We start from the raw sequence: 57,671 nt of genomic DNA, 5'->3' as shown, positions 1-57,671 counted from the left end.
TCGATGTCTGCAGGCGGCAGTAAGAAGGCGATCATCGCGGCGCTGGCGGCCAACGCCGGGATTGCCGCGGCCAAGTTCGTCGGCTTCCTTATCACCGGAAGTTCGTCGATGCTCGCCGAGTCCGTGCACTCGGTGGCGGACACCTCCAACCAGGGGCTGCTGCTTTACGGGCAGCGCGCGGCGAGTAGGGAGGCAGATCGTCTGCACCCGTTCGGGTATGGGCGCAGCCGATTCTTCTACTCGTTTGTGGTGGCGCTGGTGCTGTTCACGCTGGGTTCGGTCTTCGCCCTGTACGAGGGCTATCACAAGATCCACGCACCTGAGCATCTTCAGTCGCCCATTGTCGCGGTCGTGATCCTGGTATTGGCGATAGGGCTGGAGGGCTACAGCTTCCGTACCGCGTTCGTGGAGTCCACACCGCTGAAGGGCAAGGCCAGCTGGTGGCAGTTCATCCGCAACTCACGCAACCCCGAGCTTCCCGTCGTGCTGCTCGAAGACACCGGTGCCCTACTGGGACTGGCCTTTGCGCTCTTTGGTGTTGGCATGACGATCCTGACGGGTGATCCGGTGTGGGACGGGATCGGCACCATGGCGATCGGGGTGCTGCTGGGCATCATCGCGATTGTCCTGATGGTCGAGATGAAGAGCCTTCTGATTGGCGAGGGCGCGACCGCGTCGCAGGAGCAAGCGATCCTGGACGCGCTGACCGGGACCGATCACGTGGAGCGGGTAATTCATTGCCGTACCCAGTATCTGGGCCCGGAGGAGCTTCTGGTTGCGGCCAAGATCGCGATCGCCCCGGACGCGGATCTGCCGCTGGTCGCTGCGACGATCGACGCCGCCGAACGGCGGGTGCGCGAGGCGATACCGATCGCGCAGGTGATCTATCTCGAGCCCGATCTGGACCGTTCGACCGCCAATTCTTAGCTAGCCGGTGTGATCAACCGTCGTGAGCATGGGGGTTGTGCGAGACTGCCGTAATGCCAGGTAGCGGATTGTGGCGAACCAAGTCTGTCGAACAGTCGATCGCGGATACGGACGAGCCGGAAACAAAGCTCCGTAGGGACTTAACGTGGTGGGATCTCACCGTTTTCGGGGTCTCGGTGGTCATCGGAGCCGGTATTTTCACTGTCACCGCATCGACGGCGGCCAATGTCACCGGTCCGGCGATTTCACTCTCTTTCATCATGGCCGCAATCGGGTGCGGTCTGGCCGCCATGTGCTATGCCGAGTTCGCATCGACCATTCCGGTTGCCGGCAGCGCCTATACGTTTTCCTACGCGACATTCGGTGAGTTCGCCGCCTGGATCCTGGGATGGGACCTCATTCTGGAGTTCTCGGTCGGCGCGGCCACCGTCGCCAAGGGCTGGTCGAGCTATCTGAGCACCGTATTTGGGTTCTCCAGTAGCACAGTGCATCTCGGGTCACTCAAGGTCGACTGGGGCGCATTGCTCGTTGTCTCGGTGTTGACGGTGCTGCTTGCTGTCGGCACCAAGCTGTCCTCACGGGTATCCCTCGTCGTCACGACCGTCAAGGTTCTGGTGGTGCTACTGGTGATCATCGTCGGCGCCTTCTTCATCAAGGCGTCCAACTACACACCGTTCATCCCGCCGACGGAGGCTGGGAGTTCCAGCAGGACCGGACTGGATCAGTCGCTGTTCTCATTCATCGCCGGTGGCTCCGGAAGTCAGTACGGCTGGTTCGGCGTACTGGCCGGTGCGTCAATCGTGTTCTTCGCGTTCATCGGTTTCGATGTCGTTGCCACCACCGCGGAGGAAACCCGGAACCCGCAAAAGGATGTGCCGCGCGGCATCATCGCGTCGCTCGTGATCGTCACCGTCCTGTACGTCGCGGTCACGGTGGTGCTCTCCGGGATGGTCAAGTACAGCGATCTGCGGGCAGCTGATTCGCATCCGAATCTGTCCACGGCATTCCACCTCAACGGCGTCGACTGGGCCGCCAAGGTCATCGCGATCGGCGCACTGGCCGGGCTGACCACCGTGGTCATGGTGCTGATGCTCGGGCAGATCCGCGTCATCTTCGCAATGTGTAGAGACGGGCTATTGCCGCGCGAGCTGGCGAGAACCGGATCGCACGGGACACCGATACGGATCACCCTGATTGTCGGCTTCCTCGTCGCTTTGGCTGCGGCCTTCACCCCGATCGAAGGTCTGGAGGAGATCGTCAACGTCGGCACCTTGTTTGCCTTTGTGCTCGTCTCGGCCGGCGTCATCGTGTTGCGGCGGTCCCGGCCCGACCTGCCGCGTGCCTTCCGGGCTCCGGGTGTGCCATGGCTGCCGATCATCGCGATCCTCGCGTGCGGCTGGCTGATGCTCAACCTTGCCGTGCGCACCTGGATGTTCGCGTTGGCCTGGATGGTCATCGGCGTGGTCGTCTACTTCGCCTACAGTCGCCGGCACTCGCTGCTCGGGTTGCGTGTGGCCGTCGAGCAGTAATTCACTTCCTTCTTCCTCTCCGTCGGCGCCCTCGGGGTGACGCGCACCACCAGCTGCTTTACAAAACATAATCATTTGTCTAGACAAGCGACGAATCATGTCTTATCGTCAAATCTGTTCGGTGACGCACCTCACGAAGATTTGAAACCGAGGAGAAGTGACGATGACGTCAAACTTGGAAACAGGCCCGGCGCAGCCCACCTCGCAGTGGCGCGATCGCAAGCGCCACATGTGGCTGTACGGCATGATTCCGCCCACCGCCATCTTCATCGCGACGGCTCTTGTCTATGCGATGAACCAGCTCGGGTGGCAGCAGTTCTCGCCATTCTTCTTCTGGATTGGCCCACTGCTGGTGTACGTGCTCTTGCCGCTGCTGGATCTGCGCTTCGGCGCCGACGGCGAGAACGCGCCCGATGAGGCGATGGAGGCGCTGGAGAATGACAAGTACTACCGGTACTGCACCTACATCTTCATCCCGTTCCAGTACGCGAGCTTCTTCCTGGGGGCCTACTACTTCACCGCCACCGACCTGAGCTGGATCGGCTTCGATAACGGCATCAGCTGGATCTCCAAGCTGGGCATCGCATTGTCGATCGGTGTGCTCGGCGGAGTCGGCATCAATACCGCGCACGAAATGGGGCACAAGAAGGACGAACTGGAGCGCTGGCTCTCGAAGATCACGCTGGCACAGACGTTCTACGGCCACTTCTACATCGAGCACAACCGTGGACACCACGTGCGCGTCGCGACACCCGAGGACCCGGCCAGTTCGCGATTCGGCGAGACGTTCTGGGGCTTCTGGCCGCGCAGCGTCTGGGGGAGCCTGAAGTCCTCCTGGAATCTGGAGGCCACGCGTATGAAGCGGCTGAATCGCTTTGTGCTGCACCCGAGCAACGATGTGGTGAATGCGTGGCTGATGACGGTGGTCTTGTTCGGGGTCACCATCGCCATCTTCGGTACTGCGGTCATCCCGTACCTGATCATTCAGGCCATCTATGGATTCACCTTCCTGGAGACGGTGAACTACCTGGAGCACTACGGGCTGCTGCGGCAGAAGGTCGCCGGCGGACGGTACGAGCGCTGCACCCCTAAGCACAGCTGGAACTCGGATCACCTGGTGACCAACATCTTCCTGTACCACCTGCAGCGGCATAGCGATCACCACGCCAACCCCACGCGGCGTTACCAGACCCTGCGCAGTATGGACGGCGCTCCAAACCTGCCCAGCGGGTACGCGACGATGCTGACGCTGGCGTACTTCCCGCCGCTGTGGCGCAAGATCATGGATCAGCGGGTGCTGGATCACTACGACGGCGATATCACCAAGGTGAACGTCCAGCCGAGCAAGCGTGCAAAGATTCTGGCCAAGTACGGCGTGACGGAACGGGCGGCATAAAATGTCCCCGAAAATATCCCAGTACCGTTGCCCCGTATGCCAGTACGTGTACGACGAGAACATGGGGGCCCCTCGCGAGGGGTTCCCGGCCGGCACGGCGTGGTCGGAGGTTCCCGACGACTGGTGCTGCCCCGACTGCGGAGTGCGCGAGAAAGTGGATTTCGAAGTTTTTGAATCCTCAAAATCAGGAGCGGACTCATGAGCGAGAACGACTACAAATTGTACGAATGCATGCAGTGCGGATTCCAGTACGACGAGGCCGTCGGTTGGCCGGAGGACGGCATCGCGGCGGGCACTCGCTGGGACGACATTCCTGAGGACTGGAGCTGCCCGGACTGTGGCGCGGCGAAGGCCGACTTCGTGATGGTGGAGATCGCGCGGCCATGACAGATGTGTTGCCTGCAAGGGGCGCATTGACGACGGCGAGCGCCCCTGTCAGGCTCCCCGGTGTGACGCCACGATTGCCGTATGCCGAGGCCGCACGGGCGCTGCTACGCGAATCGGTTCTCGATGCTCTCGGAGATCTGCTGCGGCACCAGGACTGGTCGGCGGTGACAATGTCCGCGGTCGCCCGTCGGGCCGGAGTCAGTCGGCAGACGCTGTACAACGAGTTCGGCTCCCGGCAGGGGCTGGCCCAGGGCTATGCCCTGCGGCTGGCTCTGCGCCTTGCCGACTCCGTCAACAACGCGATATACGCCAATGTCGGCGATATCCACGGCGCTCTGCATCAGGGATTCGCTGCATTCTTCGCCGAGAGTGCGGCAGATCCCATGGTCATCGCGCTGCTGACCGGTGATGCCAAACCTGAGCTCATGCGCCTTGTGACGGTAGACAGTGCCGTGATCGTGCTGCCGGCATCGGCACGGCTGACCGAGTCGTTCGCCAACAGCTGGGTGTCCGCAAGCGAGGAGGATGCCGCGATCCTCGCGAGGTCGATTGTGCGACTGGCGATTAGTTACGTGTCGATGCCGCCGGAATCGGATCATGATGTGGCGCTCGATATGGCGCGTCTGTTGTCCCCGTTCGTCGAGGCCAACGCACTCGCCGATAAGGCCCCTGCAAGCGGGAGGGGTCCACAGTGACCTGCATGTCCACAAATCTCGCTACCTGATCTAACTATCTATCGCTCACACGCGCTAACCTGGTGACGGACCCGTGTGTGTCAGTTGCATTGACATGCAAGAAACATCAAGAGACGCGATTGAGGTGGCGATGACCGAGCTGGTGGCCGACGTACGCAACGGCATTGATTACAAGGTGGCCGATCTTTCCGAGGCTGAGTTCGGCCGTAAGGAGATCCGTCTCGCCGAGCACGAGATGCCTGGCCTCATGGCGCTGCGCCGGGAGTACGCGGACGTGTTGCCGCTCAAGGGCGCCCGCATTTCCGGCTCGCTGCACATGACGATCCAGACCGCGGTGCTCATCGAGACGCTCGTCGCGCTCGGTGCTGAGGTGCGCTGGGCGTCCTGCAACATCTTCTCTACCCAGGACCATGCGGCGGCAGCCATCGTCGTCGGACCCCATGGCACCCCGGAGAAGCCCGAGGGCATCCCGGTCTTCGCCTGGAAGGGCGAGACGCTGGAGGAGTACTGGTGGGCCGCGGAGCAGATGCTCACCTGGCCCGGCGAGCCGGCCAACATGATCCTCGACGACGGCGGCGACGCCACCATGCTGGTGCTGCGCGGCGCGCAGTTCGAGAAGGCCGGCGTGGTGCCGCCCGCGGACGACAATGACTCAGCCGAGTACAAGGTCTTCCTGAACCTGCTGCGCGAGCGGTTCGAGACCGACAAGGACAAGTGGACCAAGGTCGCCGCATCGGTTCAGGGCGTCACCGAGGAGACCACCACCGGCGTGCTGCGCTTGTACCAGTTCGCCGCTGCCGGCGAGCTGGCGTTCCCGGCCATCAACGTCAACGACTCGGTGACCAAGAGCAAGTTCGACAACAAGTACGGCACCCGACACTCTCTGGTCGACGGCATCAACCGCGGCACCGACGTGCTCATCGGCGGCAAGAAGGTCCTCATCTGCGGCTATGGCGACGTCGGCAAGGGCTGTGCCGAGTCCCTCGCGGGGCAGGGCGCTCGCGTGCAGGTCACCGAGATCGACCCGATCAACGCGCTGCAGGCGCTTATGGACGGGTTTGACGTCGTGACCGTCGAGGAGGCCATCGGCAATGCCGATATCGTGGTGACCGCGACCGGTAACTACGACATCATCCTCCTGGATCACATGAAGGCCATGAAGGACCAGGCGATCCTGGGCAACATCGGCCACTTCGACAACGAGATCGATATGGCTGCCCTGGAGAAGTCGGGTGCCACACGGCTCAACATCAAGCCGCAGGTGGATCTGTGGACCTTCGGAGACTCGGGCAAGTCGATCATCGTGCTCTCCGAGGGCCGTCTGCTCAACCTGGGTAACGCCACAGGCCACCCGTCGTTCGTGATGAGCAACAGCTTCTCCAACCAGGTGATCGCGCAGATCGAGCTGTGGACCAAGAACGACGAGTACGACAACGAGGTTTACCGGCTGGCCAAGCACCTGGACGAGAAGGTCGCGCGCATTCACGTCGAGGCCCTCGGCGGCACGCTGACCAAGCTCACCAAGGATCAGGCCGAGTACATCGGCGTGGATGTGGAAGGCCCGTACAAGCCGGAGCACTACCGCTACTGATCGGCGCTAACCCGCGTAGAGGCCCCTTGCACTCCGGTGCCGGGGGCCTTTGCGTAGGCTGACCAGCCGTGGGCCAGCTGATTGCGATCGAGGGTGTCGACGGCGCGGGCAAGCGCACACTCACCGAGAAGTTGATAGCGCGCTCGAATGCTCAGGGGTTATCCGTTGCGACGCTGGACTTTCCGCGCTACGGGCGCTCGGTGCATGCCGACCTGGCCGCCGAGTCGCTCAAAGGCGGGCACGGCGATGTGGTGTCCTCCGCATACGCGATGGGGCTGCTGTTCGCGCTGGACCGGCGCGATTGCCGTGCCGAGCTCGCGGGGCTGGCGCGCACAAACGACCTGGTGATCCTGGATCGCTGGGTTGCCTCCAATGCCGCCTACGGCGCGGCGCGGCTGCATCAGGACGGCGACGGCGACATGGCCCACTGGGTGTATGCGCTCGAATACGAGCGCTTCGGTCTGCCGCATCCCGATTGGCAAGTGTTCCTTAATGTTTCCCCGGAGCTTGCCCAACAGCGGGCGCGGCACCGCGAGCAGCAGGAGAGCGACCGCACCCGCGACACCTACGAGCGTGATTCGGATCTGCAGTCGCGGGTGTCCGCGGCATATGCGGACCTGGCGCAACGGAATTGGGGCGGCCAGTGGGTGGTCACCGACGGCGGCGATCCGGATGCGTTGGCGGAGAAGCTCCTGCGCCGAGTGTGAAGGTGGGGCGGATATTCGGCCGAAATACCGCCACGGTTCACGCTCGATGGATGCGCTTACCATTCACTGGCTTCGGCCTCTTCCTCGCGGTCGATATGCCAGCGCACCGACGAGACGGCGGGCTCCATGGACAGCCGGCTTACCGCGGACTCCAGCAACGAGTCGTCGCGCTCCCCGGCGCTCAACTTCGCCACTACACGCACATGCTTGCCGTCTTCGACGTCATAGGACCGCACCGATTGCAGCGCGAATTCCGGTCTGCTCACGGCCTGTACGGTGAGCGCCCGGATATGCGCCTCGGTCTCATCGGTGGTGGTGACTTCGAATAGGTACTCGGCCGGACGGGCCTCGCGGCCCGTGGTGGTCGGGTGACGGTCGAGCAGGTGGCCCAGCGGCCGCAAGAACACGTTGGCCAGCACGATGGCCGCGGTGCCGATGATCGCGACGTCGTACATGCCGCCGCCGGCCAGCGCACCGACGGCAGCGGTGGCCCACATGGTGGCGGCGGTGTTCAGCCCGGTGATGGTGGCGCCCTGTTTCATGATCACACCGGCGCCGAGGAAGCCGATGCCCGAAACTATCTGTGCTGCAACGCGAGTCGGGTCGGCGTCGGGGCCATGGAAGCTGTAGCCGCCCATGATGACGAACAGGGTCGCGCCCAGGCACACCAGTGCGTTGGTGCGCAGGCCGGCATTCTTGGCGCGCCATTGTCGTTCGATCCCGATGGCACAACCCAGGCCAAATCCCAGGGCTACGCGGATGATGACATCCCAATGACTCATGAAGGGTCCTGTTCTCTCGCAGTGGCTTCGAGGTGCACACACATGTGTGGTGCAACAAGAGCGCCTTCGTGCGCGACCCGGGTCTGCGTTAGAAGGCGCTGTGGATACTCGGAGGTTGACTATCGGACATAGTCGCGTCACCTCCTAGGCGCTGGCGCAAAGCGCACGTGAACCACTGCTGAACAAAGCGCCATCATTAAACACCCGTCCACCGGTGACCGGCAAGATGCCCCTTCGCTTCGTTGATATCCACGCCACATTGCGAGCGGGACGGCAGGATTGGTGCGTGTACTTCGACCTGAGCGTGCGAGATTTCCTGGACCGTGCCGAGTTGGTGTACCCCGACCGCGTCGGGGTAGTCGACGAGCCGGTGCAACCGGCGCCCTCTTGGGGAGCATTGAGCTACCGGCAGCTGGCCGAGCGGGCGCGCGGGCAGGCGGCGGCGCTCGACGGTCTGGGCGTCGGACCGGGGGAGCGCGTGGCGATTGTCTCGCAGAACAGCGCGCGACTGCTCACCTCGTTCTTCGGGGTGTCCGGGTGGGGACGGATCCTGGTGCCCATCAACTTTCGTTTGGCCCCCGCCGAGATCGAATACATCGTCGAGCATTCACGCGCCTCGGTGCTGATCGTGGATCCGGAGGTGCGGGCCCTGCTGGACACCGTGCGTGCCACACACAATTTTGTCCTGGGAGAGGACGACGCGGCTATTTTTGGTGACACGGGAGAGAAGGAGCCGTCGAACCCGGCCAGCCCTCGTCCGTGGGTATGCGCTGAATCAGACACCGCCACACTGAATTACACCTCAGGCACCACAAGCCGGCCAAAGGGTGTCCAGCTCACGCATCGCAATATCTGGCTCAACGCCGTTGTCTTCGGGTTGCATGCGACCCTGCGCGATGACGATGTACTGCTGCACACCTTGCCGATGTTCCACTGCAACGGCTGGGGCTGGCCGTACGCAGCGACCGGAATGGGTGGCCGGCACATCGTGCTGCGCAAGGTCGATGGGGACGAGATCCTGCGCCGCGTCGAGGAACACGGTGTCACCGTGATGTGTGCGGCGCCAACGGTCGTCGACTCCGTGCTGGATGCTGCCGCGCATTGGCAAGGACCCATTCCCGGACGGGATCGGGTTCGGATCATCGTCGCGGGAGCACCGCCTCCGACGCGCACGATCGCGCGGGTGCGCGCCGAACTGGGCTGGGAATTCATCCAGATATATGGGCTTACCGAGACCGCACCGCTGATCACGATGAATCGGTTCCGGTCCGAATGGGCAGACCTCGACGAGCATCAGCAGGCGCGCATGCTGGGCCGCGCGGGCGCTCCGGCGATCGGTGTCCGTGTGTCGATCGCCGAGGATGGCGAGGTGCTCACCCAGTCGAATACGAATCTCGACGGCTACTGGGACCAGCCCGAGGCGACCACGGAGGCATTGGCAGGCAATTGGTTTCACACGGGTGACCGCGGATCGATGTCCGAGGGCTACCTCAGCATCTCGGACCGCAAGAAGGACATCATCATTACCGGCGGTGAGAACGTCTCCTCCATCGAAGTGGAAGACGCGCTGATATCGCACCCTGGGGTTCGGGAGGCCGCGGTGGTCGGCGTGCCCGACGAGAAATGGGGCGAGCTGGTCACGGCGGTCGTGGTGGTCGCTGAGGCGAACCCCGGGGCGGATGCACCAACGGGTCCGGATCTCGTCGCGCACTGCCGGGAGAATCTGGCCGGGTACAAGTGCCCGAAGCGCGTCGAGTTCGTCGACTCTCTGCCCAGAACCGCCACCGGCAAGATTCAGAAGTTCAAGATCCGGGCGCGGCTCGCCGGAGACTAGTTCGCAACTCGCCCCCTTGGTACCCCGGTTTTGTCACGATCTAGTGACACGATGGGATCTATGAGGCAAAGGATCCTTGTTGTCGACGATGACGCGTCATTGGCGGAGATGCTCACCATCGTGTTGCGCGGGGAGGGCTTCGAGACGGCAGTGGTGAGCGACGGTACCCAGGCGCTTACCGCAGTCCGTGAGCTGCGCCCCGACCTAGTGCTGTTGGACCTCATGCTGCCCGGTATGAATGGCATCGATGTATGCCGGGTGCTGCGTTCCGATTCCGGTGTTCCGATCGTCATGCTCACCGCCAAGACCGACACCGTTGACGTGGTGCTCGGCCTGGAATCCGGTGCAGACGACTACATCATGAAGCCCTTCAAACCCAAGGAGCTCGTCGCCCGCATCCGTGCGCGGTTGCGGCGTAACGACGATGAGCCGGCCGAGCTGCTGAACATCGCGGGTATTGAGATCGATGTGCCCGCGCACAAGGTGACGCGCGAGGGCGAGCAGATTTCCCTGACCCCCCTGGAGTTCGACCTTCTGGTGGCGCTGGCACGGAAACCGCGCCAGGTGTTTACTCGTGATGTGCTGCTCGAACAGGTGTGGGGTTACCGTCACCCGGCCGACACCCGGCTGGTGAACGTCCACGTGCAGCGGCTGCGGGCGAAGGTCGAGAAGGACCCGGAGAATCCGACCGTGGTGTTGACCGTTCGAGGAGTGGGATATAAGGCCGGACCCCCGTGATCTTTAGCTCGAAGCGGCGCATTCAGCGGCGATCGGCACCACTGATACGCGGACTGAAGACGCTGAGTCGAGCGGTGGGGTTCACCTGGCGCCGTTCCCTGCAGGTGCGGGTGGTGGTGTCCAATTTGGCGCTGTCCTCCCTGGTCATCCTGATCCTGGGGTTCGTCCTCACCAGTCAGGTGACCGACCGCATCCTGGAATCGAAGATTCGGGTCGCGACGGAGGAAATGGAACGTGCGCGGGTCATCGTCAGCGACGATGTCGGCGGCGAGGAAAGCCGTTCATTACAAAGCAGCCTGGAGCTGGCTCGTAACCAACTGCTGAACGGCAGCAAGGGTTCCGAGGGGGGCGGTGCCGGGGCGTTCGACGCGGTCCTCTTGGTTCCCGGTGACGGTCCCCGTGAGGCGACATCGTCGGGTCCGGCCACCCAGATCCCGGGCCCACTGCGCGAATTCGTGAAGGCCGGCCAGGTCAGTTATCAGTACTCGACCGTGCACACCGAGAGCTTCTCGGGGAAGGCTCTTGTCATCGGCTCGCCGACGACGTCGAAGGTCACCGCGCTCGAGCTGTACCTGGTCTTCCCGCTGTCGAGTGAGGAAAGCACCATCTCGCTGGTGCGCGGCACCATCGTCACCGGCGGTGTGGTGCTGCTGGTGCTCCTGGCCGCGGCCGCGCTGCTGGTCGCTCGTCAGGTGGTGCTGCCGGTGCGGTCGGCCTCTCGCATCGCCGAGCGGTTCGCCGAAGGACATCTTTCAGAACGCATGCCGGTGCGCGGCGTCGACGATATGGCGCGGCTCGCGGTGTCGTTCAATGACATGGCCGAAAGCCTCTCACGCGAGATCACACAGCTGGAGGAGTTTGGAAACCTGCAGCGTCGCTTCACCTCTGACGTCAGCCACGAACTGCGCACACCACTGACCACGGTGCGAATGGCGGCCGATCTCATCTACGACAACCGCGAGGAGCTTGACCCGGCGCTGCAGCGTTCCGCCGAGCTGATGACCAATGAGTTGGACCGGTTCGAGACACTCTTGGCCGATCTGCTGGAAATCTCGCGGCACGACGCCGGCGTGGCCGAGCTCGCCGTGGAGCAGGTGGATCTGCGCGACACCGTGAAGACCGTCGTGGCCTCGGTCAAGCACCTGGCAGACGAGCTGGACACCGTGGTAGAGCTCGACATGCCCGATAGCGAGATCATCGCCGAGGTTGACCCCCGTCGCGTGGAACGGATTCTGCGTAACCTGGTTGCCAACGCGATTGACCACAGCGAGCACAAGCCCGTCACCATCCGGATGGCCGCCGATGTCGACAGCGTTGCCGTCACTGTGCGAGACCGCGGGGTTGGGCTCCGTCCCGGTGAGGAAAAACTGGTGTTCAACAGGTTCTGGCGTGCCGACCCGTCGCGCAAGCGTCATTCCGGGGGCACCGGTTTGGGCCTGGCGATCAGCGTCGAGGATGCTCGGTTGCACCAGGGACGACTGGAGGCGTGGGGCGAACCGGGCAATGGGGCATTGTTCCGGTTGACGGTGCCCTTGGTCCGCGGGCATAAAGTGACTACGAGCCCGCTTCCGTTGAACCCGACCAGCCGTCCGAGTGCTGGTGCGCGCCGGCCGGTTTCGCGGGGAACTCAACCAGGGGAGCGGGGAACCCAACCCGGGGAGCAGGAGACCACACCGATGCGCACCTCGGGTGCCAAGGTAGAGCACGTGCGGGAGTCGTCCTGATGCGCCGCAAGGTGGCCGCGGCCCTGACCGCGGTGGCTCTCGGCATCACCGGTTGTGCCGGGGTGCCTTCCTCGTCTTCACCGCAGGCGATCGGGACGGTACAGCGGCCTCTACCGCCGGGTGTGCCGGCACCGACACCGGGGATGGAACCCGAGACGGTATTGCGTGAGTTCTTGAAGGCCACCGCCGAGCCGTCGAACAGGCACCGGGCCGCCCGGCAGTTCCTCACCGAATCTGGTTCGCGGACTTGGGATGACGCGGGCGACGCGGTGCTCATCGAGTCGCCGATATTCGCCGATCAACGCGGCGTCGACCGGTGGACCATCAACGTGCGTGCCAACAAACTGGGCACATTGTCCGATGTCGGGGTGTTCGAGACCGCTCAGGGGGACATCCAAGACCCCCAGTTCACGTTGGTGAAGGTCAACGGCGAGTGGCGAATCGACTCGCTGCCCAATGGAGTCTTCTTGGACTGGGCGCAGTTCCAGGCCACCTATCGGCGATACACCGTCTACTTTGCGGACCCTGCCGGTCGCACCGTGGTGCCCGACCCGCGCTATGTGGCGGTCAACGACCCCGATCTGCTGGCCACCGAGCTCGTATACAAACTCTTGTCCGGTCCGCGCCCGGAACTTGCTGGAGCGGTGCGTAATCACCTGAGCGGCCTGCGCTTGCGCGGCCCCGTGACGCGCGCCGACGGCAGCAGGGTGGACGTGGGGCGAGGGTACGGCGGGGTGCGGGTCGAGCTGGAAGGGGATCTGACCCCGGATCAGCGGACCCGGCAGTTCCTTGCCGCGCAGGTGATTTGGACGCTGTCGCGCGCCGGTATCGCCGGGCCGTACGTCCTACAGGTCAATGGTGCTCCACTAGATGAGCAGTTGGCGCAGGGCTGGAGCACTCAGAATGTCGCGTCGACCGATCCCGGTGCGTCGGAGGGGGCCGGGGTGGGCCTCTACGGACTGCTGAACGGATCGCTGGTGACGGTTGACCGTGATGCGGCATTGCCGGTGCGCGGATCATTTGGGCAAGTGGGAAGCCAGGTTTCGGCAGCACTATCACGCAGTGGGCGTCAAGTGGCGTCGGTGATTCGGGTGCAGGCCGGAGACGATCCGCTGATGTCGATGTGGGTGGGTGCCAATGGCGCAAACGGCAGCGAGGCGGTCGGCGGTAAAACATTGACCCGTCCGACCTGGGCCCTTGACGACGCGGTGTGGGTGGTCATCGACGGTGGCCGGGTGGTCAGGGTCATCCAGGAAGCGACCACGTCCATGGTGGCGGTGTTGCCCGTCGAATCATCGGCGGTGGCACAGAGTTACAAGGGGCAGATCACCGAGCTGGCGTTGTCACGCGATGGCACGCGCGCCGCCATGATCATCGACGGGCAGGTGATCCTGGCGACTGTTGTGCAGACCGACAGCGGCGACTACGCGCTGGTGCACCCGCGCCGTCTTGGTTTTGGCCTCGGAAACTCCGCGGTGTCGCTGGCCTGGCGTACCGGTGATGACATCGTGGTGGCCCGCAACGACGGGTCGCATCTGGTGGCCAACGTGAATCTCGACGGAGTCAATTCCGATCTGGACGACCGCAATCTGTTGACTCCGGTGTCGACGATTGTCGCCTCGCCGGCCATCATCTACATCGCCGATGCGCGTGGCGTACTGCAGCTGACGGGATTGGGCACTCCGGAGGAGCGGTGGATCGAGGTGCGTCCACTCATGACGCCGCAGGCCATTCCCGTGCTGACGGGCTAGTTCTCGGCGATCATCTCCGTGGCGAGCAGAGCCTCGGGAATTCCGAAGGCGTCCACCAGAGTACGCAGATGCGGGCGCAGCTCCTCACACAGCTGATTGACACCGCGCCGGATGGCCTTCGCGCGTTCGGTCGACACATGCCGGTGCATCAGGAACCAGGACAGGTCGGTTTCGAGCACGCTGTAGACAAACAGGTCGCACAGCTTTTCCAGTAGTTCCTGTGCCGACTTGCTGTCGCAGCTGTCGATTGCCTCGATAAACGCCTCCAGGACCACCCGCTCGGTGTGGGCGGAGCCGACCTTGAGGATGTGGTCCTGCGCGGAGTTGAAGACCTCGAACGGATCCTCGTCATCGGATTGTGCACGTTGCATCCGGGTGGCCGCGGTGCGCAGCAGATGATCTTCGCGGTTGCGCAGCAGCCGCAGCTGCGTGCCGCGGTTGCTCAGATCGGATTCCTCGACGTCCTCATCGGAGGAGTCCAGGATGGTCTGGATGACCTGTCGCGCCGCGGAGCGTTCCAGGATCACGTCGCGGGCCATACCGGCGATAAACCGGGTCCAGCCCACGGCGTTGAGGCCGCGCACATCCTCGGCGTAGGCCGACAGGAGCTCCTTGGCCACCAGCTGGGTGAGCACGGTGTTATCGCCCTCGAAGGTGGTGAATACGTCGATGTCGCGCCGCAGAATGGTGAGCTGGTTGGCGTCGAGGTACCCGGCTCCGCCGCATGCTTCGCGGCATACGGTGATGGTGTTCTGGGCATGCCAGCTGGTCATCGCCTTCAAACCCGCTGCGGCGCTTTCCAGCTGACGCTGCCGGTCGCCATCCACCTCGTCTGCGGTCTGTACTTCATGCAGCTCTTCGGTGAGTTCGTTCTGTGCGAACGCGAGTGCGTACGACCGTGCGATCAAGGGCAGTAGCTTGCGTTGATGCACGAGGTAATCGGCGATGATCACCTCGTCGTCGCTGTCCGGAGTGTCGAACTGCTTACGCACCAAGGCGTATCGCGAGGCGATGGTCAGGGCCTTGCGGGCCGCCGCACCCGAGGTAGCAGCAACGCTGACCCGTCCGCGGATGAGTGTGCCCAGCATGGTGAAGAATCGCTTGTTCTCGTTCTCGATGGGCGAGCTATAGGAGCCGTCGGCGGCGACGTCCGCGTATTTGTTGAGCAGGTTGGCTCGGGGCACCCGCACGTTGTCAAACACGATGCGCCCGTTGTCGACTCCGGCGAGACCGCCCTTGTATCCGCAGTCGCTGGTGGTGACGCCGGGCAGGTCGGTGCCGTCCGCATCCCGGATGGGCACCACAAAGCAATGCACTCCGCGGCCGGTGGCCTCCTCGCCGGGCCCGCCGGTGACAAGCTGCGCGAAAACCGCTGCCACGGTGGCATGCTCGGCGGCGCCGCCGATGTAGTCCTTGCGCGCCAGCTCAGTGTCGGAGTTGAGAATGAAGTCGCCGGTCTGGCTGTCGTAGGTGGCGACAGTCTGCAGGGCCTGGACGTTGGAGCCATGGCCGGTCTCGGTCATACCGAAACAGCCGAGCACATCGAGATTGATCAGCGGGACCACGTACTGCTCGTGATGGGTTGCGGTGCCCAGGTTCTCGATCGCACCACCGAACAGGCCCCACTGCACGCCGGCCTTGACCATGAGCGACAGGTCCGCGTAGCCGAGCATCTCAATGCCGACGATCGCCGCCCCGACATCGCCGGTGCCGCCGTGCTCCTTGCGGAACCCGGCCTGCGGTAAGCCATGTGGGACCAGCTCGCGCATGATCTGCAGTGACCGCGCGCGCGCCTCCTCAAGCGTCAGCGATGGGTCGGGTAACAGGTCGGCGCGGTTCAGGTAATCGCGGGCGGCGTCGCGTATCGGACCGAATCGGCCGTCGAGCGCAACGCGCAGATTAGAGGTGAGGATTTCGGCATCGGCGGGTGCTGTCCGGGTCTCCATGAATCCGAGCCTAGTCAGATTGAGTGGGCGGCAGCGGCGTTCTGCGGCACGCCGCTTGCCTTTACCGACCAGTGGTCTAACATACCGACCAGTGGTCTAATCACGCCATCCGGAAGGGACCCACGACATGACTACTGCGTCCACCACCATGTCCACCAGCATGTCCACCGCGATTGAACCGGCCCAGCGCACGCGCGCGTTTGCGCGGGTGATCGGTCCATTCGTCGCCACGGTCACCACCATCATCGCGATTCGCGTGGGTGGGCCCGGCTTCCTCAGCGACAGCTTCTTCAAGGACCCCATGTGGGCGTGGCTCTTCGGCGCCCTGCTGCTCTTCTGTGGGCTGATGATCATCGCCTTCCACCAGTTTTGGCGGGGCGTGGCGCCGGTGATCATCTCGCTGTTCGGCTGGTTTCTGGCACTCCGGGGATTTGTGCTGTTGGCATTCCCGCAGCTGATGCAGAGGGGCGTCGACGCCTCGGTGCCCGCGGTCGGGCCGGTTCGTGCCTTCTTCGTGTTCCTGGCGGTCGTGGGTCTATATCTGAGTTACGTCGGTTGGATCAAGAAGCCCTGACCCATGCCGCGTGTGGTGAAACATCCGGAGCTGCGCCGGACCGAATTGCTCGATCTGGCCATGGCCCTGTTTCTGAAGCATGGTTACGACAAGGTGAGCCTCAACGATCTCATCGCCACCTCCGGGATTTCGAAAGGTGCTTTCTACCACTACTTCTCCTCAAAGGAGGCCCTGGTGGCCGCACTGGCGGAGCGCAGCGCGGACCAGGCCTTCGAGGCGTTGAGCCCCGTGTTCACCGAGCAGGGGATGGGCGCGTTGGAGCGGCTGAACGCCGGCCTGCGCGCCAGCTACGAGGTCAAAATGGCTCTTGGCGCGCCGGAGAGCATCGCGGCAATGATGTCGATGTTGCGGCCGGAGAATCAGTCGCTGCTGCGCAGGATCTCGGCGATCTGGGAGGACAAGTTTCGGCCGGTGCTCACCGACGTGATCGCGCGAGGAGTCGCCAAGGGAGTCTTCGAGACATTCGATCCCGAGGGCGTCGGTGACATGATCCAGGGCTTCGCGGCCAATATGGGCGCCACGGTGCAACGGATCGTCGCTGCGCCCGATGCGCATGCGCGCGCCGACGCGATCGATGCCGCGGTTCAGCGGCAGCGGCTTTACGGCGTCGCCACCGACCGGATTCTTGGGCTGCCTGATGGGACGGTGGAGGTACTGGATCGGAGTCAGATCGAGAGGCTGGTCGCTGCATTCCCGCGGAGCTACTAGCTCGGGCGCAGCGGCATGCCCGCATGGATGGCGAATGCGAGGCCTGTGCCGACGGCGAGACCAACGACAAGGGCGATCGGCACGCGCCACGCCGCGTGCGCGCGTGCCGCGCTTACTGCGGTGAGGATCGCGATCACCGATGCGGCGATGCCGGTAACCACGGTGCCGTATGCCGTGAAGAGAATGTCCCCGTAATGGTCCCGGAACTTGAGCAGCGGTGCGAGACCAATGGCGTCCAGAACGTTCTCCGCCACATACGCCCGCCACATCGGCACGAGACCGGCTAGTGCGGCAGCCGAGGTGGCCAGTGCGCAGGCCATCAGAAGTGAACGCACGCAACCGAAATGGCCGCGAGTCCACATGGCGGCGATCACCAGGATGAGAATGCCCGCGACGGCGGTCGCGACCCCTGGTTGTCCGGCCGCGCTGGACAGTGACGAAAACGATGGATCGCCGGCTACCTGGCCAACGCCGGTGACGGTGACGGGTTCCGATGTTCCGATATCAGCGGAGATACCCCACCACGGCGAGAAACTAAAAGCGATGACGAGAAGTGCCAGCGGGCCCGTCATCAATCCCAGGGCTCGTGACGGGATGCTCTCGTCGGCGGGGTCTGTCGACATGGGGAATTGATACCACCACAGCGCACCTGCGGAACGCGGAAATTACTGGAAGGTGCGATGTCGGACCCTGCGTGCACAGTCAATGCATGCTCGATCTGATGTTGCCGCTGGCCTGCGGCGGCTGCGGGGCGCCAGCCACCCGCTGGTGCGAAGCCTGCGCGTGCGCGTTCACCGCGGAGCCCGTGGTGGTGACGACGCGGGTCGACCCGGGTGTGCCCGTCCTGTCCCTCGGGCGGTATGCGGGAGCCCGGCGGCAGGCGATCGTCACGATGAAGGACCGCGGCCGGCGCGACCTCACCGTGCCGCTGGGGGTGGCGCTGGCCCGGGGCGTGGGTCAGCTGCTGCGCTGGCACTTCGTCGAGCAGCCGGTGACGTTGGTTCCCGCTCCCACTCGGTGGAGCGCGGCGCGTGGGCGCGGCGGAGACCCGGTGACCGCCGTGGCAATGGTGGCCACCCGGATTCCGGGCGTGCACGTTGCGTCCCTGCTGCGTATGAAGATGGGTGCGCGAGATTCGGTGGGACTGTCCGTTTCGGCCCGACAGCTCAACGTGGCCGGACGTGTCGGGCTGCGCCGGGCCCCGCAGCGGCCGGACACGGAACTGGTCCTGGTCGACGATGTCGTAACCACCGGGGCCACCATTGCCGAATCGGTCAGAGTGTTGAAATCCGCAGGATTTCGGGTCGCTGCTGTGCTCACGCTGACGTACTCCTGAAGATCGTATGACGATCTCGAAACGACTCTCACGAATCGGTGGCAAGGCGAGTGAACACGGACTACCGTCGGGGCCAACAAGCTATGAACGTTCCGCGTTTGGGCGATCACACCGCTGGACAACACGGAACGCCTGCGTCCTATTCGGCGGAGGAGGTGGTTACCGACCCCAGCGCCGGCGGGCTGCCGTCTCAGCGTTTCAGGCGACTCCGGCGTACTTCAAACATCAAACATGCGCGTCGCCAACATCTTTAGTCCCTAGCGGATGGGTTGAGCGCAAGCGCACTCTCAGTACCGGAGGTATGAGTTGTCAAGCACATCAAAGGCATCCGTTGCTATCGAGGACGGGGAGCGGACGGCCCAGGCCGATATCGTGGTCAAGGGCCGAAACGTAGAAATCCCCGATCACTTCCGAATTTTTGTGAACGACAAACTGTCCCGTCTGGAACGTTACGACAAAACCATTTATCTCTTTGATGTAGAACTCGAACACGAAAAGAACCGTCGCCAGAAGAAGGTCTGTCAGCGCGTGGAGATCACCGCGCGGGGCCGGGGACCGGTCGTCCGGGGCGAGGCATGTGCCGACACGTTCCACAGCGCTCTGGAAGCCGCCGTCGCCAAGCTGGAGAGCCGATTGCGCCGAGGCCGTGACCGCCGCAAGGTTCACTACGGAGACAAGACGCCGGTATCGCTCGCCGAGGCCACCAAGGTTCTCCCCGCCGATGCCTTCACACCTCCCGCCGCAGTGAATGGCGCACACAGTCACAACGGTGCCGAGGTCGACGACGGACATGGCCCGGGTCAGATCGTGCGGACCAAGGAACACCCCGCCAAGCCGATGACGGTCGACGACGCGCTATACGAAATGGAACTGGTTGGTCACGATTTCTTCCTGTTTCACGACGAATCCTCCGGTTGCCCGTCCGTGGTGTATCGGAGACACGCGTATGACTACGGCCTGATACGCCTCGGGGAGTAGGGCGCGCGGTCAACCGCGCCGAGGGCCCCCGCACCCAGGTCTGGTGTGGGGGCCCTTTCACGTCGCATACTTCGTCCGTGAGTACCGCTCGGCGAAGCCTCTGTGCGTTGTACGGCGCGATCGCACTGATCGCCTTGGTTGCCACCTGGTGGCACAACATCGCGTACATCTTGTCCGGCGGGAAGCTGGCCGACGTTGTGACCAGTGCGTATGCAAATCACGTCGCCGGCTCCCTGACCAATGACCTGATGCTGCTCACGATCGCAGCCCTCGTCCTCATGGTTGTCGAGACCCGACGGCTGGGTATCAAGTACATCTGGGCATACGTCGCGCTCTGCTTCCTGGTCGCCATCAGCGTCGCGTTCCCGTTGTTCCTCATCGCCCGCGAGCGGCGCCTGGCGGCACTGGGGGGCGGCACAACCGCCGCCCAAGAGTGACTGCTCGGGGAAGCTGGTGCGGGCGACGCCTACGATGGGACTCGCTGAAGTCTGACAAGTCCTAACGAGTACAGGGGATATTGACGTGCTGTCGAAGTTGCTGCGCCTTGGTGAAGGTCGCATGGTCAAGCGTCTCAAGGGCGTGGCCGATTACGTCAACACCCTGTCCGATGACGTCGAGAAGCTCTCCGATGCCGAGTTGCAGGCCAAGACCGGCGAGTTCAAGGCGCGCCTGGAGAAGGGCGAGACCCTCGATGACCTGATGCCCGAGGCCTTCGCCGTCGCTCGCGAGGCCTCGTGGCGGGTGCTGAGCCAGCGCCACTTCGATGTGCAGGTCATGGGTGGCGCCGCGCTACATGCCGGGAATGTCGCCGAGATGAAGACAGGTGAAGGTAAGACCCTCACCTGTGTGCTGCCGGCATACCTCAACGCGCTGGCCGGTAAGGGCACGCATGTCGTGACCGTCAACGACTACCTGGCCAAACGTGACTCGGAGTGGATGGGCCGCGTGCACCGCTTCCTGGGCCTGAAGGTCGACGTGATCCTGTCGCAGATGAACCCGCAGGAGCGCCGCGAGGCGTATAACGCCGACATCACCTACGGCACCAATAACGAGTTCGGCTTCGACTACCTGCGTGACAACATGACCCATTCGCTCGACGAGCTGGTGCAGCGCGGACACGCCTACGCCATCGTCGACGAGGTTGACTCGATCCTTATCGACGAGGCCCGTACCCCGCTCATCATCTCCGGCCCGGCCGACGGCGCTTCGAACTGGTACCCCGAATTCGCTCGTATCGTCCCGCTGATGGAGAAGGACACCCATTACGAGGTGGACATCCGCAAGCGCACCATCGGCATCCACGAGGTCGGGGTCGAGTTCGTCGAGGATCAGCTGGGCATCGACAACCTGTACGAGGCCGCGAACTCGCCGCTAGTGAGCTACCTGAACAACGCCATCAAGGCCAAGGAGCTGTTCAACCGGGACAAGGACTACATCGTCCGCGACGGCGAGGTGCTGATTGTCGACGAGTTCACCGGTCGTGTGCTGCTGGGCCGGCGCTACAACGAGGGCATGCACCAGGCCATCGAGGCCAAGGAGCGGGTGGAGATCAAGGCGGAGAACCAGACACTCGCCACCATCACCCTGCAGAATTACTTCCGTCTCTACGAGAAGCTCGCTGGTATGACCGGTACCGCCCAAACCGAGGCGGCCGAGCTGAACGAGATCTACAAGCTTGGTGTGGTGTCGATCCCGACCAACCGGCCGATGGTCCGCAAGGACCAATCCGACCTCATCTACAAGACCGAGGAAGCCAAATACATCGCGGTCGTCGACGATGTGGTGGAGCGGTACGAGGCGGGCCAGCCCGTCCTGATCGGTACGACCAGTGTCGAGCGCTCCGAATACCTTTCACGGCAGTTCACCAAGCGCCGCATTCCGCACAACGTGCTCAACGCCAAGTATCACGAGCAGGAAGCCCGCATCATCGCCGAGGCAGGGCGCCGGGGGGCCATCACGGTGGCCACCAACATGGCCGGCCGGGGCACCGACATCGTGCTGGGTGGTAACCCGGACTTCTTGGCGGACACGCATCTTCGCGAACAGGGCCTGGACCCGGTGGAGACCCCGGACGAGTACCAGGATGCCTGGGACGCGACGCTGCAGAAGTTCAAGGACGCCGCCGAGGTCGAGGCCAAGGAGGTCCAGGAGGCCGGGGGCCTGTACGTGCTGGGTACCGAGCGACACGAGTCGCGTCGTATCGACAACCAGCTGCGCGGTCGGTCCGGACGTCAGGGTGACCCGGGCGAGTCTCGCTTCTACTTGTCACTGGGTGATGAGTTGATGCGACGCTTCAATGGTGCTGCGCTGGAAACGATTCTGACGCGAATGAACGTCCCCGATGATGTGCCGATCGAAGCCAAGATGGTGACCAGCGCCATCAAGAGTGCGCAGACCCAGGTCGAGCAGCAGAACTTCGAGGTCCGCAAGAACGTCCTCAAGTACGACGAGGTGATGAACCAGCAGCGCAAGGTCATCTATGCCGAGCGCCGCCGCATCCTTGACGGCGAGGATCTGCAGCCGCAGATCGAGGAGATGATCACCGACACCATCGCCGCCTACGTCGACGGTGCCACGGCCGACGGCTATCACGAGGACTGGGATTTCGAAGCCCTGTGGACCGCGCTCAAGACGCTGTACCCGGTGAGCGTGAAGCCCGAGGAGCTCATCGAGTCCGACAAGTACGGTGAGGCCGACGAATTGAGCCCCGCCGATCTCAAGGCGGCGCTGCTGGACGACGCCAAGAAGGCATACAAGGCAAGGGAAGCCGAGATCGACGGGTTGGCCGGCGAGGGCTCGATGCGCCAGCTGGAGCGCAACATCCTGCTCAGCGTGATCGACCGTAAGTGGCGCGAGCATCTCTACGAGATGGACTACCTCAAAGAGGGCATCGGTCTGCGCGCGATGGCGCAGCGCGATCCGCTGGTGGAGTACCAGCGCGAGGGCTACGACATGTTCACTGCCATGCTCGACGGCCTCAAGGAAGAGTCGGTCGGCTTCCTGTTCAATATCAATGTCGAGGTTCAGCAGCCGGCCGAGGGAACAGTTGCGCCGCAGGCCGCGCCCGAAGGTTTGGCCGAGTTCGCTTCTGCCGCAGCGCAAGCCGCGCAAGGGGAGCTTCGGGCGAAGGGGCTTGAGGAGTCCACGCCGGAGCTGACCTACTCCGGACCGGCGGAAGACGGTTCAGCGCAATCCCGGCATGAAAACGGTGGTGGTGACTCGGCCTCGGGCGGTGGCACGCGGCGTGAGCGCCGGGAAGCGGCGCGCAACGCGGGCCGCACCTCCAAGCCGCCGCGGTCGCGCCGCAAGCGCTAGCGGCGCTCGGAGTCAGGTACGCGGATGGCCGGCCGGATGAGTAGGGCTGGTGAGCGGCCCTGTTGGGGCAGGCTCCTCGACACGCCGCAACGCTGTCACGTACCGGTTGACTCATCGCGCTGAGTCCATCTCCGTGATCACACACGGCCATGCGGTTCCTTGTGGGCGGCTGCTACCGCCGAAAATCTCCGCTGATCAAGGCTAAACCGCATCTCAGCGGCACCTTTGAATGATGTTCCTGTTATGGGTTGCCGCGATAGAGCACGTGCGTTAGTGTTCGCGTTAGAAAACGATCGCCGTAAGATGTGAACATCGGGAGTGGTCGGTAGGGCAGTCGGGGCAAAGGTTCCCGGGCATCTGCTGGCTAGGTCTAACTCCTGGGCGATCGGTAAGTACTTCCACAGCGCAGTGGGGTTGGCCTCGGTCAAAGGACGCTCTGGAATGGCACACCAAGCTGAAGTGGCGGCGCGTGATAGCAACCCGCGTAGGCCGTCTGCTGCTCGTGTTGCGCCTCGGAAGTGCGGGTCTCCATGGCCATCTCGAGGCATTCGATTGATGAAACCTGGCTATTGCCAACAGATTCCGCCGCTTAGGCGTTGCGAGGAGCTCCCACTTATTCGGTGAATGTCGATTCATCGCGAGCCAGACACATCAGAGGAACGGAAAGGCAGAAAGCAGCATGCAGACGACGCACGAATTCACCGACTACTTCAGCACCGTCACCGAATGGGCTGTCCGGCAACCGGATCGTATTGCCCTTGGCTACCTGGAAGAAGGTGCCGGCGAACTGACCGAGCGCGCGTGGAGCTATGCCGAACTCGTAAGCCATGCCACTGCCGTGGCTGCGCACCTTCGTGAAGACCTCGCGCCCGGGGACCGCGTCCTGCTGCTGTATCCGCCCGGGCTGCCCTTCGTCGCGGCGTTCCTCGGCTGCTTGGCTGCGGGGGTCGTCGCCGTTCCCGCGCCACTGCCGGACGGTCGTGATAAGGCGCAACACCGTCTTGCCGGGATCATCGCGGATGCGGGCACGCGCGTCGTGCTGACAGAGTCGTCGGTTGCGCCGCTGATCGCCGGGTGGGCCGACGCCCTGCCCACGCCGATCGCGATCGTCGCCACCGATGCGATTCCCGTCGAGCAGGGGCACGAATTCGTCCCGGCGCGGTCGGCCCCGTTCGACACTGCCTTTCTGCAGTACACCTCAGGTTCGACTAGCGCGCCGAAGGGCGTCATAGTCACCCACGGGAACCTCGTCCACAACGAGCAGGAACTCGGCGCCCGCATTGAGGGGGACCAGTCATTTTCGATGCTCAGCTGGCTTCCGCAGTTTCATGACATGGGACTGATCGGCATGCTGCTCTGGCCGCTTTTCTACGGTGGCACTTCACGCTTCCTGTCACCCGTGACGTTTATCAAGCACCCCATCCAGTGGATCCGTGCGCTGTCGAAGTACCGGGCGACGATCGGAGTGGCACCCAACTTCGCCTTCGACCTGGTGGCGCGCCGGTGCACGGCCGAGGCGCTCGCCGGCGTCGATCTGTCCTCGGTGCGGTCGTTGCTCAACGGGTCCGAGCCGGTGCAGTGGGCTTCCATCGAGCGGTTCACCACGCTGCTGGCTCCGTTCGGGCTCGCGGAGCATGCGGTGACCCCGGTGTACGGGCTCGCCGAGGCCACGTTGTTCGTGACCGGCGACCCCCACGACACCCCGGTCACCACTGCCGTTGTCGACGGTGAGGCACTTGCCGACAATCGGTTGGTCGCTGCCGCCGAAGGTACGCCGCGGTCCCGGGTGCTGGTTGCCAGCGGTCGCGTCGGTGGTATCGAAGTTTCGGTCATCGGTACCGATGGTGCACCGCGTCCCGACGGTGAGATCGGTGAGATCTGGTTGCGCGGAACGAGTGTGGCCGCCGGATACTGGAACCTTCCCGAGTTGTCCGCCGAGATCTTCGAAGCGACACCGATCGGCGGTACCGGCGGCTGGCTGCGCACTGGCGACCTGGGCACCTTGGTGGATGGAAACCTCTTCATCACCGGCCGCACCAAGGACGTCATCATCGTCAACGGCCGCAATCTCTACGCCCATGACATCGAGGCGACCGCGCGTGCCGCCGCTCCAGCGCTGGCGCGCGGCGTGGGCGCCGCGTTTGCGGTAGGTGTCCCAGAGCGGCTCGTCCTGGTCCACGAGATCCGCCCGGAGAATCTCGGTGATGCCTCCCTGGACGACGTGCTCACTACGGTGCGCAGCGCGGTGTTCGCCGAGTTCGCCACACCGCTGAGCGATCTGGTGCTGGTGGCCAAGGGCGAAGTGGCCCGTACGACCAGCGGCAAGATCCGCCGGACCCACATGCGTGCCTCGTACGAGCAGGGTCGAATCGCGGTGTTCGAGGATCTGCGGTTCGCCTCCGCCGGTGGGGATGTCGTCCGGTGACGACGTCGATCGCGCGCGCGGCAGCGCGGCGCTTCGACATTGTCGAGGCGGTCGAGGCGGCCCTGGGTGACCCCCGCGACCCCATCAACCCCGCAGGCTTCGCGGTGCTGGCGGCACAGGATCGCGACGACGTGTTTCCGGCGGACGCCGTGGCGATCCTGGACCGTCTCCGCGTCGCCGAGCACTACGTACCGGCGGCCGACGGCGGCCGTCTCACCGACTATCTTGAGGTGTCTCAACTCATCCGCACGTTGGCTCGCCGCAGCGTGACGCTGGCGGTCGCGCACGCCAAGACCTTCCTCGGCGCTGCGACAGCCTGGATCGGTGCGAGCGGGGACCAGCGCGCCCGCGTCTCTGAACTGGTTCGGACAGGAGTGCCGGTCAGCTGGGGCCTGACCGAGCGTGAACACGGCTCGGATCTGCTCGGTGGTGACGTCGCCGTGGAGGACGGACTGCTGACGGGTGCCAAATGGCTGATCAACAACGCCACCCGCGGCGGTGCCGTGGTGGCGATCGCCCGCACTTCCGCGGCGGGCGGACCCCGAGGATTCGATCTTGTGCTGGTCGACAAGACGGCAGTGTCCGGAAGCGGAGCACGGTCCACGTTTCGTCACCTGCCCAAAGAACTCACTCACGGCATCCGTGGTGCCGACATATCCGGTATCGAATTCGACGGGGTGCCGGTCGATGACGCTGACATCCTGAGCGAACCCGGACGCGGCCTGGAAAACGTGATGAAGGCCCTGCAGCTGACACGCACCCTGTGCTGCAGTCTGTCGGTGGGTGCCGCCGAGCGTGGACTGCACACGGCCGTCTCGTTCGCGGTCGAACGAGAACTCTACGGGCGCAGACTGATTGATCTACCGCAGGCGAGACGAGTGCTCAGTGACGCCCTCGCCGATCACCTGCTCAACGAGGTAACCACGTGTGCCGCGATCCGTTCGATCCACACCCTGCCCGTCGAGCTCTCGCTACATGCCGCCGCGGCCAAATACCTGGTACCGACCCGCACCGAGGCGCTGCTGGCTGCGTTGCGCTCGTTCGTCGGGGCGCGGGCGGTGCTCGACTCCGACGACTCAAGCGCTCCGTCGTTGAGCCGGGTGGAACGCGACCATCGCATTGTTTCCCTGTTCGACGGGAACACCGTGGTCAACCTCACCACCCTGATCGCCCAGTTCCCGGTGATCGTCCGCGACGACCTGCCCGCTGACTCTGCGTCCGTGATCGCGTCGGCGCCCGAAGCGGACCTACGCAGGCTGTCGCTCATGAGCCGGTCCGGATCGACGCTACTGCGTGCGCTTGGCGATGCGGTCGTCCAGCTCGAGAGGCACGATCTGCCCGAGGAGTGCCGGCGCACGGCGTCGGCGCTCGTCACCGTTTCGCGGAACATCCTGCGGGAGGCGGCTGATGCGCCTCGCAACCCTGCAGAGACACCGAACGCGAGCTTCGTGCTCGCCGAGCGCCTTGCCGCGGTAATCGCCGGCGCCGCCGCGGTGCATGTCTATCTCGCCTACGCGGGGACTGTCGATTCGCCGCTGTGGCAGGACGGGCTGTGGCTGCGGCTGACGCTGCCCCGGGCACTCGCCGGGGCTGATCCCGCTGCGCCGCCGTCCGGGCCTGACGCCGACCACGCCGACGCCATCGCCGCACTCGAGACGCTGAACTCCGCGGATAGGGGTTTCAGCGTGTTGGCCGACCTGGACGATAGCGAGACGGGAGATCGAGTATGACCGCCACGATATCCACTGCGACAACCGATCTGGATGAGGCGCTGGGTGATCCGTTCTGCCCGGCGAACCCGCACGGCGCTACCGCGATCCTGGCGGCCGATGAGCGCGCCGAGCGCGCCGTGGCCACCTATGAGCTGCTCTCCGATCACGGATTGCAGCGCATGTTCGTGCCGGCCGAGCTCGGCGGTGACCTCGTCGCCATCCCATCGCTGGTGCACGCGCTGGCGCCGGTGTTCGGGCGCGACATGGGACTGGGTCTCGGGTTCGGCGTCACCACGCTAATGGCGGCGCTCAACGTGTGGCACAGCGGAGACGACCGCCAGCGCCATCAGGTTGCAGATCAGGTACTGACGGGCGGGCCTCTGTCGGTGGCATATCACGAACTCGACCACGGAAATGACATGGCGGCCAACGAGGTTCGTGCGGACGCGGCGATCGGTGGCTACCGGCTTTCCGGGCGTAAGGAGGTCATCAACAACGCGGACCGCGCGAGTACGGCCGTCGTCTTCGCCCGCACCTCGGACCGCCCGGGGCGGAGCCATTCGCTGTTCCTGGTGGACCTCGACAACGTCAGGCGGCTCGATCGGTTCCGCACCACGGCACTGCGAACGGCGCACCTCGGCGGTCTGGAGTTCACCGACCACCCGGTGCCGGCCGAAGACCGTATCGGTGCCGACGGGCACGGTATCGAGATCGCGCTGAAGTCGTTCCAGGTCAGCCGGGTGGTGATGGCAGGTGCGGGTCTCGGCCCGGTGGACATTGCGCTGCATCTAGCGGCCTCCTTCGCCGGTCAGCGCGTCGTGTACGGCCGTCGTGTCGACCAGATCCCGCACGCTCGAACGAATCTCGCCATCGCGCAGTCACTGCTGCTGGCAGTGGAGGCTGCCGTGATAGCGGCGGCGATGGGACTGCACACTGCACCGCGGCACGCGGGGGCGCAGGCGGCCTCCGTCAAATACGCGGCGCCGTTGTTGCTTGAGTACGCGATGGAACACCTCGCAGTGGTGCTGGGCGCGCGGTTCTATCTGCGTACCGGACCATTTGCGCTCTTCGGGAAGCACTACCGGGACTTGGCCCCGGTGGGTATCGGACACGCCGGCAGTACCTCCTGCTTGCTCGCGCTGCTCCCGCAAGTCCGCCATCTGCTCCAGGCGGTGCCCGCCGCTACTCTTCCCGCATGGACCGACCGGCTGCCGCGGTTGGACTTCTCGCAGTTGGTCTTGCGCAGTGGCGCACCGGATCCCATCGTCTCGTGGACGCCCGCCGCCACACCGCTACCAGCCGCCGCCGGTGCGGGTGACCTCATCGAGGAGCAGGCGAGGACGCTGGAACGGTTACGTAGTGCGGCGGAGGCGATGCCAGCGTCCGCGCTGGGTGTCACCGCGCCGCCTGCCGCATTCGACGTGACCGAGCAGTTCACGAAGCGATTCGTCATCGGTGCCGCGCTGGCTGCGCGGGAATCCGACCGGACCGAGTTCGCGGACGCCTGGGTGCGGATCGCAATCGCGGCGGTCACCGCGCACCGGCGCGGTCGCGCGGTGGTCGACCCCGACGATGTCGACGTGGTCATGCAGCGGATCGACCGTCACGTGACGTCCTCGCGATCGTTGTTGCTCGACGGGCATAACGTTCCCCGCTCGATTCCTGCCCTGTGAGCTGAATTCGCCTGAACCGAAACCGAACCGAAACCGAACCGAAACCGAACCGAAAGAGGAAACGATGACCGCACCCGCTCTCGACGATTGGCTCGCCGGAAAGATCGCCGGCTACTTGTCGATTACCGCCGACCAGGTTGATCGTGACCGAAGCCTTGCCGACTACGGACTGGATTCGGTCTACGCCCTGACGCTCTGCGGTGAGATCGAGGACGAGTTCGGCCTTACGGTGGAACCTACCCTTGCATGGGACTATCCGACTGTTGACGCCATGTCCGATCATTTGGACACTCTGCTGCGCGCGAAGGCGTAGGTGCCATGGAAATCGACGTCACAGGGATCGCATGCCGATTCCCCGGAGCCGATGGGGTGGCTGCCTTCTGGGATCTGCTGCTACGTGGCCGCAACGGAACGTGTGTTGTTCCTGAAGAGCGTTGGTGGGCAGATGATTTCATGTCCTCGACACCGCCATACGGCACGGGAAAGATCAACACGCGACACGGGGCCTTCATCGACGACCCTGAGCGCTTCGATCACGGGTTCTTCGGGATAGCCCCGAGTGAAGCAGCGGCCGCCGATATTCAGCAGCGCCTGGTGTTGCAGGCCGCGTACCACGCGCTCGAGGACGCCGGAGTGGATCCGCAATCGCTGCGGGGCTCAACCACCGGGGTGTTTGTCGGTGTGATGTCGAGTGATTGGGGTGCGCTGCATCTGACCGACTATGCCGGTATGACACCGCAGCGGGGGGTCGGCAACGGCTACTGCATGCTGGCCAACCGGGTGTCGTACGCGCTGGACCTGACGGGCCCGAGCATGTCGGTAGACACGGCGTGCTCGTCTTCCCTCACTGCGGTGCACCTCGCGGCCGGCGCGTTGCGGGCCGGTGAATGCGACCTGGCGATCGTGGCCGGGGTCAACCTGATGCTCACGCCGGTCCTGTCGATCTTCTACACGCAGGCGGGCTTATCGGCACCCGACGGACGTTGCCGGCCATTCGCGAAATCCGGTGGTGGCATAGGCCGTGGCGAAGGTGTGGGCGTGGTCGTACTGCGCCGATCGGAGGACCGTCCCGTTGACGCCCCCGTGCCGTATGCCACCGTTCGGGGCAGTTTTGTCGGACAGGACGGCCGCAGCAATGGCATCACCGCGCCCACCCGCCGCGGGCAGGAACGGGTGATCGCTGCCGCGCTGCGAAACGCCGGCCGCACCGGTGCCGATCTTCATTTCGTCGAGGCACATGGCACCGGCACGAACCTGGGCGATCTGATCGAGACACAGGCCCTCGGCGCGACCTGCGGAGATCGCGCGGGCCGCGCGCCGTTGGTGGTCGGATCGGTGAAGGGCAACATCGGGCACACCGAGGGTGCAGCGGGAATCGCCGGATTCATCAAGGCATGCCTTTCGATCCATCACCGCACGGTGCCGCCGAGCCTGTTCGCCGATGACGAGAACCCGGCACTGAATCTGGCTGAGCGCAATCTCAAGCTCGCGGTATCGGCTGAGAAACTGCCTCGCGGAGACCTTCTCGCGGGTGTCAGCAGCTTCGGCCTCGGCGGGACCAATGTGCATGTGGTCATCGGGTCGGCGCCGCGAGTGCGACGACCGATCCGGCCCGGGGGCATCGGGGTGCTGACGGTGTCGGGTAATGACGCCGCCGCACTGCGCCGTAATCTCGGCCGACTGGTCGCGGGTTTCGGCGATACCGACCATTGGCCGCGCTATTGCTATTCCACGAATCAGGTTAAATCCGGTGGGACGCAGCGCATAGCGCTGGTGACGCGCGACGGCGCCGACCTTGCTGGAGAAACCGAGGTGGCGTTGCATCGCCTAGCGCGGCGTAGCGAGCGGACCCGGCGCCGACGGCCGCGCATCGCGTTCGTATACACCGGCCAGGGGTCGCAGTACCGTGAGATGGGCCTGGTGCTGCGTGACCAGCATGCGGGCTTCGCCGCGGCGCTGGCCGAAGCCGATGCATTGCTTGAGCCGCACTTTGGCGGCTCGGTGGTGCAGGCGATCGAGATCGGCGAGGACCACCTCGGAAGGTCGCTCGATGACACCGGAGTGGCGCAACCCGCGCTGTTCGCACTGCAGTACGCCCTGACGGCGGCATTCGCCGCTCATGGCGTGCGTCCAGATGTGGTGCTGGGACACAGCGTGGGGGAGATTGCCGCCTGTGCGGCCGCCGGTGTGCTGGATCCCGCAGCGGCCGCGGCGTTGGTAGTCAAGCGCGGTGCCCTGATGGGTGCTCTGCCGACCGGTGGCACGATGCTTGCGGCACGGCTATCGGTACAAGACGCTGCCGAGTTCGTTTCGGGCCCAGTCGCCTTGGCGGCGGTCAACGGTCCCGAGAGTGTGACATTCTCGGGACCGGTGGATCACATCGCGGAGGTCGCCGACAAGCTGAGCGAACGAGGAGTGCGCACCCGAGAGCTGATCGTCTCGCATGCCTTCCATTCGCCGGCGATGGAGCCGGTCGCAGGCGACCTCGCCGCAGCGGCACCGCGGCCGACCGAGGGGCCGGGTGCCCCGACTGTCATCTCGTCTGTCACTGGCACCCTGGCTGAGGCGGCCGACTTCACTGGAGACTACTGGCGTGCCCAGCTGCTCGGAACTGTCGATTTCCTCGGTGCTGCAAGGGCATTGGCCGAGTCGGAACCGTCGCACATCATCGAGATCGGCCCCCGGGCTACCCTTCTGGGCCTGCTGGCGGCGGCTGATCTGGTGCCGGAGGCCCAGCGCATCGCACCGATACCCGGTTCTGCCGCCACGGGTCTCGACCTCGCCGATGCGCTCGCAACGCTCTGGCAAGGAGGGGTGGATATCGACTGGCATCCGCTGTACGCCGAGCACGACCGGGTGGTCATTCGCCTTCCCGGGTACGTCTTCGCCGACGAGGAGCGGTTCTTTGCCTCCGCCGCGACCGCCGGACCGGTTGCGCATACCCAAAGCGTTTGCACTACAACGGTTCGCGTGCACGAAGCCGCCGGGGAGAAACTGGCGCCCAGTGGTGAGCTGGAGTCGGAGGCGGGACTGGTGCACCGCGCCGTGATCCGAGTCCTCGCCGATGTCGGTGGCCACCGTGAGGAGGCACTACACGCTGCCGCGGATCTGCGCGACGATCTGGGCTTCGACTCGGTGCAGGCGATGCAGTTCGCCGACCGCATAGTCAACGAGCTGGATATGCCGCGCCTCGACCCGGTGGCAATCCAGGACAACCTGACCACCATTGCCGATCTCACGAAGCTCGTCGCCGGGACGGCGGGCGTAGCGGACCCCGGGCGCACCAGCGTTGGCATCTGATCGCCGCATCGATATCGCACAGATAAGAGGAGACATGAGCCGCACAACGTACATTCTCAGCACAGGCACCGCGCTTCCCGGCCCTGCGATCGACAACCGGTCGCTGTGTGAGCGCATCGGTGCCCAGCCGGAATGGATCGACGCTTTTGTCGGAACCCGCACAAGGCATTTCGGGATCAATCTTGCAACCGGCGAGCAGACACATTCGCTCGCAGACATGGCCACCAGCGCTGCTCGTCAGGCGCTGAGTCGTGCGGATATCGATCCGTCCGAGATCGGTTTCCTGGTGCTCGGCACCGCCACCCCCGACCATCTGATGCCGACCTCGGCCAACCTCGTCGCCGACGCCCTTGGCCTGGACCGGATTCCCACGTTCCAGCTGCAGTCCGGATGCTCTGGTGCGGTGGCGGCGTTCGACGTGGGAAGTCACCTGCTCACCGAGGAACGCCCGCTGGGCCTGGTGATTGGCGCCGACGCTTGCTACAAGCACCTACCGCTCGACCGTGAGTCCAGCTCCGCGATGCCTCCGTCGGAACTCGTCAACTTCGTGTTGTTCGGTGATGGGGCGGGCGCCGCGGTGCTTTCGCTGGACGACACCGATGCACAGCTGGAAATCACCGCGCTGGTGAATCGGTTCAGCGGTCTCGGTCGCGATCCTGGTCAGCAGATCGAGTGGTTCGGGCTGGCTGACCGGCACCTGGAACAACCGGGTTTGAACGAGGACTACAAAGCGATCGAACACTGGGTCCCACTGCTGTCCAAAGCTGTGCTCACGGATCTGCTCGCCACAGCGGGACTGCAGCGGGAAGATCTCGACTACCTGCTCCCGCCGCAGCTCAGCGGAAAGATGACCCAGCGCGTGGTCAAGCAGATGGACATAGCATCGAACAGTCGTGAGATCTCGGTGGTGGCCGAAACCGGCAACAACGGAAATGCATTGCCATTCTTGCAGATTGATGCACTGAGTCGGGAGGTGCGCCCCGGTGAGCGTGCGGCTGTCGTAGCCATCGAATCCAGCAAGTGGATCGAGGGCGGCATGGTTCTGGAGGGTGTCGCATGAGCGCCGATACCGCCACTGTGTCGCGCGCGGTGGCCTTTCCCGATGTCGTGGAGTCCCTCGTCGAAGCGGGTGACGACGCCGTCGGACGGGCGGGCGCGGCATTGCGCAGGCTGGCCCTCGACGATGTCCCGGCGGGAACCCCGACCGCACATGTTGCCGTCGCCGGAACATCGACGCTGGGCCCCATCAGGGCGCCGCTGCAGGGAGCCTTGGCAGCTCGCGGAGTGGCGGCGACAGTCGAGCTCGGCGACTACGGGCGCATCGTCCCCGAACTGCTCGACCCGCAGAGCCCGCTGGGGAATCCAGACACCACCGTCGTGGTGTTGCTGCCGGACGGTGCTTCGGTATTCGAACGCGTGGCGATTCCGTTCACTTCCGAATCTGCCGACGATGTCGTCACCGGATTTGTCGATGAGCTGCTCGCGGCGATCAGGGTCTTTCGGGGGCACTCGTCAACCCCGATTGTCCTTCCCACGCTGCTACTGCCCCCGGAACGCTCGGCGATGCTGCTCGACCTGCCGGCCCGCACCCGATTGACGGCTGCGTGGGCACGTGCGAATCAGCGACTCCTGGAAGCCGGTACCGAGATTTCCGGCCTTGTGGCCGTGGACATGTACCAGCTAGCGGCATTCGCCCCGGCCGCTGCCACCGATCCCCGGATGGCTGCCTACGCGCGCTCACGGTTTACCGATCCACTGTTGCTGGCGTACGCCCGCGAGGTCGCCGCCGTGGTGGCCGCACAGCTCGGCCGGACCTCCAAATGCCTGGTTCTGGACCTGGACGGCACCACATGGGGCGGTGTGCTGGCCGATGCCGGCCCCCTGGGTGTGGTCAGTGGGGACGGCCGCGTGGGAGAGGCTTTTGCCGACTTCCAGGACGCGGCACGGCAACTGTCCTCCCAGGGGGTGCTGTTGGCCATTGCCTCCAAGAACGACGACGAGTTTGTCAGGCAGGCGTTGGCCGAGCACCCCGGGGTGCGGCTCGGTGTCGAGGATTTCGCGGTGATCGTCGCCAACTGGGATCCGAAGCCGGGCAACGTCGCCGGGATTGCGCAGACCCTCAACATCGGCATGGACTCGCTGGTATTCGTGGATGACAACGCTTCGGAGCGCGGGTCGGTGCGCGCCGCGCATCCACAGGTGCGGACCGTTGCCGCCGATCCAGACGATCCCGCACGAACTGTGCCGGCATTGCTGCGCGACGGTGTCTTCACCACACTGCGGCTGACCGACGACGATCGTGCTCGGCCGCAGCGCTACCGAGCGGAGGCGGAGCGCGTCAGCTTTCGGCAGACCGTGGGCGCGGTCGAGGACTATCTGGCCGGTCTACAGACCGAGGTCACCGTCGCTGCTGCCGACGAGGGCGACGTCGACAGGCTTTCGCAGCTCACACTGCGTACGAATCAGTACAACCTGACCACGCTGAGGCTGGATCCGGCTGCCGTGCAGGCGTTCCTGGCCCGCCCGGGTTCGATCGTCAAGACCATTCGCTGCGCCGACAGGTTCGGTGACCACGGCTTGGTGGGTGCGCTGTTCGCCGAGATCCGCGAGGGTCGGCTGGACATCGTGAACTTTGCGATGTCGTGCCGAGTTCTGGGTAGAGGCGTCGAGTCGGCGGCATTGCGCACTGTGCTGGCCGAGGGGGTCGGCCGTGGCGCCCGTGTGGCCTCTGGGACTTTCATACGGACGGCGAAGAACGGTCGGGCTGCCGACTTTTTCCGGCGTGCGGGCTTCGCGGTGACCGGCGCCGACGAAACCGAGGATGTGGGCGGCCACACCACGTACCGCCGCGACTTGGCCACTCTGCCCGATGCCATTCCGCACCTGACATTGACCGTCGTTTGATCGAAGAGGAGAAGCCGTGAACGAGAACGATTTCCACACTGTGGTAATCGACCAGACCGGTCTAGACATCCAGCTAGCCGACCTGACAACGCCGTTGGACGAGGTGTCTGGTTGGGACTCGGTGTATCTGCTGAAGCTGATCACCGCGCTGGAACAGCAAACTGGCCGCACCATGCCGATATCGGCGATGTTGGAGGCTACCAGCCTCGATGCAATCCGCCTGGCGGTTCCCGCGTGAGTACGACCGTCGTGCCGGTGCCGCCGCGGCGACGGCACACCCTGGCATTCCTGCGGGCGATCAGGCCGACCGCCCCGGTGCATTTGTCGACTGATGTCGACGTCTCCACGCTGGTGCAGCGTCGCGCTGCGGCGCCCCGGCGATACTCCTATGTGACGTACATGATCGCCGCGCTCGGCCAGGCGCTCGTCAAGCACCCGGAGGGCAACGTCGCGGTGGGTGGGTCCTGGCTGGCTCCGCGAATCGCGCAGTACGGCTCGGTCGACGTGAAGCTCGCGCTCGACAAGACCGATGGTGGCGTCCGCCATGTGGCTTCGGCAGTCATTCGCGATGTGGCGGCGCTGGACCTGGATGCGATTCAGGCTCAGGTCAACAGGCTTCGTGATACGCCTGCCGCCGAGCTCGACGATCTGGCCGGATCGCGTCTGCTTGACCGATTGCCGCCGGCGCTGGGCACATTGGCCTTCGCGTTTGCGACGCGGCTGTCGAGGCGTTCAGGCGTGCTGGGCACCGTGGCCCTAAGCAGTCTGGGGCATGCCGATGTGCACGCGTTCCATTCCGATGGCGGCACCGCGGTGACCATCGGGATGGGGGCGATCGTGCCCCGGCCTGTGTGTGTGTCCGACGGTAAAGGGGGGTACACGGTGCAGGCGCGGTCCGTGCTGCCGGTGAGCCTTACGTTCGATCATCGCGCGCTCGACGGTGCGGCGGCAGCCGACGTGCTCACCGCGCTGGCCGAGGTCCTGCGCGCCGGGGTCCACCCGTGATCGGCCAGGTCACCTTGCCCGCCTCGGGTACGTCGATACCCCAGGTGACCGACGGGGTGTTCGTGGCCCGTGCCGAGGTGGCGCACTGGATGGTTGAGCCGACCTCGCACCGTTCCCTGACACGCCTTCTCGATTGCGACTATCCGCGGTGGCGGGATGCGCGATCGGAGGATTTCAGGGCTCGTTTCGCTGCGACCCGGCATTTCGCGAAGGCGGTGGTGGCCCGGGTAGCCGATCTGCCGGTGGAGGACATCGAGCTGCGTCGTTGCCCGCTGGGGCGGCCCAGTTTTGTGGTCCGTGGATCGCGCTGCAGCCGGGTAGTGGACGCGAACCTCTCGCATACGCGCGGCTCAGCGGTGATGGCGGTGAGCACGCGAGGTCCTGTGGGCGTGGATGTTGAGGCGCAGGATCGCAATCTCGACACCGCCGACTTCGCCAGGGCGATCTGCCACGACGAGGAGTTAGGCGAGTACGAGCGGGCGCGGCCCACCGAACGTCAGCGGTTGCTGCTTGAGCTGTGGACGTGGAAGGAAGCGACCACCAAGGCCATGGGGACCGGATTGCGCACCGCCTTTCCGTCGCTACGCGCCGACACCCGGCGTGGCACCGTCGCCGATGACCGCGACCAGAGCTGGCGGATCTATGCGTTCAGCGGTGGTGGGTATCGGGTGGCGATTGCGAGCAAGGAGGAGGACTGATGCACGAACTGAGCGAACGTGCCGAGCTGGTGCGGTTACATGGCCGCGCACAGGGCATCCCGTCACGTGAGATCAACCGAATTCTGCTGAGCATCGATTCCCTCGACGACGGCCCGCAGGGGTGGGCCACCACGTGGGCCCGTGCGGCGGCGGCGCGGGATGCGCGCGGCGATCAAGCCGGTGCGATGGCGCGGCTGAACCTTGCCCGATTTCCCTTCGCGAGCACACCCGACGGGCACATTGCGCACGCTCGTTGCGTCGCCATTGCCGGTGATATCGCAGCTGATCAAGGGATCGCGCGACTCGATTTAGGCGACTCGGCCGCCTGGTACCGCCCTGCTCCGGACTCGGCCGATACGCCGCGGCTGCTGGTCGTGTGCGGGGGCATCGTCAGCATCAAGGAACAGTGGTTCTCGCTGTTCGGTCTCGGCCGGCGGCTGGGGTTGGCAGTTCTACTCACCGAACTGCCCGGCGTGGGTGAGCACGATGTCGCCTACGGATTGGACGCGCCCGAACGGTTTAGCGCCCTGTTGGATTCGGCGGCCGGTCGGCAGCCGTTCCAGTCGGCGTTCGCGATGGCCATGAGCTTCGGTGGCACCGTCGCGCTGAAGGCGGCCGCACGCGATTCCCGCATCGGTGGTCTGCTGTCGGTGGGGCCACCGATCCGCCACTTCTTCCAGGACGGGGAATGGTGGCCGCGGGTGCCGCAGACCACCAAGGACGCGCTGGCCGTCACGACTCGCATGGAGGAACAGGCGCTGCCAGAGACGTTGGCCCCGCTCGCGCTCGAGGACAGCGAGCTCGCCGCCATCGACGTGCCGGTCACCGCGGTGGCAAGTCTGCGGGACGAGATCCTGCCGGCCGCGGACCCATTGTTGTTGCGCGCGGCGGTGCCTTCGGCGCGTGTGGTCGCTTATGACGATGTGCACGGATCGCCGCATCATCTGCTCGACACGCGGCTGCTCACCCTCGCGGCGTTGGCAGAGTTCAGCTCGTCGCACCGGCCGCTGCTGGCCGGTGCCGCACGATTCGCCACGCAATTGCGCAGATCTGAGAGGACTTTGGCATGACCCGACTGCTCTGCTTCCATCACGCCGGCGGCGCGGCCAGCGCCTTCCGTTCCTGGCAGAACGCCGCAGGCCCGGCGCTTGACATCGTCCCGGTCGCGCTGCCGACTACGCGCCCCATCACGGGCCGCCGCATTCACAGGTCGACGACTGAATTGATCGATCATCTGCTCGCCGAGTACGAGGAGCACTTCCGTGAGCCGTACGTGCTCTATGGCCACAGCATGGGCGGGTTGCTTGCCTACCTGATGGCGCGACGGTTGGCGCGGAATTCAGATCATCCGGCTCCGGCAGCACTGATCGTGGCTGCCAGTTGGTCACCCCGGATGAGGCCGTCGATCGATGTGGACAGCCTGGGAGACCGGGAGTTGGTGCAGCTGCTCAATGCGATCGGTGGGGTGCCGGCGGATCTGGTCAAACGTCCCGAATGGCTTGCGCCGATGCTGCCGGTCATTCGCGACGATCTGCGAATATGCGGTGTCTATGAGCACGACCATGCCGATGACGTGCTGGCCATCCCGGTGCATGTGATTGGCGCGGAAGGCGATCGTCTCGTCACGCCCGAACAGACCACGGGTTGGGGTGAGCTGGGTGAGCGGGTGACCATCGAGTACCACCCGGGCGGCCACTTTTTCGACGCCGATCCGGTGGCGCTGCGTCACCGGGTCTTTGCATTGGCGACGGCTGCGGCAGGTAAACAGACCGTCCGTGCGGTGTCGTAACGACGGCGATTAATCGCCCCTAATGGTTGCGTTAAAGGGGGGTGGTGTGCGAATCTGTCCTCATAGCAACGAATCGTTGCAATAAGCGCCGAGGGGTGGCGATTCGGTGCCAACGCGGACGCTCATGGAAAGAGGTTGTTGTGACAGCTTTTCCATACCCGGAGCTCGATGACGAGAAAGAGTCGGAGTACGAGCTATTTCCGATCAACCTGACGCGGATGATGCTGCACACGCAGGGACAGACGGTCCCGTATCTGAAGTACGCGTTGAGTTTTCGCCATGCCAAGATCACGGCGCAGCTACGCGAGTGTGTCATTGTTCGGGTCGGTGCCGTCACTGGTTGTGAATATCAACTGGTGCAACATAAGGCGGAAGCCTTGCGCACCGGAACCAGTCCGGAGCTGCTGGCAAGTCTGATCGATCCGGAGCATCGGGAGTTCGGCGATTCCTCCCTGACTGCGCTGGTCGGGTACGTCGACTCGCTCGTTGCGAACGTCGGGGCCGAGGGGAGTGCTCTGGACGATCTGCGGAAGCATTTCCCTGACAACGAAATTGCCGAAATCACTCTGCTGGCGGGTACCTACGTGTTGTGCGCGTCGTTCCTTAAATCGCTCGGAGTGCAACCGGACGACGGACCCATCGACTGGTCTGCTGTCGATGCGCACGTGAAGGAGGGACGGCTCTGATGGGAGACGACATCGCGGTCCTGGAGAGCTACATCCAGCGGTGCTCCAACTGGGGCAGGTGGGGTTCGGAGGACCAGCTGGGGACGGTCAACCTCATCACCGGAGAGAAGATCCGCGAAGCCGCGGCGCTGGTAAGGGTCGGTAAAACCATCTCGTTGACAATGGCTTATAACACGGACGGACCTCAAAACGGTTACCTGGGCAGAGCCAATCCTCAGCTCTACCAACTCACCTCGGGACCGGGGTACCTCGTTGGCGAGCAGCAGCGGGTGGAGACGCAGACGCTGGCCGAATTGCGGAGAACCACCGGTGAGCCCACCGCGGGCTACTACGACGATGTCCTCGTCATGCCCACCCAGGCCGGTACGCAGTGGGATGCGTTGTGCCACTTCTTCTGGCGCGGAAAGATGTACAACGGACATCGTGTTGCAGACGCAGGCGCCGGTGGCAGTCGGAGCAACGGCGTGCAGAACTACACAGGAAAGATCGTCACTCGCGGCGTGTTCGTCGACCTTGCCGAACACTGGGACATCGAGACGCTCGAGCCTGGTTATGCCATCACCACCGACGATCTGGACGGCTATCTGGCCGCGAAGAATCTGGAGATCCGGCCCGGTGACGCGCTGATCATCCGTACCGGGTTCATGGCCGCCCGGCGCGAGAAATGGCGCGATTACGCCGGTGGCGCGTCGCCGGGGCTGTCGCTACATACCGCTCCATGGTTGCGCGACAACGATATTGCGGCTGTCGCCACGGACACCTGGGGTATTGAGGTGTTACCGAACGAGATCGATGTATGGCAGCCGCTGCACGTGGTTGGCCTTGTGCACACGGGTCTGGCTTTCGGTGAGATGTTCGATCTCGATGCGCTATCCGAGGACACCAAAGCCGACGGTGTATATGAATTCATGTTCGCGGCGTCACCGCTGCCGCTGACCGGTGCATCGGGTAGTCCGGTGTCCGCGTTGGCAATCAAGTGAGGCAAGCGACGGAGTTACGCCGACAGTAGGCCCGCCCGTGCGGCCGTCAGTGTGACCTGCGTGGCGTGGATGATCAGCGCGTCGTCGATGGGATCGCCTGTCGTGATCGTTCGGTAGAAGAGCGGCGCGCGAAAGGTGGTGAGGAGCATGTCGACATCGCATTCGGCGGGGAGTTCACCGCGATCGATTGCCCGCCTGACGACGGGAGCGGCGCGTAGGACCTGGTGGTCGAAGTACCTGCGGGTTGCCTCGCGGAGTTGCGCGGACCTGAGACCGGCGGTGAGGACGAGGGCGGCAACCTGGCGTCCGACGCCGTCGTTGAGAACAGCGGCGAGCTCCCGGCCGGTCGCCAGGAGATCCGATTCGATGTTTCCGGTCTCGGGAATCGGGATGGCTTCGAGCGACCACGTCGTGAGGGCCTCCACCAGCAGATCCTCGAGTGTTGGCCAGCGCCGGTAGATGGTGGTCTTGTTGACGCCCGCGCGGGAGGCGACGGCCTCCACCGTCAGTTCGGCGTATCCGCGGTCGATCAGCTCGCCGAAGGCGGCATCGAGTATCGCTTCGCGGACCCGCGCACTGCGGCCACCGGTCCGTACTCCCTGCACAGTCTGCCGATTTGCCATTAATCGCCTCCATGGGTTGCGTTAGTGATCCCGGTGTGCAACTCTCAGCTTATGGCAACTAGCCGTTGCGATAATAGGGAGGGCGGCATGCGATTCATCTTCGAGACCGACGAGTCGTTCTCATTCGAGACGCTGCGAACGGTCGGTTACGCGGTCTACGGCGGCGCCGACATCGGCGAGGTCGTCACCACCGCGAAACGGATCACGCCAGGAGACTGGGAGTCGTGGTACGTCGAGTGGCGCGCGCTGGCCGACCGGATTGCGGCGATCGCCGGGCAATGTGCGATAGGCGGACACGAGGTGAGCGCCAGCACTGCCTATCTGCGTGCGTCCAACTATTACCGGACGGCCGAGTTCTTTCTCCGCGACGACCCGGGTAACGACCCCCGTGTGCTAGACACCTCGGCGCGCGCCGTCGACACGTTCCGTAGTGCGCGGGAGATACAGGTGCGGTGGAAGCGCGTGCAGATTCCCTACGAAGGAATCCAATTGGAGGGCTACTACCTCAACGCCAGCGGCGACGACCGCGGACCGACATTGCTTGCGCACGGTGGATTCGATTCAACCGTCGAGGAGATGTACTTCGCGGTGGGGGAGGCGGCGCGTCGCTACGGTTGGAACTGCCTGATCTTTGAGGGGCCTGGACAGGGCGCCGCGCTGCGCGCCGACAACGTCACGTTCCGCTACGACTGGGAAGCCGTGGTCACCCCGGTGCTGGACTTCGCGCTCGGCCTGCGCGGAGTTGATCCCAGCCGAGTCGCGTTATTGGGGATGAGCATGGGCGGATATTTGGCTCCCCGGGCCGCCGCCTTTGAGCCCCGGCTCGCAGCATGCGTCGCCTACGACAGTGTGTTCAAGCTGTCGGCGGGCATGCCCAAGGCGCAAGACGACGAGCACGAGCTCGATTCGGCTCAGCGAGTCGCAGCGGTGGGCAACCTGATAGCCCACCGGGCGGAGGCTCCGAGCTCCCAGCGGTGGGTGCTATCGAATGCTTTGTGGGTGTTCGGGGTTGACTCCGCGCAGTCGTTGCTCGCGGAGGTCGAGAAGTATGACCTCTCCGACGTCGCCCACCAGATTTCGTGCCCGACGCTGGTGTGTGAGGCGGAGAACGACCAGTTCTTCCATGGTCAGCCTTCGATGCTCTACGACGCTCTGCAATGCCCCAAGACGTACCTGCAGTTCACTGAGGCTGAGGGCGCCGGCGAACACTGCCACGAGGGCGCCCTGCTGCTGTTTCATCAGCGCATGTTCGATTGGCTCGACGACGCCGTCGGTGCCTGACAGCACGCATTCTGTCATCTCGTCGAAAGAGATTGTCATGAAGGTATTTCCGTTCCTGAAATTCCTTGGCGAGGGCGTCGGATGAGCCGCCGTTCAGTCGTAAGGCTCATTCTGGAGCGCGCCTGGATGCCGTTGGTGTCTGTCATCGCGATTGGCGTGGGTGGGGTCGCGATGTGGAAGGTGCACGAATCATCCTCCCCACCACCGATATTCACCGTAAATGGGCCACAGGCGCCGGATAGCTTCACGCAGAAACGGCTCACCTACCAAGTGTTCGGTAACGGTAGTGGAGCAATGCTGTCGTACGTAGATGTCTACGGGCATCCTCACCAGGCCGACGGCGCCGACCTCCCTTGGTCGCATACAGAGACGACGACGCTCACCGTGGTCTCCGGGAGCATCTCGGTTCAGGTCCGCGGTGGCGAGGTCGGCTGCCGGATCTTGGTCAATGACGTAGTCCGAGACGAGAAGTTCGATGATCATCACGACGCGGACGTCACGTGCAGGGTCAAGTCGGTATGAGTCACCACGAGATGCCCACGGGCCCGATACCGGTCAAGCGTCCCTTGGTGCCGCGCATGGTTCGCGTCCTAGCGGTACCGATCATCGTTTTCTGGGCGTTCCTTGCCGTTGTAACGAATACCTTTGTACCGCAAGTTGAAAAGGTTGCCGAGCAACTTGCCGGGCCGATGATTCCCCACTACGCGCCGTCGCAGCGGGCCATGTTGCACATCGGCGAGAAGTTCCAGGAATCAACGTCTACGAGCCTGACCATGGTCGTGCTCGAATCGCAGGATCGTGCGCTCGGCGACGAGGACCATCGCTATTACGACGATCTGATGCAGCGGTTCAAGGACGATACGGGGCACGTTCAGTACGTGATGGACCTGTGGGGGAAGTCGATCACATCGGCTGGTGCACAAAGCCTCGACGGCAAGTCCACCTATGTGCTGTTGCGCCTGGCCGGTGACATAGGCCAGATGCAGGCTAACGAGTCCGTCGCAGCGGTGCGCGACCTCGTCGAGAGGGAAACGCCGCCAACAGGTCTCAAGGTCTATGTGAGCGGACCTGCGCCATTGGCCGGTGACACCCTGGATATCGCGAATTCGAGCCTGAACAACATCACCATAGTCACCATCATCCTCATCATCGTGATGCTGTTACTGGTGTATCGCTCCTTCTCGACGCTGCTGCTGCCGCTCGCCGGTGTGCTGATCGAAATGCTCGTCACCAAGGGTGTCATCGCGACGCTCGGGCACCTGGGGTACATCGAACTATCTTCATTCGCAGTCAACATAGTGGTATCGCTGACGCTGGGCGCGGGAACCGATTACGGCATTTTCCTGTTGGGTCGATATCACGAGGCACGGTACGCCGGACAGAGCCGCGAGGAGGCCTACTACACGGCGTACCGTGGTGTCGCACCGGTCGTTATCGGCTCCGGATTGACTATCGCGGGGGCCTGCTACTGCCTGAGTTTCGCGCGGCTGAACTATTTCCACACCATGGGACCTGCGGTGGCCATCGCCATGGTGCTGACCATCGCGGCGGCCCTGACCCTGGTGCCGGCCGTGCTCACCATCGGGAGCTTGTTCGGACTGTTCGACCCGAAGGCAAAAGCCAAGGCGCAGTTATACCGTCGTATCGGAGCCAGCGTGGTGCGCTGGCCCGTCCCGATCTTCGTGGCAAGCAGCATCATTGTCATGATCGGCGCGGTCTTCGTGCCTACGTACCAGGTCAGTTACGACGACCGCGCCTATCAACCGGCAGACGCACCGGCCAATCAGGGTTTTGCGGCGGCGGACCGGCATTTTTCGAAGAGCAAGCTCTTCACGGAGATGTTGATGGTCGAGTCCGATCACGATATGCGAAATTCCGCCGACTTCATCTCTCTCGATCGGGTAGCCAAGAGCCTCGTGCATCTTCCCGGCGTGTCGATGGTGCAAAGCATCACCCGGCCGTTAGGAAGGCCTTTGGAACACGCCACGCTCCCTTATCTTTTCACCACACAGGGCAGCGGAAACGGTCAGCAGCTCCCGTTCACCAAGCGGCAGAACGGCAATACCGAGCAACAAGCGCAGATCATGGGGAACACCATCTCGGTGCTGCGGGACATGATCGACCTCACTCAGAAACTCACCGACGCTATGCACGCGACGGTCGTCACCATGGAGGACATGCAGCAGGTCACCGAGGCAATGGATCAGTATGTTTCGAATCTCGATGACTTCATGCGGCCGCTGCGCAACTACTTCTATTGGGAGCCGCATTGCTTTGACATTCCCGCATGCTGGGCCTTCCGGTCGCTATTCGACATGCTGGACAGCGTTGACAAACTGGCGGCCGACATCAAGGACGCTGTCGCCCAGCTTGAAATTGTGGACAAGCTTCTGCCGCAAATGGTTTCGCAGCTGAAGGTGATGGCCAACGATATGGAGGGCATCAGGGCGCTCATCATTAACACCTACGGAACTTCCGACCTGCAATCAACTCTCACCACGCAGACATTCGACGACATGATCAACGTGGGCCTCGATTTCGACAAGTCTCGCAGTGACGACTTCTTCTACATTCCCAGACAGGGTTTCGAGAACGAAGACGTCAAGACCGGCATGCAGCTGCTGATGTCGCCCGACGGTATGGCCGCGCGGTTCATGATCACGCACGAGGGCAACGCTATGGGCCCCGAGGGTGTCGAACACGTCGAGCAATTTCCGGAGGCAGTGGGCATGGCGCTGAAGGAAACCTCGCTGGCGGGTGCGAGGGTCTACATCGGTGGCGCAGGCTCCAACGACAAGGACATCAAGGAGTACGGCGCATCCGATCTACTCATCGTGGCGATCGCCGCATTCGTCCTGATCTTCTTGATCATGATGTTCCTGACCCGAAGCTTGATGGCACCCTTTGTGATCATCGGCACGGTCGCGTTTTCCTACAGCGGTGCATTCGGTCTGTCCGTGCTTATCTGGCAGCACCTGATTGGTCTACCGTTGCATTGGCTGGTGCTACCACTGACATTCATCATTCTGGTTGCGGTGGGGTCGGACTACAACCTGCTTTTGGTCGCGCGGTTGAAGGAAGAGACAGGTGCTGGGCTAAACACCGGTCTAATCCGGGCGCTCGGAAGTACCGGTGGAGTCGTGACGTCAGCCGGCCTCGTGTTCGCGTTCACCATGTTGGCAATGCTCGCCAGTGACTTGCGGACGATCGGTCAGGTTGGCTCGACGATATGCATCGGATTACTGCTTGACACATTGATCGTGCGGTCGTTCATCGTCCCGTCGTTGGTGCGGCTCTTTGGAACCTGGTTCTGGTGGCCGACAAGGGTTTTCGCGCGCCCACATCGGCGGCAGACTGAGGGAGTGCAACGGTGATCTCATATGGAACGCTCACGGTGTTGGCCGCTGTGGTCGAGGTAGTGCTGGTTGGGTGCGTCTTCATGTACGTAAGACGCCTACGGCGACGGCCGACGACGCCTATCAGTGAGCGCATCGGAAGCAACGCGGCTGTGCTGACGAAGCTTCGCAAGCGGCAGCCGATGTCACAGGAGGAGTTCGATCACGCACGCCAGGTGATCGCGGATCGAGGTTCCTTGCTGGTCTACTCGATCCCGGCCGCGATATTCGTGCTCGGGTGCTTCTACGTCGCGGGCAGCCTCGAACAATTACACGGGGCCACGCCCTCGGAACGGACGTTTCTTGGGGTAATTCCCATGATTACTTCCACCAGCCTGAGCCTGCGGCTGCTCAAGAATATGCAGCTGAAAACGCGCCTTAAGCAATGTGATCCCTCGACGCTTGCGGTATCCCGAACCTGAGATGCCGAAGGGCGCCGGCCCAATACCAACGGTCCGGGGGCGCGCTGTCCGATGCCCACCGTGGCGGGATCAACTGTTCACAATCTCAGACGGATGTGCACTACTATGAACGCAGTGTCAAAGTTTCCGGGGTTGATGGGTTGAGGAGTGGGCTATGCCACACGGCGATGACGCCGATCAGGATTCGTTCGCAGACCGACTCAATCGGCTCTTCGTCGAACGAATCAGCAAGACGGGGGTCGAACAATCTTTGTCGCAGTTCATTTCGGACTTCCGTGACCAGACCGGTGTCACCCTGAGCAAGGGCTACCTTTCCGAACTGCGTAATGGAGTCGCGCCCGACCCCAGGCTGGATCTCGTAAGGGCGTTCGCCAGGTATTTCAACGTCGATCCGAGCTATTTCATGGTGGACTCACCTGCTCGCGCGGAGGAGATTGCCGCACGAGGAGAGCTGATCGACGCTTTGCAGGCAGCCGGGGCTACCGAGCTGGGGTTTCGTGCCGCCGGTCTCAGTGCGTCGTCCATGCGGCATATCGCTCAGATAATCAACAGTGTTCGGTCGTTGGAAGGCTTGCCGCCCATCGACTAGCGGCGGCTACTGAGGAGTAATTGTCGCAGAAGAAGTGAGGGATCTGCGCAGTGCGTCCGAAGGGCATTGGGCGCGGCGCAAGTTCCGGTAGCGGCTTGCCACCGCCAGCATTCTCTTCAGATCGTCTCGATAGGCGGCGCGTAGGTCGCCCATCGGCAGGGTGGAATCAGTGCGCGGTTGGGGAAGTGGCTGGTGGCTGGCGCGGGATAGCAGCACGTGGACGTCGAGGAGTAGCACTACCACGGCGAGGACCTGCGTGTTCGTCCGCTCGACTGACCAATAGTCGCGTATCTGAAGGGTGGGGACCGCGCCTAGGCTAGGGAATTCAGCGACACCCGCGTGGCAGAGAGGCCGAAGACGCCAGTAGTTACCTATGCCGGTGATTAGCATCCAAGCAGTGACTACGAGCTGCACTAACGCAATACCCATCACATACATAATCGCACCCGTGACATGCGCCGTGAGAGGCAACAGTTCTAGGTTGGCCGGTGACAGGTACGACTGTGGCAACACGCCAAATGTGAGGCGCATCAACGCGAATAGTGCTATGAGAAGCGAACCGCAGGAAACCAGTATCAATCCGATGCGAACCATCGGATTCTGTACTCGCCGAATTTGGGGAACGGTGATAACTATGACGAGAATCTTGGCCGCGAGGATTGATATTGCGTAAGTTGAAGAATAAAGCTTCCCCAGAGGTTTATCCGCAATATTCACGATGTAGTTATAGCCGGGCGGGCCTGGATACATCTGAACGAAAGTAGAAATTAAGATAAGACAGGCTAGCGTTGACGCTATCAGTAGCCACCAGAGATTTTTTCTGACATTTTCAGGGTTTAGCCAGCTGAGGGCGAGAAGGATGGTAGAGAAGCTCCATAAGACGCCAAGCAGGTGCGTTATGAGTGCGAATGCGTGGTCGATTGTGACCAGGTTCGCGGCCTGTGAGATGAAGATCAGGGCAGTGGCCTGATAGAAAAGAAATCCGAGTATCAGTGAGGTACTCAGGATGATCGACGTTCCGGGTCTGCGCCGCTGACGTAGCACGAGGGCAAACACCCAGACTCCGCCAGCAAGAAACAGCAATGCAGCTATCTGGTAGCCGATGAAATGCCACTCGTCAGAGACGGTCAAAGAGGCGTCCCCCGGTAAGGGTATCGGAAATGCGTTGGGCGGCGGCGTGAGACTTACCTGCTGAGGAGCGGAGCGATTGCATCCTCATGCGCTGCGCCAGCACATGCGCGAATGTCTCCGCCTGGATCTCGAGCGGTTCGAGGAGTTCTTGCCTGAACATGAGCCGGCACTGTTCACCCTCTAAGGAGTCCTCGCCGGCGGTTGTCGACGACAGCTGATGTCCGAGGACGATGTGCCCCAGCTCGTGCAAGATGATATGGGCCTGATGTGCTGTCGAGGTTGACTGTTCGTAGAGAACAAGATCGGTGTGGGGGAGCGCCAGCCACAGGCCGAAGACCTCTGTTCCCGCGAAGTCAGTTGCACGCGATTCGATGGGCCGGCCGCGCCGAACTCCCACTGTTGCAAAGACGTCGGCCAACGTAATGGCATCGCTCGAGGAGATAGTGGCAAGGCAGAGGTCGTCACAGACCTGTGCGACGTCTCGATGTTGAATCGAATTCATCTAACGTTCCCCATTCTACAAACCATTGGAGTAGGGCACTGCCTACCCAGAGCGGGTTTTCGCGCTGCGGAAAATGGCCGACTCCTGGCGCGGTTAGTCTGCTGAACCCATGTGGGAAGTATTGATTCATCCCTTCGCTAGCGAGCGGTAAGACACAATTGTCCGAATCACCGTGCAGGACAAGGGTGGGGACCGAAATTTCCGTCGCCTGCGAGATCTGCGTTTCGTATGAGTCATCGATGACCGCACCCCACCCCCAGCGTGCCCGGTAGTAGCTTAATGTCACTTCGAGCCAGTCGCTACTTTGTAAGGCCGCGAACGTTTCCTCGAACTCTTGGTCGGGGAATTCCCAATTCGGCGACCAGTCTCGCCAGATCAGCTCAACGAGTTCGCGTCGTTCCCGTTGCAACAGATCCGACCCGAGTGGGGTGTTGAGCAGCCACTGATACCAAAACCTTTGTGCCTGATGGGATGAGAGGGCAGGGCCGCGGCCGGCGGGGTGCCAGCCGGCCGAGATCGCAGAGAGGCTCGCGATCCTATGCGGCGCAACGATCCCGCAAGCGAAGGCCGTACGTGCCCCCCAGTCGTGGCCGACCAGATGAAATCGTTCCAGCTCCAACTGGTCACACACCTCGAGGAGGTCACGCAGCAAGTCGCCGAGTCCGCCAGTTCTGGGTGTATGGGCATCGCGGAACCTCGTCCTGCCGCTTCCTCTGAGGGATGGGGCGTACACCGAGTAGCCGGCAGATACCAGCGCCGGAATCACGTGTGTCCACGTCGCGATGGAGTCTGGCCAGCCGTGCAGAAGCACGACTGGCGGCTTATCTGCAGCCTCGGGGTCGCCGTGCCGTAGCACTTCTACGTCGAGAAGCGCCGTCTGAACGATCAGAGTGTCACCCATATCCAAATGCTATCCGCGCAACGGTAATTGGCATGTTGAAGGTTGAAGGCATTGGGCAGAGCTCTGTTTGGGCATGGCAAGGCGGTAGGCGAGGGCGGTGGTCAAAAGCACCATGGCGAATGCTGAGGCAACGAGCAGCATGGGTACCAGCAGTTGATGACTGAACGGCAGGCCGCCCAGCAGCGCGATAGCGATAACCATCCCGGTTTGTCGACTGGTGTTGAGCACCGCCGACGCTACCCCCGAGACGGTATCCGGGCTGACATGCATCGCTGCGGCGCTCAGCGACGAGGCGAGCACACCGGATGCCACGCCGATAAGGATTGTCGGCGCCATGGCCGGACTAATCTTCTCAGTGAGTGAAAGTGCTGCCGTCCCGATCGCACCAAGGCATCCCACCCCGGCCATGGCGAGGATCGCGCGTTGGCGATACTCCGGTGTCACCTTGACGGCGATGACATTGCCGAGGAGCCATGCGATGCAGCAGATGGACATAATGTACCCGGCTTGATCGGCGCGGAGGCCATGTCGAACCTGCAGGAAGAGCGACAGCACTAGTAGTGAGCCGTAGGAGGCGAACTGGTAAAAGCTGCCCGCGCAGACGATCAGCAGATACGAGCGATTGCGGGCAAGGATCGGGGGGATCGTCGGCTCAGCGGATCGTCGTTCGACCTGCCACAGGGCTGTCATGGACAGCACGGCAGTTCCGGCTATCGAGAAGGTCGACACGCTCGACCAACCAAGGTGCCTGCCCTCTATGAGCACACTCGCAACACAGGTGAGAATCACGCACAACAGCAGCTGGGAAATCGGGTTGAATCGGCGCGGGTGGTCTGCGGGGGTGTCGGCGATGGTCCGTGTCGCCCGGAGTGCGATCGCACAAATCGGAACGTTGATCAGGAAGAGCCAACGCCACCCGGCATATTCGGTAATGAGCCCGCTCAGTAGAGGTGCGGAGGCGATTCCGATGCCACCGACGACACCCCACGCTCCGATCATTGCCGAGCGACGCCCCGGATCGGGTATTCCTTTTGTAAGGATGGCAAGCGTCATCGGCACGATGAAGCTTGCGCTGACCCCCTGAGCAATGCGCGCGGCGATCAGTGTCGCGGCCGTGTCAGCGGCCGCGCAGGCCACCGACGCGGCCAGGAACGCAAGCATTGACCAGCGATATACCTTGGCGGCGCCGGTGCGATCTCCGATCGCACCGGAAACGAGCAGAAATACACAGAGCGGAATCGTGTAACCGTCGAGAAACCACTGGCCGACCTCGATCGTCGTATGAAGTTGCTCGGCTGCGGTCGGCAGCGCGACATTCATCGCAGATGCGTCGAAGGCGACGAGGAAGTTTCCGATGCTGGCCCCCACGACGCCCACCATCGTCAACGGCCGTACTCGCAGCTGTTCTGTCACGGTGCCCGTTCCGCGGGTTTGTGTGCAGCGATATCGGCTGGTAACTGAGACGCATAGATGCACCAATGAATCGGCGTCGATACTCCCGCGGCACGCCCGTAACGAAGGACTGCGCCACTTTGATGCTCCAGTTCCGAGGGGCGGCCTTCCAGCAGGTCGCGGTGCATCGACGAAGTGGTGAGCGGATCAAATGCGTTGAAAACAGCCATCATTGAGTCAACGTCTTGGTTCGACAGAGCCACGCCGTGCGCCTGTCCGACGGCGAGGACCTCGCTCATGGCGTCACGAATCAACGTTGCTGTTTCTGGAGTTGTGGAAGTTACACCCACTGGCTGCCGGGCCAGCGCGCCGATTCCGCCATAGGACGAAATAAGCATGAACTTGCGCCACAGTGTGGCGCGGATGTCCTCGGACAGTGCCACAGTGATGCCGGCGCTGTTCAATGTTCCTACGATCAAATCCAATTCGCCCGCAAAGGTATCCGAGATAGGGCCGACCTCTAGGTGTGCGTGCGAGCCGAGGCATGTCACTGCCCACGGTTCGGTGCGTTTTGCGATAACCACACAGGAACAGCCCAGCACATGTTGGGGTCCGAGAATATCGGCGAGATCATCTGCTGCCTCGATGCCATTCTGCAGCGGTAGTACAACTGTGCGCGGCCCTACTAAGGGCGCGATGGCGGTGGCTGCCGCACTAACCTGCCACGCCTTGACCGCGATAATGATCAAGTCGACGGCCGGATCAACTGGAGCTTCAGCGATGTCGGCGACCACGTGAATGCCGTGGACCGCCAGTTCGCCACTAGCGGTGGTCAGCTGTAAGTCCGACCGGCCGGCGGCGGCCACAGTAGCGGACCGACCGACGACGGTTACGTGGTGCCCGGCTTGCGCGAGAACGGCCGAGAAATAGAGGCCGACGCCCCCCGCGCCGAACACCAGCACTCTCACGAGGCGACCTTTGCGTGCGCGTTCCCACGATCCCGCAACACCTCCAATGCGCAGTCTCGGACATCATCGAGACGGACCATCTCCGTATAGAAATCCCGGACCGCACGAGATAATTGGGCGAATTCGGTTTGCTTGCGCAGGTGTAACGCATCCATGTGTGTGGCCAGCCGTTCATACACTTGGTCAATGAATGAGTCGTCATCCACTGTGCTGTAATCAAATTCGGTTTCAGACAGTATTTGACGGACATACGTCGGAAAGAGCCCGATCCTGTTGAGGAAGTACTTGACCGGACGAGAAACGCCCAGATAGTCAGGCACATTCACGATTCCGGCATTTTCATTTTCCGTTAAGAACCCGCTCACTGCCCGGAAGGGGTCGGGGGCGGTGAGGAAAACATCCTCGGATAGTTGTGCCGCACGACATAGCCCATCCAGGTCCGGTGTGCCTGCTGCGACATGAATGTTGTTGTCTGCGAATATCGCTGCGATGCACTCAATTTCGGCCAATCCGGAGCGATTTCCCACTCCCGCCACGCCGCCTTCAATCATCTGGAACCCATGGAACACCGAAGTCAAAGAGTTCGCGGTGCCAAGACCCCGGTCGTTATGCCCGTGCAGATAGAAGGTGATATCTGGGTTGTCCCGCACGAGGTTGGCGGCCAGGACCGCTGTGGAGTCTGGCACCAGGGTGCCGACCGAGTCGTTGATGCGGATAAGCGAGATGCCCTGTTGGCGGCATCGTTCGATTTGTCTGTTGAGGTGCTCGTACTTCTGCTCATCGACCGTGATGCTGAACGCATTGAGGAGGCTCGACCGCAGCTTTTCGACGCCGATGGATCGTAGCTTCTCGGCTACGTGCTCGAAAAGGTGTTTCTCTGAATCGATTTCGATCATTCCGATGCTCACGTAGATGTCGGACAAGTAGCTATCGGGCAGCTCTCGTTCGAGTTGTGCGCACAAGGGTTCCCAGGTTTTGAGGGTTAGATTGAAGGAGAATGTTGCATTGGGCGCAATGGTGTTTTCGAGCTGCTGGGCGTCTAACAAGGCGCGAACGAACGATGCCTCAGTAATCCCTGAGCCCACATCGATATCAGTGATGCCGGCATCGGTAATGGCTTGAATCAACTGGAGTTTTCGATCGTCTGTGGCGCCGAACGGGGCGCGTTCGCCGCCCTCGCGCATTGTCTCGTCAGAGATCGCTTCGATGGTGAAGTCGCGATAGCGGGGGGTGTGTCCTTCGGGAAATGTGAGCATGGCATTCCTCGGCACTGACGTGATGGGGATACTGCCCGTCAACTCTGACGGCAATGAATACGACCGTTCGCTACAGCGAACGCTATGTGTGGCGGTTGTGGATGTCAAGCGCAGCGAACTGCCATCCGTCAACTCCTGACATGGCGCGGAGTGGACACTTTGTTGGACTACGTGAATTGGCCTGGCGTCGGCGGCTGCGGTGGCAGCAGGGACGGAATCAGCCGAGTTGCAACGCCACCACGAGCCAGCTGCCGCGTACGGATTGGATGCGTCCGGCGAATGCCCTGACGCGTCTACCGCGCTCGAAGGTTCCGAAGATCTCTGCGGTGTCATCCGCGCAACGGCGCACCCGAATCTTGCAGAGCCGGGCTGCGGTGGTGGTCGGATTGCGCGAGGAACGTGCCATTACCGCACTGAGCGGCCCGTCGGCCAGCAGCGGGCGCAGCTGGACTATTGGTCGGCGCCGGTCCATGACTTCCAGGACCCGGCGCATTGCGGCATCCGCGAACGCGACCGCCTGAGGCGGCGGAGATTGTTCGCGCAGATGTGCCTGGAGCTCGATGCCCGCAGGTCGATTCCGGGATTGGCGCAACCTCGGCGGACGTGGTGAATGGCAGGCCTGCGGCAGGCTGGCCAGCACCGGCGCGGGTTCGTAATCGGCAACCCGGGTGACATAGCGATGAGACATTTTCCCCTCCAGTGAATGAGCCCCCTCATTCGCTCTGCTGGAGAGGCGCAGAACGTTGCGGAACATAATCGCACAGCCGGTGTGCAGGGCGCCAGGGTACGGTTGGCACGACGTTCGGCACAGCGGCGCCGCTGGGTATAAGTGGCGAGATTCTTAGGGGAAGGCGGCGCGGATCGTGGTCAGCAGGTTGTCCGCGCTCGACGCATCGTTCTTCTCCAGCGAGGACAGCTCCACCCCGATGCACGTCGGCTCGTTGGTGATCATTCGCAAGCCCCGGGGTGGCTTCGCCTATGAGGAGCTTCTGGCGTTGGTGGAGAGCCGGCTCCCGCAGGTTCCGCGCTATCGACAGAAGGTCAGGGAGATCGGGTTCGGAGTTGCCCGGCCGGTCTGGCTTGACGACGTCGATTTCGATATCACTTACCACATTCGGCGCTCCGCGTTGCCGTCCCCCGGCAGTGACGGTCAGCTGCAAGATCTGGTGGCACGCTTGACATCCCGTCCGCTAGACCGGTCGCGGCCGCTGTGGGAGATGTACCTGGTCGAGGGGTTGTCCAAGAATCGGCTGGCCGTCTACACCAAGACGCATCAGGCTCTCGTGGACGGCCAATCCGCGCTTGAACTCGGACAGGTGATGTTCGACCGGACCGCCCGCACGCCGGACTTCGGCGAGGATATCTGGGTTCCGGAGCATGAACCGAGCGCTAGTGAGCTGGTCGCCGGTGCGGTCTCGGAATGGTTGGCGCGTCCCGGTGCCCGCCTGGAGGCGGTGCGCACCGCGGTCGCCGATGCGGCGTCGCTGACGGGCGAGATCGGCGAGTTGGGTAATCGCATGGCCAAGGTGGTGCGAACCGCGGCTCGCGGTGCTGCCCCCCGCGGGCCGCTCAACCAACGCGTATCGCGCAGTAGGCGATTCAGCGTGGTGACCACCAAGCTGGCCGATTACCGGCGGGTGCGTGCCAAATACGATTGCGATGTCAACGATGTGGTGTTAGCGGTAATCGCTGGGGCGCTGCGTAATTGGTTGATGAGCAGAGGAGAGCCAGTCACCACGGCCTCGATGATCCGTGCGATGGTGCCGATGTCGGTGTACCGGGACGGCGACCTGGATGTTCTCGCCGAGGGTGCCGCGACCACCGAGGTGTCACCGTTCCTCGTCGATCTCCCGGTCGGTGAGGGAAATACCGTGGTGCGCTTGTCGCAGATCGCGCATGCCACCGAATCGCATTCGGCGTCCTTCAGTTTGGTGGATGTGCCAAACATGGCGGCGCTCTCTGGATTCGTTCCGCCGACCTTGCACGCCTTGGCGGCCCGCGTCGCGACCACATTGCCGAACCGGCTGTTCAATCTGCTGGTCACGAATGTGCCTGGGCCCCAGGCCCCGATGTACCTCGGGGGTGCGCGCTTGGCGGAGATTTACCCAGTGCCTCCGCTATTGCGTAATCAGGTGTTGTCGATCGGACTGACTTCGTACAACGGCGTGGTGTACTACGGGATCAACGCCGATCGTGATGCGATGCCCGATGCTGACATGCTTCCGGTGCTGATTACCGAGGCGCTCGACGAATTGTTGGAGGCGGCGCAGTAATGCCCATGCAGGTGTACATACCGGTGACGCTCGCGATGCTGCGCCAATTGGTGGCGGACGGCGAGTTGTGGCCGGTGAACGGTACTGCCTTCGCGGTGACACCGGCGCTGCGTGAGGCCTATTCCGCGGGCGACGAGGACGAGCTGTCCGAGGTGGCGATGCGCGAGGCGGCGCTGGCCTCGCTGCGGCTGCTGGCCAACCATGATGGCGACGACACGTTGCCGGCCCGGCGGGCAGTGCTGGTCGCCGACGCCGAGGATGCGAAGCTGCGTCCCGACCTCGACGATGCGGTGGTGCGGCTGGCGGCGGCGGTGCCGATATCCGCGGTGGTGGCCGCACACGTCGACCTGGCACAGGCAGAACCGGACGTGGTGCGCGCGGCCGAGGTGATCGACGCCGCAGACCTGGGCGACGAGGATGCCGAGCTGGTGGTCGGTGACGCGCAAGACCATGATTTGGCCTGGTATGCGACCCAAGAACTGCCGTTCCTACTCGACCTGCTGTAGGGCATGACCTGGCCGATTGGCCTGTTCCCGACCGGTAACCTACGGTAGCGTAGGTTACGCCTCGCTGGGCATCTCCTTCGTCAATGGAAGGTCATCGGCTGTGAAACTGGCTTCCTGGCTCGACGCATCGGCTCCGGGTGGGCCCAAGTCACGCCATGCTGCGGTAAACGTCCTGCGTGGCTTGGCTTCTCGCATCACCACGCCCTTGTTGCCGGATGACTATCTGAGTCTGGCCAACCCGCTGTGGTCTGCGCGCGAATTGCGGGGCCGCGTGGTCAGCGTGCGCAAGGAAACGAGTGACTCCGCGACCCTGGAAATCAAGCCGGGCTGGGGCTTCCACTTCGACTATCACCCCGGCCAGTACGTCGGCATCGGCGTGCTCATCGACGGTCGCTGGCGCTGGCGGTCGTACTCGCTGACATCGGCACCTGCGATGAGCGGCTCACGCGAAGAGCGTCGAGCGCTGCACGTCGGTGGTTCGGGGCGCACCATCACCATCACCGTCAAGGCGATGCCCGAGGGGTTCCTCTCTGCGCACCTGGTCAATGGTCTGGAGCCGGGCACCATCGTCCGGCTTGCCGCCCCTCAGGGCAATTTCGTACTGGACGATCCCGCGCCACCCGCGATCTTGTTCCTCACTGCGGGCAGTGGCGTCACCCCGGTGATGTCGATGCTGCGTACCTTGGTGCGGCGCTCGGCCGCGGCGGACCTGCCGCTGCCCGATGTGGTGCACCTGCACTCGGCACCCACCGAGAGCGACGTGATGTTCGCCGGGGAGCTCGCGGAGCTGTCTGAAGCGCACCCGTCGTACCACTACCGGCTTCGGACGACGAAAACTCAGGGGCGGCTGGATCTTTCCTCGCTGGCCTCCGAGGTGCCCGACTGGGCGCTACGTCAGACGTGGGCGTGCGGCCCGGAGGGCATGCTCGATGATGCGCAGCGGGTGTGGGCCGACGCCGGTGTCGTCGAACTGCTGCATTTGGAGAGATTCGCGGTGTCGCGGGCCGCGCCGCACGGGCAGGGCGGTCTGGTCACCTTCGCACGCAGCGGTAAGCAGCGCGCGGCCGACGCCGCCACTTCGCTGATGGAGGCGGGGGAGGAAGCCGGGGTGCAGATGCCCTTTGGATGCCGGATGGGGATCTGCCAGACCTGTGTGGTGCCGCTACTGGAAGGGCACGCACGCGACCTGCGCAATGGCACCGAGCATGAGCCCGGATCGCGGATTCAAACCTGTGTTTCCGCAGCGTCAGGGGATTGCGTACTCGACGTGTGAGATTAACGGTCTAGTAACCTACGTTACCGTAGGTTACGGTAACGTAGGCACGGACCGGCGAAGGGAGCTCACAGATGGCAATTTCGGATATCCAGGAATTCGCGCACCTCACCGAGGCTGATGTTGAAGCCCTGGGGCACGAGCTGGACGCGATCCGTCGAGATGTCGAGGAATCGCTCGGAGCTGCCGACCGCCGCTATATCCGTCGTACCATCGCGGCGCAGCGAACCCTGGAATTGACCGGGCGAGTGCTGCTGGCGGCGAGCAAGAAGCGGTCGGCCTGGTGGGCCGGAGCAGTGACTCTCGGCGTGGCCAAGATCGTCGAGAACATGGAGATCGGTCACAACGTCATGCACGGCCAGTGGGACTGGATGAACGATCCCGAAATCCATTCCTCCAACTGGGAATGGGACATGGTGGACCCGTCCTCGCACTGGAAGCAGACCCACAACTACATCCACCACAAGTACACGAATGTGCTTGGCATGGACGATGACGTGGGCTACGGGCTGCTCCGCATCACCCGCGACAAGAAGTGGTCGCCATTCAATCTGGGCAACCTTGCGTACAACACATTGCTGATGCTCCTGTTCGAATGGGGTGTTGGTGCACAGCATTTGGAGCTGGGCAAGGTGGCACAGGGGCGCGCAGACAAGGAAGAGTTCGCGGCCAAACGTGAAGAGGTGCTGGCCAAGATAGGCAAGCAGGTGGCCAAGGATTATGTCCTGTACCCCGCAGCCAGCGCGCTCTCGCCGTCGGGCAGTTTCCGTAAGACCGCCACCGCCAACGCGCTGGCCAACGTGATCCGGAACATCTGGTCCAACGCCGTCATTTTCTGCGGACACTTCCCGGATGGTGCCGAGAAGTTCACCAAGCAAGACCTGGAGAACGAGACGCAGGGTCAATGGTATCTGCGACAGATGTTGGGCAGCGCCAACTTTGACGCCGGCCCAGGAATGGCCTTCATGAGCGGCAACCTGTGCCATCAGATCGAGCATCACCTGTTCCCGGATCTGCCGAGTAACCGGTTGTCCACAGTGGCGGTGCGAGTGCGTGAACTATGCGACAA

At 63.4% G+C, this 57,671-nt stretch carries 51 protein-coding genes and 1 pseudogene (1 of these 52 cut by a window edge); 41 read left to right on the top strand and 11 right to left on the bottom strand.

Going from position 1 to position 57,671, the window contains the following annotated elements; genetic code table 11:
- Nucleotides 1–3: 3 nt before the first annotated feature.
- The 8 genes from AC5Y5C_RS11910 (at nt 4) to AC5Y5C_RS11875 (ending at nt 7,232) form a co-directional block, all read left to right on the top strand.
- A complete protein-coding gene (locus tag AC5Y5C_RS11910) occupies nt 4–927 on the top strand; it encodes a cation diffusion facilitator family transporter (RefSeq protein WP_499972279.1) in 924 nt (307 codons plus the stop codon).
- Nucleotides 928–980: 53 nt separating this feature from the next.
- Complete coding sequence (locus AC5Y5C_RS11905; protein WP_499972277.1) at nt 981–2,456, top strand: amino acid permease; 1,476 nt, start codon at nt 981–983, stop codon at nt 2,454–2,456.
- Nucleotides 2,457–2,619: 163 nt separating this feature from the next.
- On the top strand, nt 2,620–3,852 hold the full coding sequence (locus AC5Y5C_RS11900) for an alkane 1-monooxygenase (RefSeq protein ID WP_499972275.1): 1,233 nt from the start codon (nt 2,620–2,622) through the stop codon (nt 3,850–3,852).
- Nucleotides 3,853–3,865: 13 nt separating this feature from the next.
- Nucleotides 3,866–4,054: a rubredoxin gene (locus AC5Y5C_RS11895; protein ID WP_499973144.1), complete on the top strand. Its 189-nt coding sequence runs from the start codon at nt 3,866–3,868 to the stop codon at nt 4,052–4,054.
- Nucleotides 4,051–4,239 (top strand): rubredoxin, encoded by a 189-nt coding sequence (locus AC5Y5C_RS11890; RefSeq protein ID WP_499972273.1) that lies wholly within the window; start codon nt 4,051–4,053, stop codon nt 4,237–4,239. Before AC5Y5C_RS11895 ends, AC5Y5C_RS11890 begins: the two co-directional genes overlap by 4 nt.
- A gap of 74 nt (nt 4,240–4,313) precedes the next feature.
- Nucleotides 4,314–4,934 carry a TetR/AcrR family transcriptional regulator gene (locus tag AC5Y5C_RS11885; RefSeq protein WP_499973141.1) on the top strand — a complete coding sequence of 207 codons (621 nt, stop codon included), beginning with the start codon at nt 4,314–4,316 and terminating at the stop codon, nt 4,932–4,934.
- A gap of 130 nt (nt 4,935–5,064) precedes the next feature.
- Entirely contained in the window at nt 5,065–6,525 is a 1,461-nt protein-coding gene (ahcY, locus tag AC5Y5C_RS11880; RefSeq protein ID WP_499972270.1) for an adenosylhomocysteinase, read from the top strand.
- A gap of 68 nt (nt 6,526–6,593) precedes the next feature.
- Complete coding sequence (locus AC5Y5C_RS11875; RefSeq protein ID WP_499972265.1) at nt 6,594–7,232, top strand: dTMP kinase; 639 nt, start codon at nt 6,594–6,596, stop codon at nt 7,230–7,232.
- Between the two features lie 56 nt (nt 7,233–7,288).
- On the opposite strand, the gene AC5Y5C_RS11870 is transcribed toward AC5Y5C_RS11875, so the two are convergent.
- The gene (locus tag AC5Y5C_RS11870; RefSeq protein ID WP_499972263.1) at nt 7,289–8,014 is read right to left on the bottom strand and encodes an MgtC/SapB family protein; all 726 of its coding nucleotides are present in this window, start codon (nt 8,012–8,014) and stop codon (nt 7,289–7,291) included.
- Between the two features lie 286 nt (nt 8,015–8,300).
- Between AC5Y5C_RS11870 and AC5Y5C_RS11865 the strand changes: the two genes are divergently transcribed.
- The 4 genes from AC5Y5C_RS11865 to lpqB are packed head-to-tail and all read left to right on the top strand — an operon-like array spanning nt 8,301 to nt 14,061.
- Nucleotides 8,301–9,848, top strand: coding sequence for an AMP-binding protein (locus tag AC5Y5C_RS11865; RefSeq protein ID WP_499972260.1), 1,548 nt, complete (start codon nt 8,301–8,303; stop codon nt 9,846–9,848).
- Nucleotides 9,849–9,899: 51 nt separating this feature from the next.
- Nucleotides 9,900–10,586: a two-component system response regulator MtrA gene (gene mtrA, locus AC5Y5C_RS11860; RefSeq protein WP_070909563.1), complete on the top strand. Its 687-nt coding sequence runs from the start codon at nt 9,900–9,902 to the stop codon at nt 10,584–10,586.
- Nucleotides 10,583–12,310 (top strand): MtrAB system histidine kinase MtrB, encoded by a 1,728-nt coding sequence (mtrB, locus tag AC5Y5C_RS11855; RefSeq protein ID WP_499972254.1) that lies wholly within the window; start codon nt 10,583–10,585, stop codon nt 12,308–12,310. Before mtrA ends, mtrB begins: the two co-directional genes overlap by 4 nt.
- Nucleotides 12,310–14,061 (top strand): MtrAB system accessory lipoprotein LpqB, encoded by a 1,752-nt coding sequence (gene lpqB, locus AC5Y5C_RS11850; protein ID WP_499972250.1) that lies wholly within the window; start codon nt 12,310–12,312, stop codon nt 14,059–14,061. The genes mtrB and lpqB overlap by 1 nt, the downstream gene beginning before the upstream one ends.
- On the opposite strand, the gene AC5Y5C_RS11845 is transcribed toward lpqB, so the two are convergent.
- Nucleotides 14,058–16,007 (bottom strand): acyl-CoA dehydrogenase family protein, encoded by a 1,950-nt coding sequence (locus tag AC5Y5C_RS11845; RefSeq protein ID WP_499972247.1) that lies wholly within the window; start codon nt 16,005–16,007, stop codon nt 14,058–14,060. The genes lpqB and AC5Y5C_RS11845 overlap by 4 nt on opposite strands.
- Before the next feature lie 160 nt (nt 16,008–16,167).
- On the opposite strand from AC5Y5C_RS11845, the gene AC5Y5C_RS11840 reads away from it, so the two are divergent.
- Entirely contained in the window at nt 16,168–16,581 is a 414-nt protein-coding gene (locus AC5Y5C_RS11840; RefSeq protein ID WP_499973139.1) for a hypothetical protein, read from the top strand.
- A gap of 3 nt (nt 16,582–16,584) precedes the next feature.
- Entirely contained in the window at nt 16,585–17,289 is a 705-nt protein-coding gene (locus AC5Y5C_RS11835) for a TetR/AcrR family transcriptional regulator (RefSeq protein ID WP_499972246.1), read from the top strand.
- Here AC5Y5C_RS11835 and AC5Y5C_RS11830 read toward each other — a convergent pair.
- Nucleotides 17,286–17,912 carry a hypothetical protein gene (locus tag AC5Y5C_RS11830; RefSeq protein WP_499972245.1) on the bottom strand — a complete coding sequence of 209 codons (627 nt, stop codon included), beginning with the start codon at nt 17,910–17,912 and terminating at the stop codon, nt 17,286–17,288. The genes AC5Y5C_RS11835 and AC5Y5C_RS11830 overlap by 4 nt on opposite strands.
- Nucleotides 17,913–17,998: 86 nt before the next feature.
- Between AC5Y5C_RS11830 and AC5Y5C_RS11825 the strand changes: the two genes are divergently transcribed.
- The 18 genes and pseudogenes from AC5Y5C_RS11825 to AC5Y5C_RS11740 all read left to right on the top strand — a co-directional run bounded on the left by AC5Y5C_RS11825 (nt 17,999) and on the right by AC5Y5C_RS11740 (nt 40,090).
- Entirely contained in the window at nt 17,999–18,625 is a 627-nt protein-coding gene (locus tag AC5Y5C_RS11825; RefSeq protein WP_499972243.1) for a ComF family protein, read from the top strand.
- Nucleotides 18,626–18,931: 306 nt separating this feature from the next.
- Nucleotides 18,932–19,603 (top strand): ribosome hibernation-promoting factor, HPF/YfiA family, encoded by a 672-nt coding sequence (gene hpf, locus AC5Y5C_RS11820; RefSeq protein WP_499972240.1) that lies wholly within the window; start codon nt 18,932–18,934, stop codon nt 19,601–19,603.
- A 77-nt stretch (nt 19,604–19,680) separates the two neighbouring features.
- Nucleotides 19,681–20,040: a DUF2834 domain-containing protein gene (locus AC5Y5C_RS11815; RefSeq protein ID WP_499972237.1), complete on the top strand. Its 360-nt coding sequence runs from the start codon at nt 19,681–19,683 to the stop codon at nt 20,038–20,040.
- 85 nt (nt 20,041–20,125) lie between these two features.
- Entirely contained in the window at nt 20,126–22,918 is a 2,793-nt protein-coding gene (secA, locus tag AC5Y5C_RS11810; RefSeq protein WP_499972233.1) for a preprotein translocase subunit SecA, read from the top strand.
- 679 nt (nt 22,919–23,597) lie between these two features.
- Entirely contained in the window at nt 23,598–25,343 is a 1,746-nt protein-coding gene (locus AC5Y5C_RS11805; protein ID WP_499972231.1) for a fatty acyl-AMP ligase, read from the top strand.
- Complete coding sequence (locus AC5Y5C_RS11800; RefSeq protein WP_499972229.1) at nt 25,340–27,073, top strand: acyl-CoA dehydrogenase family protein; 1,734 nt, start codon at nt 25,340–25,342, stop codon at nt 27,071–27,073. The genes AC5Y5C_RS11805 and AC5Y5C_RS11800 overlap by 4 nt, the downstream gene beginning before the upstream one ends.
- Nucleotides 27,070–28,728 (top strand): acyl-CoA dehydrogenase family protein, encoded by a 1,659-nt coding sequence (locus AC5Y5C_RS11795; protein ID WP_499972227.1) that lies wholly within the window; start codon nt 27,070–27,072, stop codon nt 28,726–28,728. Before AC5Y5C_RS11800 ends, AC5Y5C_RS11795 begins: the two co-directional genes overlap by 4 nt.
- 64 nt (nt 28,729–28,792) lie before the next feature.
- Complete coding sequence (locus AC5Y5C_RS11790) at nt 28,793–29,041, top strand: acyl carrier protein (RefSeq protein ID WP_070922864.1); 249 nt, start codon at nt 28,793–28,795, stop codon at nt 29,039–29,041.
- Nucleotides 29,042–29,046: 5 nt separating this feature from the next.
- Nucleotides 29,047–32,028, top strand: coding sequence for a type I polyketide synthase (locus AC5Y5C_RS11785; RefSeq protein WP_499972221.1), 2,982 nt, complete (start codon nt 29,047–29,049; stop codon nt 32,026–32,028).
- A 34-nt stretch (nt 32,029–32,062) separates the two neighbouring features.
- A complete protein-coding gene (locus AC5Y5C_RS11780) occupies nt 32,063–33,088 on the top strand; it encodes a 3-oxoacyl-ACP synthase III family protein (protein WP_499972216.1) in 1,026 nt (341 codons plus the stop codon).
- A pseudogene (locus AC5Y5C_RS11775) lies at nt 33,085–34,952 on the top strand (HAD-IIIC family phosphatase). Before AC5Y5C_RS11780 ends, AC5Y5C_RS11775 begins: the two are co-directional and overlap by 4 nt.
- The gene (locus AC5Y5C_RS11770) at nt 34,949–35,170 is read left to right on the top strand and encodes an acyl carrier protein (protein ID WP_499972211.1); all 222 of its coding nucleotides are present in this window, start codon (nt 34,949–34,951) and stop codon (nt 35,168–35,170) included. The pseudogene AC5Y5C_RS11775 and the gene AC5Y5C_RS11770 overlap by 4 nt, the downstream one beginning before the upstream one ends.
- Nucleotides 35,167–35,937 carry a 2-oxo acid dehydrogenase subunit E2 gene (locus AC5Y5C_RS11765; RefSeq protein WP_499972206.1) on the top strand — a complete coding sequence of 257 codons (771 nt, stop codon included), beginning with the start codon at nt 35,167–35,169 and terminating at the stop codon, nt 35,935–35,937. The genes AC5Y5C_RS11770 and AC5Y5C_RS11765 overlap by 4 nt, the downstream gene beginning before the upstream one ends.
- Nucleotides 35,934–36,635, top strand: a complete 702-nt coding sequence (locus tag AC5Y5C_RS11760; RefSeq protein WP_499972203.1) for a 4'-phosphopantetheinyl transferase family protein — start codon at nt 35,934–35,936, stop codon at nt 36,633–36,635. Before AC5Y5C_RS11765 ends, AC5Y5C_RS11760 begins: the two co-directional genes overlap by 4 nt.
- Nucleotides 36,635–37,705 carry an alpha/beta fold hydrolase gene (locus AC5Y5C_RS11755; protein ID WP_499972200.1) on the top strand — a complete coding sequence of 357 codons (1,071 nt, stop codon included), beginning with the start codon at nt 36,635–36,637 and terminating at the stop codon, nt 37,703–37,705. The genes AC5Y5C_RS11760 and AC5Y5C_RS11755 overlap by 1 nt, the downstream gene beginning before the upstream one ends.
- Complete coding sequence (locus AC5Y5C_RS11750) at nt 37,702–38,424, top strand: thioesterase II family protein (RefSeq protein ID WP_499972196.1); 723 nt, start codon at nt 37,702–37,704, stop codon at nt 38,422–38,424. The genes AC5Y5C_RS11755 and AC5Y5C_RS11750 overlap by 4 nt, the downstream gene beginning before the upstream one ends.
- 140 nt (nt 38,425–38,564) lie before the next feature.
- Nucleotides 38,565–39,110 (top strand): carboxymuconolactone decarboxylase family protein, encoded by a 546-nt coding sequence (locus AC5Y5C_RS11745; protein WP_499972192.1) that lies wholly within the window; start codon nt 38,565–38,567, stop codon nt 39,108–39,110.
- Nucleotides 39,110–40,090 (top strand): cyclase family protein, encoded by a 981-nt coding sequence (locus AC5Y5C_RS11740; RefSeq protein WP_499972187.1) that lies wholly within the window; start codon nt 39,110–39,112, stop codon nt 40,088–40,090. The genes AC5Y5C_RS11745 and AC5Y5C_RS11740 overlap by 1 nt, the downstream gene beginning before the upstream one ends.
- Nucleotides 40,091–40,104: 14 nt before the next feature.
- Here AC5Y5C_RS11740 and AC5Y5C_RS11735 read toward each other — a convergent pair whose 3' ends face one another.
- A complete protein-coding gene (locus tag AC5Y5C_RS11735) occupies nt 40,105–40,713 on the bottom strand; it encodes a TetR/AcrR family transcriptional regulator (RefSeq protein ID WP_499972184.1) in 609 nt (202 codons plus the stop codon).
- 87 nt (nt 40,714–40,800) lie between these two features.
- Between AC5Y5C_RS11735 and AC5Y5C_RS11730 the strand changes: the two genes are divergently transcribed.
- The 5 genes from AC5Y5C_RS11730 to AC5Y5C_RS11710 all read left to right on the top strand — a co-directional run bounded on the left by AC5Y5C_RS11730 (nt 40,801) and on the right by AC5Y5C_RS11710 (nt 46,400).
- A complete protein-coding gene (locus tag AC5Y5C_RS11730; RefSeq protein WP_499972180.1) occupies nt 40,801–41,994 on the top strand; it encodes an alpha/beta hydrolase family protein in 1,194 nt (397 codons plus the stop codon).
- An 81-nt stretch (nt 41,995–42,075) separates the two neighbouring features.
- Nucleotides 42,076–42,516 carry an MmpS family transport accessory protein gene (locus tag AC5Y5C_RS11725; protein ID WP_499972175.1) on the top strand — a complete coding sequence of 147 codons (441 nt, stop codon included), beginning with the start codon at nt 42,076–42,078 and terminating at the stop codon, nt 42,514–42,516.
- Nucleotides 42,513–45,368 carry an MMPL/RND family transporter gene (locus AC5Y5C_RS11720; protein WP_499972170.1) on the top strand — a complete coding sequence of 952 codons (2,856 nt, stop codon included), beginning with the start codon at nt 42,513–42,515 and terminating at the stop codon, nt 45,366–45,368. The genes AC5Y5C_RS11725 and AC5Y5C_RS11720 overlap by 4 nt, the downstream gene beginning before the upstream one ends.
- A complete protein-coding gene (locus AC5Y5C_RS11715; protein ID WP_499972166.1) occupies nt 45,365–45,811 on the top strand; it encodes a hypothetical protein in 447 nt (148 codons plus the stop codon). Before AC5Y5C_RS11720 ends, AC5Y5C_RS11715 begins: the two co-directional genes overlap by 4 nt.
- Before the next feature lie 154 nt (nt 45,812–45,965).
- On the top strand, nt 45,966–46,400 hold the full coding sequence (locus AC5Y5C_RS11710; RefSeq protein WP_499972164.1) for a transcriptional regulator: 435 nt from the start codon (nt 45,966–45,968) through the stop codon (nt 46,398–46,400).
- A 6-nt stretch (nt 46,401–46,406) separates the two neighbouring features.
- Here the strand turns inward: AC5Y5C_RS11710 and AC5Y5C_RS11705 are convergent, their stop codons facing one another.
- The 7 genes from AC5Y5C_RS11705 to AC5Y5C_RS11675 form a co-directional block, all read right to left on the bottom strand.
- Complete coding sequence (locus AC5Y5C_RS11705) at nt 46,407–47,531, bottom strand: hypothetical protein (RefSeq protein ID WP_499972162.1); 1,125 nt, start codon at nt 47,529–47,531, stop codon at nt 46,407–46,409.
- Nucleotides 47,518–48,033 (bottom strand): hypothetical protein, encoded by a 516-nt coding sequence (locus tag AC5Y5C_RS11700; RefSeq protein ID WP_499972160.1) that lies wholly within the window; start codon nt 48,031–48,033, stop codon nt 47,518–47,520. Before AC5Y5C_RS11700 ends, AC5Y5C_RS11705 begins: the two co-directional genes overlap by 14 nt.
- Nucleotides 47,993–48,934: an alpha/beta fold hydrolase gene (locus AC5Y5C_RS11695; RefSeq protein WP_499972159.1), complete on the bottom strand. Its 942-nt coding sequence runs from the start codon at nt 48,932–48,934 to the stop codon at nt 47,993–47,995. The genes AC5Y5C_RS11700 and AC5Y5C_RS11695 overlap by 41 nt, the downstream gene beginning before the upstream one ends.
- Nucleotides 48,935–48,943: 9 nt before the next feature.
- Nucleotides 48,944–50,347, bottom strand: coding sequence for an MFS transporter (locus AC5Y5C_RS11690; RefSeq protein WP_499972156.1), 1,404 nt, complete (start codon nt 50,345–50,347; stop codon nt 48,944–48,946).
- On the bottom strand, nt 50,344–51,288 hold the full coding sequence (locus AC5Y5C_RS11685) for a ketopantoate reductase family protein (RefSeq protein WP_499972152.1): 945 nt from the start codon (nt 51,286–51,288) through the stop codon (nt 50,344–50,346). The genes AC5Y5C_RS11690 and AC5Y5C_RS11685 overlap by 4 nt, the downstream gene beginning before the upstream one ends.
- 2 nt (nt 51,289–51,290) lie before the next feature.
- Entirely contained in the window at nt 51,291–52,550 is a 1,260-nt protein-coding gene (locus AC5Y5C_RS11680; RefSeq protein ID WP_499972150.1) for a hydroxymethylglutaryl-CoA lyase-like TIM-barrel protein, read from the bottom strand.
- A gap of 217 nt (nt 52,551–52,767) precedes the next feature.
- The gene (locus AC5Y5C_RS11675) at nt 52,768–53,238 is read right to left on the bottom strand and encodes an Rv3235 family protein (RefSeq protein ID WP_499972147.1); all 471 of its coding nucleotides are present in this window, start codon (nt 53,236–53,238) and stop codon (nt 52,768–52,770) included.
- A gap of 175 nt (nt 53,239–53,413) precedes the next feature.
- Between AC5Y5C_RS11675 and AC5Y5C_RS11670 the strand changes: the two genes are divergently transcribed.
- From AC5Y5C_RS11670 to AC5Y5C_RS11655, 4 genes are all read left to right on the top strand, one after another.
- The gene (locus AC5Y5C_RS11670) at nt 53,414–54,823 is read left to right on the top strand and encodes a WS/DGAT/MGAT family O-acyltransferase (protein WP_499972145.1); all 1,410 of its coding nucleotides are present in this window, start codon (nt 53,414–53,416) and stop codon (nt 54,821–54,823) included.
- 5 nt (nt 54,824–54,828) lie between these two features.
- Entirely contained in the window at nt 54,829–55,329 is a 501-nt protein-coding gene (locus AC5Y5C_RS11665; protein WP_499973137.1) for a DUF6912 family protein, read from the top strand.
- A 100-nt stretch (nt 55,330–55,429) separates the two neighbouring features.
- The gene (locus AC5Y5C_RS11660) at nt 55,430–56,602 is read left to right on the top strand and encodes a ferredoxin reductase (protein WP_499972142.1); all 1,173 of its coding nucleotides are present in this window, start codon (nt 55,430–55,432) and stop codon (nt 56,600–56,602) included.
- A 74-nt stretch (nt 56,603–56,676) separates the two neighbouring features.
- Nucleotides 56,677–57,671, top strand: partial view of a fatty acid desaturase family protein gene (locus AC5Y5C_RS11655; protein WP_499972139.1) — the 5' portion only. It continues 235 nt past the right edge of the window; 995 of the gene's 1,230 nt are visible here — the first part of the coding sequence; the start codon lies at nt 56,677–56,679; its stop codon lies off the right edge, out of view.

The organism is Mycobacterium sp. NGS15 (assembly GCF_059813245.1).
Note: the sequence above shows the minus strand (reverse complement) of the source record. Positions and strands in the feature narration are given on the sequence as shown.

What these genes read in the sequence shown, in the direction of transcription:
- AC5Y5C_RS11910 (WP_499972279.1), top strand. Translation starts at nt 4, where the DNA reads ATGTCTGCAGGCGGCAGTAAGAAGGCGATCATCGCGGCGCTGGCGGCC.
- AC5Y5C_RS11905 (WP_499972277.1), top strand. Translation starts at nt 981, where the DNA reads ATGCCAGGTAGCGGATTGTGGCGAACCAAGTCTGTCGAACAGTCGATC.
- AC5Y5C_RS11900 (WP_499972275.1), top strand. Translation starts at nt 2,620, where the DNA reads ATGACGTCAAACTTGGAAACAGGCCCGGCGCAGCCCACCTCGCAGTGG.
- AC5Y5C_RS11890 (WP_499972273.1), top strand. Translation starts at nt 4,051, where the DNA reads ATGAGCGAGAACGACTACAAATTGTACGAATGCATGCAGTGCGGATTC.
- ahcY (WP_499972270.1), top strand. Translation starts at nt 5,065, where the DNA reads ATGACCGAGCTGGTGGCCGACGTACGCAACGGCATTGATTACAAGGTG.
- AC5Y5C_RS11870 (WP_499972263.1), bottom strand. Translation starts at nt 8,014, where the DNA reads ATGAGTCATTGGGATGTCATCATCCGCGTAGCCCTGGGATTTGGCCTG.
- mtrA (WP_070909563.1), top strand. Translation starts at nt 9,900, where the DNA reads ATGGGATCTATGAGGCAAAGGATCCTTGTTGTCGACGATGACGCGTCA.
- lpqB (WP_499972250.1), top strand. Translation starts at nt 12,310, where the DNA reads ATGCGCCGCAAGGTGGCCGCGGCCCTGACCGCGGTGGCTCTCGGCATC.
- AC5Y5C_RS11845 (WP_499972247.1), bottom strand. Translation starts at nt 16,007, where the DNA reads ATGGAGACCCGGACAGCACCCGCCGATGCCGAAATCCTCACCTCTAAT.
- AC5Y5C_RS11840 (WP_499973139.1), top strand. Translation starts at nt 16,168, where the DNA reads ATGTCCACCGCGATTGAACCGGCCCAGCGCACGCGCGCGTTTGCGCGG.
- AC5Y5C_RS11835 (WP_499972246.1), top strand. Translation starts at nt 16,585, where the DNA reads ATGCCGCGTGTGGTGAAACATCCGGAGCTGCGCCGGACCGAATTGCTC.
- AC5Y5C_RS11830 (WP_499972245.1), bottom strand. Translation starts at nt 17,912, where the DNA reads ATGTCGACAGACCCCGCCGACGAGAGCATCCCGTCACGAGCCCTGGGA.
- AC5Y5C_RS11825 (WP_499972243.1), top strand. Translation starts at nt 17,999, where the DNA reads ATGCTCGATCTGATGTTGCCGCTGGCCTGCGGCGGCTGCGGGGCGCCA.
- AC5Y5C_RS11805 (WP_499972231.1), top strand. Translation starts at nt 23,598, where the DNA reads ATGCAGACGACGCACGAATTCACCGACTACTTCAGCACCGTCACCGAA.
- AC5Y5C_RS11795 (WP_499972227.1), top strand. Translation starts at nt 27,070, where the DNA reads ATGACCGCCACGATATCCACTGCGACAACCGATCTGGATGAGGCGCTG.
- AC5Y5C_RS11790 (WP_070922864.1), top strand. Translation starts at nt 28,793, where the DNA reads ATGACCGCACCCGCTCTCGACGATTGGCTCGCCGGAAAGATCGCCGGC.
- AC5Y5C_RS11785 (WP_499972221.1), top strand. Translation starts at nt 29,047, where the DNA reads ATGGAAATCGACGTCACAGGGATCGCATGCCGATTCCCCGGAGCCGAT.
- AC5Y5C_RS11780 (WP_499972216.1), top strand. Translation starts at nt 32,063, where the DNA reads ATGAGCCGCACAACGTACATTCTCAGCACAGGCACCGCGCTTCCCGGC.
- AC5Y5C_RS11755 (WP_499972200.1), top strand. Translation starts at nt 36,635, where the DNA reads ATGCACGAACTGAGCGAACGTGCCGAGCTGGTGCGGTTACATGGCCGC.
- AC5Y5C_RS11750 (WP_499972196.1), top strand. Translation starts at nt 37,702, where the DNA reads ATGACCCGACTGCTCTGCTTCCATCACGCCGGCGGCGCGGCCAGCGCC.
- AC5Y5C_RS11740 (WP_499972187.1), top strand. Translation starts at nt 39,110, where the DNA reads ATGGGAGACGACATCGCGGTCCTGGAGAGCTACATCCAGCGGTGCTCC.
- AC5Y5C_RS11735 (WP_499972184.1), bottom strand. Translation starts at nt 40,713, where the DNA reads ATGGCAAATCGGCAGACTGTGCAGGGAGTACGGACCGGTGGCCGCAGT.
- AC5Y5C_RS11730 (WP_499972180.1), top strand. Translation starts at nt 40,801, where the DNA reads ATGCGATTCATCTTCGAGACCGACGAGTCGTTCTCATTCGAGACGCTG.
- AC5Y5C_RS11725 (WP_499972175.1), top strand. Translation starts at nt 42,076, where the DNA reads ATGAGCCGCCGTTCAGTCGTAAGGCTCATTCTGGAGCGCGCCTGGATG.
- AC5Y5C_RS11720 (WP_499972170.1), top strand. Translation starts at nt 42,513, where the DNA reads ATGAGTCACCACGAGATGCCCACGGGCCCGATACCGGTCAAGCGTCCC.
- AC5Y5C_RS11710 (WP_499972164.1), top strand. Translation starts at nt 45,966, where the DNA reads ATGCCACACGGCGATGACGCCGATCAGGATTCGTTCGCAGACCGACTC.
- AC5Y5C_RS11700 (WP_499972160.1), bottom strand. Translation starts at nt 48,033, where the DNA reads ATGAATTCGATTCAACATCGAGACGTCGCACAGGTCTGTGACGACCTC.
- AC5Y5C_RS11695 (WP_499972159.1), bottom strand. Translation starts at nt 48,934, where the DNA reads ATGGGTGACACTCTGATCGTTCAGACGGCGCTTCTCGACGTAGAAGTG.
- AC5Y5C_RS11680 (WP_499972150.1), bottom strand. Translation starts at nt 52,550, where the DNA reads ATGCTCACATTTCCCGAAGGACACACCCCCCGCTATCGCGACTTCACC.
- AC5Y5C_RS11675 (WP_499972147.1), bottom strand. Translation starts at nt 53,238, where the DNA reads ATGTCTCATCGCTATGTCACCCGGGTTGCCGATTACGAACCCGCGCCG.
- AC5Y5C_RS11665 (WP_499973137.1), top strand. Translation starts at nt 54,829, where the DNA reads ATGCAGGTGTACATACCGGTGACGCTCGCGATGCTGCGCCAATTGGTG.